Below are 56980 nucleotides of genomic sequence, written 5' to 3'. Positions count from 1 at the left end.
TCCAGCTCGGCGTAGGGGACGACGGCGGTCGGCTGCCCGCACGCGGTGGCCGCGCCGAGCGCGGTGAGGTCGAGCACGACCGCCAGCTCGGCGGGCCGCAGCGCGACCTGGACGCCGCCCTGGGCGTCGGTGAGGGCGTCGGCGGGCAGTACGGGCGTCCGGCCGAGCGTGCAGTCCGCCACGTAGGCGGGGGCGCGCTTGAGAACGCGTTCGACGAAGGTGCGGCGGCCGTCGGCGGTGCGCCAGGCGGCGGTGAACAGCCGCTCGGGGGCGACGGCCGCGCCGGTGCGCAGGTCCACGGTGACGGTCCGCGCCCGGTGCCAGGTGGAGTGCCCGAGCTGCTGCCCGGACGGGGACACGTCGTAGCGGACGGACAGGTAGCGCGGCCCCTTCAGCTCGATCCGCGGCTTGACCGTCATCGTGGTGGTCGCGCCCGGTTCGTCGGCCAGCATGGGCCGGAACGCGGCGGCACGGGCGTCCAGCGGCGCCCGCAGTGCGGCGTTGATCCGCTCCGCGAGGCCAGGCGCCCCGCCCGTCACACGTACGGTCTGCCCGGCCATCGCGACCGGCGTCCCGGGCTCGCTGAGCGGGACGACGCCGGAGGCGAGCGCGGGCGGACGCTCGGGCCCGTCGCCGGACGCCACCCACGCGGCGCCGCCGCCCGCCGCCGCGACGACGGCCGCGCCCGCGACGATGGCGGCCCCCTTTCCGCCGACGACCCCGAGGACGCCCCCGGCCGACGCCGTCCCGGCCGCACCCGACGCGGCACCCGACGCGGCACCGGCCGCGCCGGACGCGGCTCCGGCGGAGGCCGCCGCGCCGCCGCCGAGGGACGTGGTCAGCGCGGCGAGGGGGAACAGCGCCGCGAGCGCGGCGGCGGCCGTCGCGAGGGCGCGGACGCCCCGCTGCTCCCAGTCCGCGCCGTAGGCGGTGGCGGCCGTCTCCTCCAGCGCGGCCACGAACGCCGAGGCGCTCTCGGGACGCGCCCACGGGTCCTTGGCCAGGCCCCGCGCCGCGAGGTCGCGCAGCGCGTCCGGCAGCGCTTCGAGGGGGAGCGGCGCGGTGAGGTGGTCGTTCATCAGCGCCGCGACGGACGGCGCGGGGTAGGGGCGGCGGCCCGTCACGCACTCGTAGAACACGCAGGCGGCCGCGTACACGTCGGTGGCGGGGGAGGCGGGCTCGTCGCGCCACTGCTCGGGCGCCATGTACGCGGGGGTTCCGGCGCGCCCGGCGGCGCCCGCGTCCACGGCGACGCCGAAGTCGATGAGCTTGCTCGCGCCGTCGCCGCGCACGACGACGTTGGCGGGCTTGTAGTCGCGGTGCACGATGCCGAGCCCGTGCGCCGCCGCGAGCCCCAGCAGCGATCCCTTGAGCACGGTCAGCGCCGCCTCCGGCGCGAGCGGGCCGCGCTCGGCCAGGACGGCCTTGAGCGACGCGCCGTCCACCGCCTCCATGACGATCGCCGCGCCGCCGGGCGCCTCGTACAGCCCGTACAGCCGCGCGACGTGCGGATGGTGCAGGCGGCTCAGCAGCGCCGCCTCCTCCCGGAACCGCTCCCGGAACGCCGGATCACCGGCCAGCGCCGGTCCGAGGTACTTCACGGCGGCGGTCCGCCCCGTCGCCTCGTGCCGGGCGAGGACGACGCGTCCCTGCGCCCCCTCGCCCAGCACGGTCAGCTCGCGATATCCCGGTACACCCCACATGCGGCGTTGGACGCCCGGAGCGGCGTTCTAGTTCACGCGGGGACGCGGATCTCGGCGGCGACCGGGGCGTCGCCGGGAATCTCGGCCAGGCGCGCGCCGCGCGTCCGGCCGAGCGGGACGAACCGGGCGCCGACGCCGATGAACAGCGCCATGACGACGGCCGTGCCGACGCCGATCCGCAGCGACGTCGCCTCGGACAGGAACCCGACGACGACGGGCCCGAGCAGCAGCCCGCCGTACCCCATCGCGCCGACCTGCGCGACGGCCGCCGCCGGCTGCCCGGGCGCGACGGCCCCGGCGAGCGAGATCGTCGTCGGGACGACCGTGCAGACGAACAGCCCGGTGAGGAAGAACCCGGCGAGCGCGACGGCGGCGCTCGGCGCCGTCACCACGACGGCCATCGACGCGGCGGTGCCGAACCCGGCCCCGGCGAGCAGCCGCCGGGTGCCGAGCCGGGTGCGCAGGTTGTCGCCGACGAGCCGTCCGATGAGCATGGCCAGCTCGAACATGGGGTAGCCGAGCGCGGCGACCGCCTGCGTGGTGCCCAGCTCCTCGTGCAGGAACAGCCCGCTCCAGTCCGCGATGGTGCCCTCGGCCATGAACGCGATGAACGCCAGGCCGCCGATGAGGTAGACGGCGAGGGGCATCCGCGCGCGGCGTCCGTCGCCGGTCCGCGCGGGGGCCGGCGGGTCGGCGAGGTAGGTGGGCGCGACGGCCAGCCCGGCGGGCAGCGCGACGGCGGCGGCGACGAGCACGGTGGCGGTGAAGCCGAGGCCGAGCGCGGCCGTCGCGAAGCCGAACAGGCCGCCGCTCATGGCGCCGACGCACCATCCGGCGTGCATGCTGCTCATCACCGAGCGGCGGTACGCCTGCTCGACGACGCTGCCCTGCGCGTTCATCGCGATGTCGGTCACGCCGAACGTCATGCCGAACACGGCGACGGCGACGAGCAGCGTCCCGTACGTCGGGGCCAGCGCGACGCCGACGTAGGACGCGGCCGTCAGCGGCAGCGCGAGCCGCAGCACCGACCGGCTGCCGAAGCGGTTCATCAGGACCCGCAGGCCCTGCATGGCGATCAGCGCGCCGACGCCCCAGACCAGGACGACGATGCCGATCTCACCCTCGCTCGTGCCGAACTTCTCGGCGAGCGCGGGCATCCGGGCCACCCAGACACCGCAGAGCAACCCGGCCAGGACGAAGGTCAGGAAGGTGCCGACGCGGGCGCGGCGCAGCATGGCTCACCTCTTTCTCATGATCGTGTGAAGGCGGCGCCGGACGGACGCCGTTCGTGAAGGGGGACGCGGGGACGGGCGTCAGCCGTCGAGCAGCCGCAGCATCCGTTCGCGGAGGGCGGTGAACTGCGCCTCGTCGTACAGGCCGGGCGCGTGGCTGACCACTTCCCACAGACCCTCGGCGGCGAGCCGCACGATGGCGGACGCGAGCGGGTCGGGACCGGGCTCGGTGCGGCCGTGCCAGCGCCGCATCGCCTCGTTGAGCGGCGCGGCCAGCGCCGGATCGGTGGCCGCGGCCATGATGGCCGACCACCGCCGGTAGGCCCGCGCCTCTCCGGTGAGGATCTCGAACGTGGCGCGGACGTAGGCGCGCGTGTACGCGCCGGGGGTGTCGTCGACGAACGACTCGATCAGCTCGTCGAAGTCGGTGATGACACGTTCCACCAGCGCCCCGACCAGCGTCTCCTTGTTCGGGAAGTGGTAGAGCAGACCGCCCTTGCTCACGCCGGCGCGCTCGGCGACGGCCGCGAGCGTCAACGCCTGCGTGCCCTGCTCGGAGAGCAGGGCCTCGGCGGCGTCGAGCAGGGAGTTCTTGGTCATGGCCCCTCACTGTACCGACCGGACGGTACAGTGCTCAACCCGGCCGTCTCCCCGGGCATTCCCCGCTGCCGGGGAAGCGGAGGGCCGCAAGTACTGTTGACGCTGTGGTGACCTACCTCGACCATGCGGCGACCACCCCCATGCTGCCGGTGGCGATCGACGTCATGACGGCGGAGATGGGGCGCCTCGGCAACCCCTCCTCGCTGCACGCCGTCGGCCGCCGGGCGCGCCGGGTCGTGGAGGAGTCGCGCGAGATCATCGCCGCCGCGTACGGGGCGCGGCCGAGCGAGGTCGTGTTCACCTCCGGCGGCACCGAGGCCGACAACCTGGCCGTCAAGGGGATCTACTGGGCGCGGCGGGCCGCCGACCCGGCGCGGGTCCGGGTGCTGGCGGGCGCGATCGAGCACCACGCCGTGCTCGACGCCGTCCAGTGGCTCGGCGACCACGAGGGCGCGACCGTCGAGTGGCTGGAGTGCGACGCGCGGGGCCGCGTGCGGCCGGAGACGCTGCGGGCCGCGCTGGCCGACTCCGCCGACGTCGCGCTCGTCACCGTCATGTGGGCCAACAACGAGGTCGGCACCGTCCAGCCGATCGCGGAACTCGCGGCCGTCGCCGCCGAGCACGGCGTGCCCTTCCACAGCGACGCCGTGCAGGCCGCCGCGCACCTGCCGCTCGACTTCGACCGCAGCGGCGCGGCCTCGCTCGCGCTCAGCGGCCACAAGATCGGCGGGCCGCTCGGGGTGGGGGCGCTGCTGCTGGCCAAGCCGGGCGGGCTGCTGCCCGCCGACCCGGTGCCGGTGCTGCACGGCGGCGGGCAGGAGCGCGACGTCCGCTCTGGAACGCTCAACACGGCGGCCATCGCGGGGTTCGCGGCGGCCGTCGAGTACTCGGCGGCGCGCCGGGCGGACGAGGCGCGGCGGCTCGCGGCGCTGCGGGACGACCTGGTCGCCGCCGTCCGCACGGCGGTTCCGGCGGCCGTCCTCAACGGCGACCCGGTGGACCGGCTGCCCGGCAACGCGCACTTCTCCTTCCCCGGCTGCGAGGGCGACGCGCTGCTGATGCTGCTGGACGCGCGCGGCATCGCCTGCTCGACGGGGTCGGCGTGCTCGGCCGGGGTCTCGCAGCCGAGCCACGTCCTGCTGGCGATGGGCGCCGACCCGGCCCGCGCCCGGGGCTCGCTGCGCTTCACGCTGGGCCACACCTCCACGCGGGCCGACGTCGCGGCGCTGGCCGACGCGATCGAACCGGTCGTCGAGCGCGCGGCGCGCGCGGGGCTCACGTAGGGCCTGACCTGCACGCCTTCCGAGCTGCGTGCTTTGCCCTGGTTTGACGTTCGTCTCCCCGGGCACCCTCCGCCCGTCTTTGAAGGAGGACCCCAACGATGGCGTCGAACATGGCAGGCCACGCACAGCGGGCGAAGGGCACCGGACGGCAGGTCGCCGGCAGCCCGTGGTTCCACAAGTTCTCCCGCGCGGGGCTCGCCGCGCGAGGTGTGATCTACCTGCTGATCGGCTTCATCGCCGTGCAGATCGGGCTGGGCGACAGCGGCAAGGAGGCCGACCGGTCCGGCGCGCTCGGCGCCGTCGCCGACAAGCCCGGCGGCATGATCATCCTCTGGGTGGTCGTCATCGCGTTCCTCGGCCTGGCCCTGTGGCGGTTCAGCGAGGCCGCGTTCGGCCAGCCGCTCCCCGACGGCCACAAGCCGGTCAAGCGGCTGACGTCGCTGGCGCGCGGCATCGTGTACACCGCCCTGTTCGCCGGAATGCTCGGCTTCCTCCTCGGCCACGGCGCCCAGTCCAGCGACAAGCAGTCCCAGACCTTCACCGCCAAGGCGATGGACGCCCCGCTGGGCCGCTGGCTCGTCCTCGCCGTCGGGCTCGGCTTCCTCGCCTACGGTGTCGGGAACATCGTGACGTCCGCCAAGCACAAGTTCCTGGAGAAGCTGAAGACCGGCGAGATGAGCCCGCAGCAGGTCAAGGTCGTCAAGATCCTCGGCATGGTCGGCGGCATCGCCCGCGGCCTGGTCTTCGGCGGCGTCGGCGTCTTCATCTCCTACGCGGCCATCACCTTCGACCCCGAGAAGGCCAAGGGCCTCGACGGCACCCTCCGCGAGTTCGCCGACACCCCGGCGGGCCCGTGGCTCCTCATCCTCGTCGCGATCGGCGTCGCCGTCTACGGCGCCTACTGCTTCGCCGAGGCGCGCTGGCGCAAGGTCGAGGCCGCCCGCTGACCCGCCCGCACACGCGCAACGGGGCCGCACGCCGTCGGGCGTGCGGCCCCGTCGCGTGTGGGCCCGTCAGGGACGGTAGGGAGCCAGCGCCGACCAGGACGGGTCGGGGACGGAGGCGACCTTGGCCTTGCCCTCCGACCAGCTCGCCGCGAGCTGGTCCAGATCGGAGATCACCGGGGAGGCCGGGTCGGCGTACAGGTGGAAGACCCGCAGCCCGTCGCCGGTCTGCACGGCCGCCAGGACCGCGCGCTCGCCCAGCGCCACCAGGCGCTTCTCGAACTTGCGCAGCGCCGACGCCGACGGCTCCACCGGCAGCCGGTCCGGGTTGGAGTGCTGGTACGGCACCGAGATCGCCACGTGCAGGTCGCTGAGCGGGTGGTCCTGCCGGTGCAGCGGGAACCGGATGCCGATCCGCGACGGGTGCCCGCGCGGCGTGCGGCCTTCGCCGGTCAGCCACGTGGTGTCCCCGAACGGCTCGGCGACCTGCTCCACCACCGACGCCAGCAGCGACGGCGGCAGCGCGTCGATCGGCGCCTCCTCGGCCGTGGCGACGGCGCCGACCCAGCGGGCGACGTCGTCCTCGCCGAGCGCCCAGTCGAGCAGGTGCAGCGCCACCTGGAGCCGCTGCTCCTCCGAGACGAACAGGAAGTCGGGGTGGTAGGCGGTGATGTCGACGCGGGCGCGCTGCTGGTCGGCGCGCATGCCGAACCGGGCGTACTCCAGGTCGAACTCGTGGTCGCCCAGGACGAGCTGCTGCGCGAGCATCTCCGGGTCGGGCTGGCGCGCCGGGTAGAACCGCCAGTCGGCGCCCGCCGAGCGCGGCACGGCCCGGTGCCACCGCTCGGCGATGCCGCGCAGCTCCGGATCGCCGCCGCCGCTGACCGTCAGGGACGGCCCGCGTCCCTCGGCGCCGCCGATCTCCCATTGCAGCTCGGGATGGATCTTGCGGATGCGGAGCGTCAGCTCGTCCACGACGTCGGTCGGGAGGCCGTCGCCGTCACCGTCGTCGGCGGCGAGGGCCGCCTCGATCGTGGGGCGGGCCTGCGCCCACCACTCCCAGAACTCGCTGATGGCAGGCGGCGCGGACGCCGAAGCGTCGCGCGGGCGGCGAAAAAGTCCCATGACGCGGAACATGCTACGCGGAAAACCCATGACGAGGGTGGAGCCGTCAGCGCCTACCCTGGGAGGGTCATGACTCTGCGCGTACTTGCCGCCATGTCCGGCGGCGTCGACTCGGCCGTGGCCGCCGCACGGGCGGCCGAGGCCGGCCACGACGTCACCGGCGTCCACATGGCCCTCTCCAGCAACCCCCAGTCCTACCGCACCGGCGCGCGCGGCTGCTGCACCCTCGAAGACTCGCGGGACGCCCGCCGCGCCGCCGATGTGATCGGCATCCCCTTCTACGTGTGGGACCTCGCCGAACGCTTCCACGAGGACGTCGTCGAGGACTTCGTCAGCGAGTACGCGGCGGGCCGCACCCCGAACCCGTGCCTGCGCTGCAACGAGAAGATCAAGTTCGCGGCGCTGCTCGACAAGGCGATGGCGCTCGGGTTCGACGCGGTCTGCACCGGCCACTACGCCCGGCTCGACGGCACCGTGCTGCGCCGCGGCGTCGACCACGGCAAGGACCAGTCGTACGTGCTGGCCGTGTGCACGCCCGACCAGCTCGCGCACGCGCTGTTCCCGCTGGGCGACACCACCAAGGCCGACATCCGCGCCGAGGCCGCCCGCCGCGGCCTCCAGGTGGCCGACAAGCCCGACAGCCACGACATCTGCTTCATCGCCGACGGAGACACCCAGGCGTTCCTGGCCGAGCGCCTCGGCACCGCCCCGGGCCCCATCGTGGACGCGTCCGGCGTCCAGGTGGGCGAGCACGAGGGCGCGTACGGGTACACGGTCGGGCAGCGCAAGGGCCTGCGCATCGGCACCCCCGCCGCCGACGGCAAGCCCCGCTACGTCCTGGACATCTCGCCGGTGACGAACACCGTCACGGTCGGCCCCCGCGAGGCGCTGGACGTGGACGAGATCGTCGCCGAGCGGCCGGTGTGGCTGGCCGAGCGTCCCGGCGGCCCGTTCGGCTGCCGCGTGCAGCTCCGCGCGCACGGCGAGGTGTACGACTGCGTCGTCGAGCCCGGCGACGGCGTGCTCCGCGTCCGGCTCGGCGCCCCGGCCCGAGGCGTCGCCCCGGGCCAGACCGCCGTGCTGTATGAAGGGGACCGGGTGCTCGGCTCGGCCACCATCGCGGCCACGGCCCGCGTGCCCGCCTGATCCTGAACGGCCCTGGGAGAGCGTCATGCGTTTCGGTGTGTCCACGTTCGTCACTGATGACGGGATCGCCCCCGCGGCGCTCGGCGCCGCGCTGGAGGAGCGCGGCTTCGCGTCCCTGTACGTGGCGGAGCACACCCACATCCCGGTGCGGCGCGAGTCGCCGTGGCCGGGCGGCGACGAGCTGCCCCGCCACTACTTCCGCACCCTCGACCCGCTGGTCGCGCTGACGGCCGCCGCCACCGCGACGGAGCGGCTGCGCGTCGGCACCGGCATCGCGCTGGTCGTCCAGCGCGACCCGATCGTGCTCGCCAAGGAGATCGCCTCGCTCGACCTGGTCTCCGGCGGCCGCGCCGTCCTCGGCGTCGGCGCGGGCTGGAACCGGGAGGAGATGCGCAACCACGGCACCGACCCGGCCACCCGGATGCGGCTCATGCGCGAACGCGTGCTGGCGATCAAGGAGCTGTGGACCTGCGACGAGGCCGAGTTCCACGGTGAGTTCGTGAACTTCGACCCGGTCTTCTCCTACCCCAAGCCCGTCCAGGACCCGCACCCGCCGGTGCTGCTCGGCGGCCACGGCCCCACGGTCCTCGACCGCGTCCTGGACTTCGGCGACGGCTGGATGCCCATCTACGGGCGCGGCACCGACGACCTCGCCGACAAGGTGACCGACCTGCGGCAGCGCGCGGGCCACGCGGTGCCGGTGATCGTGTTCAGCGCCCCGCCGCGCCCCGAGGTCGTGGAGGAACTGACGCACGCGGGCGTGGACGAGATCCTGTTCAACCTGCCGACCGAGCCCGAGGCCGAGACCCTCGCCGCACTGGACCGCCTGGCGGGCCTGCTGTGACGTACCCGTGGGCGCCGGGCACGGCGACGGGCGTCGGCTCGTGGCCGGGCACCGACCCGGCCGAGGCGCTGCGCGTCGTGCTCGGCGAGGTCGGCGGCCTGCCGTTCCTGCCGGAGCTTCCGGCGCGCGGCGTCGGCGCCGACCTGACGGGCCGCACCGCCGGGCTGCTGGTGGACATGCCCGTGCACGTCGAGCCGTCCGGCTGGCGGTTCTCCGACCGTCCCGGCCGCGACACCCGCCGCGCCCTCGACCACCTGGCCCGCGATCTGGACGTGCTGGAGGAACTGGCGGGCGGCCACGACGGCCCGTTCAAGGTCCAGGTCTGCGGGCCGTGGACGCTCGCCGCGACGATCGAACTCCGCTCGGGCGCCCGTGCCCTGAAGGACCCGGGCGCCGTCCGCGACCTCACCGCGTCCCTCGCCGAGGGCGTGGCCCGGCACGTCGCGGACGTCCGCCGCCGCCTCCCGCACGCCGACCTGCTGCTCCAGGTGGACGAACCGGCCCTCCCGGGCGTCCTGGCGGGCACGATCCCGAGCGCGTCCGGCCTGTCGCGGCTGCGGGCCGTCGAGGCGCCCGTCGCGGCCGACGCGCTCCGCACGGTCGTCAAGGCGGCGGGCGCGTTCACCGTCGCGCACTGCTGCGCCGCGAACGTCCCGTACGCCGTCCTGCGCGACGCCGGGTTCGACGCGATCTCCGCCGACCTGTCCCTCGTGCCCGACCGCGACGACGACGCGATCGGCGAGGCCATCGACGCGGGCACCGCCCTGTTCCTCGGCGCCGTCCCGGCCACCGGCACCGCGCCGCCGTCCCTGGCGGCGGCGGCCGCGCCGGTCCGCGCGCTGTGGCGCCGTCTCGGCTTCCCGCCCGCCGCCCTCGGCCGCCAGGTCGTCGTCACCCCGGCGTGCGGCCTGGCGGGGGCGTCCCCGTCCTACGCGCGCAAGGCGCTGGAACGCTGCGCCGAAGCGGCCCGCATGCTGCACGAGGCCGCCGACTGAACTCAGGCCGGGTGCAGGAGGTGTTCGGCGAACGTCCGGACGCGCTCGGGAGTGATGCCCTCGCGCTGCTCGACGGCCAGCGGATGGCCGGTGGCCTCCAGTTCCACCAGCGGCCGGACGCCGACCGGACGGGTGTGCACGTGCGTCTTGAGGCTGAGGGCCGAGACGTCGTAGCAGGGCAGTTCGGTGGAGAGCCAGCCGAAGTACGGAGGTTCCTCCTCGCGGCGGTCCACAAGGCGGGCGCGGAGGAGTCGTAGTGGTACGGCAGGTCGTCGTGCTCGGCGCCGCAGGACGAACACGCGAAACCGGCAAGGTTTGGCATCCGGGCATATTGGGCGTGTCGCCACCCGCGCCCGCCGTGTTTCTCGCTCCGGCATGAGAATTTCGCGCTTTCTCCCGCCGGACCGGGCCCCGGTCGGGGATGCTGCGTCCATGGTGAGATGGAACCCGCTGGGGGAGGCGGACCTTGAGGACCTGTTCGGGCGCATCCCGAACCAGGCCGAGGTCGGCGCCGTCCTGCACGACGCCGACGCCGTCATGCGGCGCCTCGCGCAGAGGTTCGGCCTGTGGGAGCACGCGTACAGCAACCGGGGCTACGTGCTGGAGCTGGTGACGCCGCCGTGCCTGGTGTCGGTGGTCGAGGCCCCGGGCGACACGGTGTACATGGCCGAGCTCCAGCAGGACGCCGACTTCAACGGCTGGCGCGTCACGGCCCGCGTCGAGGTGCGGTGCACCACCACCGGCGAGTGCGGCTACCACGTGCTGGCCACCTGGCCGGACTCCGGCACGACCCACTACACGCCGCTCGACGCGGCGCACGCGCTGGTCCGCGCGTCCGGCTGGGTCGACGGCCGCGCCGCCGCCGCCCGTCCGCGCCGTGCCGCGCGCCGCACCACCCTGCCCTGTCCCACGCTCTGACTCGCCTCCGGGCGCGCCCGGCGCGGGATCGTCGTAGGTACCAGCGACAATGGGTCCATGAGCGACGGTGTTCCCAAGGAGGCGGCGCGGCGGCATCGCGAGCTGGCCGAGCGGCTGGACGAGGCCGGCTACCGGTACTACGTGCTCGATCAGCCGACGCTGAGCGACGCCGAGTACGACGGGCTGATGCGCGAGATCCAGGCGGTCGAGGAGGAGCATCCCGAGCTCGTCACCCCCGACTCGCCCACGCAGCGGGTCGGCGCGCCGATCACCACCGACTTCGCCACCGTCGCGCACATCGAGCGCATGCAGAGTCTCGACAACGCGATGGACGCCGACGAGCTGGCCGCCTGGGACGAGCGCGTCGTCAAGGAGGTCGGCGAGGTCGCCGGCTACCTGTGCGAACTCAAGATCGACGGACTGGCCATCGCGCTCGTCTACGAGGCGGGGCGGCTCGTCCGCGCCGTCACGCGCGGCGACGGCCGCACCGGCGAGGACGTCACCAACAACGTCCGCACGATCGCCACGGTGCCGCACCGCCTGGAGGGCGACGGCTGGCCGGACGTGCTCGAAGTGCGCGGCGAGGTGTTCCTGCCGGTCGAGGGGTTCGAGCAGGTCAACGCGCAGCAGGCCGAGGCGGGCAAGGCCGCGTTCGCCAATCCGCGCAACGCCGCCGCCGGGTCGCTGCGCCAGAAGGACCCGCGCGTCACCGCGTCCCGCCCGCTCGGCATGCTCGTGCACGGCTTCGGCGCGTGGGAGGGCGGGCACCGGCCGGACGGCCAGTCCGGCGCCTACGAGCTGATGCGCGGCTGGGGCCTGCCCGTCAGCGACCGGTACAGGGTCGTGTCCGGCATGGACGAGGTCCGCGCCTACATCGAGCACTACGGCGAGCACCGGCACGACCCCGAGTACGAGATCGACGGCGTCGTCGTCAAGGTCGACCAGTTCCCGTTGCAGCGCCGCCTGGGCTCGACGTCGCGCGCGCCGCGCTGGGCCATCGCGTGGAAGTACCCGCCGCAGGAGGTCAACACCAAGCTCCTCGACATCAAGGTCGGCGTGGGACGCACCGGGCGCGTCACCCCGTACGGCGTGATGGAGCCGATCACGGTCGCGGGTTCCACCGTCGCGTACGCGACGCTGCACAACGCGAGCCAGGTGAAGAGCAAGGGCGTCCTCATCGGCGACACGGTCGTGCTGCGCAAGGCCGGCGACGTCATCCCGGAGATCGTGGCGCCCGTCGTCGACCTGCGCGACGGCTCCGAGCGCGCGTTCGAGATGCCGACGCGGTGCCCCGAGTGCGGCACGACGCTGCGTCCCCAGAAGGAGGGCGACGCCGACCTGCGCTGTCCCAACGCCGAGGGCTGCCCGGCGCAGCTCCGCGAGCGGCTGTTCTTCGTCGCGAGCCGCAACGCCTTCGACATCGAGGCGCTCGGCTACGTCGCCGCGACCGCGCTCACGCAGCCGCTGGAGCCGGGCGAGCCGCCGGTCCGCAACGAGGGCGACCTGTTCGATCTCACGGTCGGGCAACTGCTGCCGATCCGCAGCGTCGTCCGCGAGCCGCGCACCGGCCTGCCCCGGCTCGACGACAAGACCGGCGCGGAGAAGATCGTCACGTTCTTCGCCAACAAGGACGGCGAGCCGAAGAAGACCGTCGAGAAGCTTCTCGACGAGCTGGAGAAGGCCAAGGCGCAGCCGCTGTGGCGGGTGCTGGTCGCGCTGTCGATCCGGCACGTCGGCCCGTCCGCCGCGCAGGACCTCGCCCGCGAGATGCGCTCGATGGACGCGATCCGCGCCGCCACCGAGGAGGAACTGGCCACGGTCGACGGCGTCGGCCCGACGATCGCCGCGTCGATCAAGCGCTGGTTCGAGGAGGAGTGGCACCGCGAGATCGTGCAGAAGTGGGCGGCGGCGGGCGTCCGGATGGCCGACGAGGGCGCGGAGGAGGGGCCGCGCCCGCTGGAGGGCGTCACCGTCGTCATCACCGGCTCGATGGACGCCTACAGCCGCGACTCCGCGACCGAGGCCGTGCAGGGCAGGGGAGGCAAGGTCAGCGGCTCGGTGTCCAAGAAGACGAGCTTTGTCGTGGTCGGTGAGAGTCCCGGTTCCAAGTACGACAAGGCCGTCAAACTCGGTGTCCCGGTGCTCGACGAGTCGGGGTTCGGGGTGCTTCTGGCCGATGGGCCGGAAGCGGCCACCGATGTCGCGGTCCGTCCGAGCGAGTGACGGACCGGCGTCAGAGCGTTCTCACCAGCGTAAAGTTACCCGAGCGTACCGCTCGGGCTCCGATCCGCCCGGCTCCCTGGGTTGCGGGAATAACAGAACGTGCGCGAACGGGTGCGCGAGGTTCCCGATAGGTCGTACCCTCCCAAACATCACAGGTTCCCCGAACCCCCCGAGATGGTGATGAAGGACCCGAACAACACGCGGAACACGCCGCCGCGCCGGGGCTCACCGCTGTGGCTGTACGTCTGCGCCGTCACGGCGCTCGGCGCGTTCGCCGCCGTCGCGGCCGGATGCGGGCTGTCCGGCGGACGCCTCGACGCGCTCGCCGCCAGCCCCGCGTTCTGGATCCTCGGCGTCCTCGTCGTGCTCGGGGAACTGCGGCCGATCGTCACGCCCGGCTCCACCGAGGACAGCGGCGCCAGCACCGCGACCGCGTTCTCCTTCGCCGCGCTGCTGTACTTCGGGCTGCCCTGCGCGGCGCTGCTGCGCGGCGGCGCGCTCGTCGCCTGCGGCGCGATGCGCGGCCGGTCGGCGTTCCGGATCGCGTTCAACGTCGCGCAGTACACGCTCAGCCTCGCCGCCGCGCACCTCGTCCTGCACGCCTTCGGGGTGCGGCCGACGCCGCTGGCGCCGTTCGTGCCGGGCGGCGGCGACCTGCTCGCGGTCGCGCTCGCGGGCGCCGTCTACTTCCTCGTCAACGACGCGCTGGTCGCCGGGGCCGTCGCGCTGCACGAACGCGTGTCACCGCTCACCGCGCTGCGCGCCGACCTCGGCTACCAGGTGCTCGTGCACCTGGCGCTGTTCGGGCTCGCGCCGTTCGTCGTCGCCGCGATGGACCGTTCTGCGGCGTTCCTGCCGCTCATCGTGCTGCCGATCGTCGCCGTCCACCTGAACGCGTCCGCGTCGGTGCGCCGCGAGCACCAGGCCCTGCACGACCAGCTCACCGGACTGCCCAACCGCAAGCTGCTCGCGCTGCGCACCGACGAGGCGCTGGCCCGGGTCCGCCCCGGACGGCGCCGCGCCGCCGCCGAGCAGTCCCGCGTCGGGCTGTTCCTGCTCGACCTCGACCGGTTCAAGGAGGTCAACGACACGCTCGGGCACTCCACCGGCGACCGGCTGCTGCAACTCGTCGCGCACCGGCTCACCCACAGCGTCCGGCCCGGCGACCTCGTCGCGCGGCTCGGCGGCGACGAGTTCGGGGTGCTGCTGCCCACCGTCCGCGACGAGGCCGCCGCCCGCGAGGTCGCGCGGCGGCTGCGGGTCGCGCTCGGCGAACCCGTCCGGCTCGACGGGATGACGTTCGACCTGGAGGGCAGCGTCGGCATCGCGCTGTGCCCCGACCACGCGGGCGACTACGACCTGCTGCTGCAACGCGCCGACGTCGCGATGTACCAGGCCAAGGCCGCCCGCACCGGCGTCGAGGTGTACAGCCCCGCCGCCGACCGCAACTCCCCGGCGCGGCTGGGCATGCTCGGCGACCTGCGGCGCGCCGTCGACCGGGGCGAACTCGAACTGCACTACCAGCCGAAGGTGTCGCTGCGCGACGGGGCGCTCGTCGGCATGGAGGCGCTGCTGCGCTGGCGCCACCCCGACCTCGGCGTCCTCGGCCCGGACCGGTTCCTCGGCATCGCCGAGCAGACCTATCTGATGCGCTCGATCAGCCGCCAGGTCATCGCGGACGCGCTCGCGCAGGCCGCCGCCTGGTGGCGGGACGGGCTGCACGTGCAGGTCGCGGTGAACACCTCCGGCCGCGACCTGTTCGACGCGGGGCTCACCGAGGTCATCTCGGCCGGGCTGGCCGCGCACCGGCTGCCCGCCGCCGCGCTGCAACTGGAGATCACCGAGCGGGTGCTGACGAACGAGCCCGCCTACGCGTCGGAGACGGTCGCGGCGCTGGCCGCCCTCGGCATCCCGCTCAGCCTGGACGACTTCGGCACCGGCTACTCGTCGCTGGTGCGGCTGAAGCGGCTGCCCGTCGAGGAGATCAAGATCGACGCGTCGTTCGTGCAGCGGCTCACCGCCTCACCCGACGACGCCGTCATCGTCCGCTCGATCATCGACCTGGTCCGCACCCTCGGCCTCCGCTCGGTCGCCGAGGGCGTCGAGGACCCCCTCACCGCCCGCACCCTGCGCGGCCTCGGCTGCGACGCGGCCCAGGGCTACCACTTCGGCCGCCCGATGGACCCCGCGACGGCCACGGACTGGCTCCGCTCCCACCACCGCACCCGCCAACCCGCAGCGGGTTAGCAAGCCGGACCACCGCGCCTTCGGTGACGCCGGATCGAGCGGACTCCGCCGGATGCTGCGTGAGGGTTCCGGCCATCCCGGAGCGCTGGTGCGCGAGGGGTTCCGGCGATCCCTGAACGTTCGCTGCGGCGGGTCCGGTCCTTCTCCGGCGCCCCGAAGGCGCGACGGGCGGGTGAGAGGCGCGGGTCAGATGCGGGGGTCGTCCCGGCGCTCCTCGTAGACGCGGCGCTCGTGCACGTCCACCGGGCGTTCCACGACGCGGCGGGACGACGAGCGTGCGCTGAGCATGCGGATGAGGCCGAAGGCGAGGCCGACCAGCCCACCGATCATCAGGATCACGCCGACGACCCTGATGTCGATGCCGCTGAACTCGTACTCGACCGCGTAGGCCAGGATCGCACCGATGATGATCAATGCGATGCCGCCACCGATGGTCACGGCGATCTCCTTCCGTTCACGGGCGTACGCCGCACCTCTTCCCCCCAGACGGGGCTGAAACAGGCGTACCGGCCGACCTGCGGATCTTGCCTGTGGAAAACTCGTCGGGCCGATGGGCGGGCGGGCCTAGGATGGGGGACGACTCCATCCCTTCCAGGAACGGTTCCCACATGTCCGCGATCACCCGAGCCGAGGTCGCGCACCTCGCCCGGCTGTCCCGGCTGGCGCTGCGCGACGATGAGCTGGACCATCTCGCCGCCCAGCTCGACCAGATCATCTCCGCGGTCGCGCGGGTCCAGGAGGTCGCGGCGGAGGACATCCCGCCCACCTCGCACGCCCTGCCGCTGACCAACGTGTACCGGGCCGACGAGGTCCGGCCGTCGCTCGCGCCGGAGCAGGCGCTGGCGGGCGCCCCGGCGGCGGAGGAGCAGCGCTTCCGCGTGCCCCGCATCCTGGACGAGGAGGCGTGAGCGTGAGCGAGCTGACCGGTAAGGGCGCGGGCGAGCTGGCGGCGCTGATGGCGTCGGGCGAGGCGTCGGCGGCGCAGGTCGCGCAGGCCCACCTCGACCGCATCGCCGCCGTGGACGGCGAGGTCGGCGCGTTCCTGCACGTCGATCCCGAGACCGTCCTGGCGCAGGCGCGCGCGATCGACGAGCGCCGCGCGGCGGGGGAGGAGCTGGGCCCGCTGGCCGGCGTCCCCATCGCCCACAAGGACGTGTTCACCACCACCGACATGCCCACCACCGCCGGGTCGAAGATCCTGGAGGGGTGGCGCCCGCCCTACGACGCGACCGTCACGGCGCGGCTGCGCGCGGCGGGCCTGGTCATCCTCGGCAAGACCAACATGGACGAGTTCGCCATGGGGTCGTCCACCGAGAACAGCGCCTACCGGACGACCCGCAACCCGTGGGACCTGTCGCGCATCCCGGGCGGCTCGTCCGGCGGTTCGTCGGCGGCCGTCGCGGCGTTCGAGGCGCCGCTGGCCACCGGCACCGACACCGGCGGCTCGATCCGGCAGCCCGCCGCCGTCACCGGCATCGTCGGGATGAAGCCGACCTACGGCGGTTCGTCCCGGTACGGGCTGATCGCGTTCGCGTCGTCGCTGGACACCCCCGGGCCGTTCGCCCGGAACGTCCTGGACGCCGCGCTGCTCCAGGAGGCGTTCTCCGGGCACGACCCGATGGACTCCACGTCCGTCGACCAGCCCGTCCCGGCCGTCGTCGAGGCCGCGCGCCGCGCCGACGTCGCGGGCATGACCGTCGGCGTCGTCAAGGAGTTCTCCGGCGACGGCTACCAGCCGGGCGTCGCGGCCCGCTTCGCCGAGACCGTCGCGCTGCTGGAGTCGCTGGGCGCCAAGGTGGTCGAGGTGTCCTGCCCGAACTTCACCTACGCGCTGCCCGCGTACTACCTCATCGCCCCCTCGGAGTGCTCGTCCAACCTGGCCCGCTTCGACGCGATGCGCTTCGGCCTGCGCGTCGGTGACGACGGCGCCCGCAGCGCCGAGGAGGTCATGGCCCTGACCCGCGCCGAGGGCTTCGGCCCGGAGGTCAAGCGCCGCATCATGCTCGGCACGTACGCGCTCTCGTCGGGCTACTACGACGCCTACTACGGCAAGGCGCAGCAGGTCCGCACCCTGATCACCCGCGACTTCGACGCGGCGTTCGAGCAGGTCGACGTCCTCATCTCCCCGACCACCCCGACCACGGCCTTCCCCATCGGTGAGCGCGCCGACGACCCGATGGCCATGTACCTCGCAGACCTGTGCACGATCCCGTCCAACCTCGCGGGCAACGCCGCCATCTCGGTGCCCTGCGGCCTCTCGGACGACGGCCTGCCCGTCGGCCTCCAGATCATGGCGCCCGCCCTCGCCGACGACCGCGTCTACCGCGCCGCCGCCGCCGTGGAGGGCGCCCTCGAAGACCGCTGGGGCGGGCCGCTGCTCGCCCAGGCGCCGGACCTCGCGGGAGGGGCCAAGTGAGCGTCGTGACGCCGATGAAGTACGACGAGGCGCTGGCGAAGTACGAGCCGGTGCTGGGGATCGAGACGCACATCGAGCTGGGCACCGCGTCGAAGATGTTCTGCGGCTGCGCCACCGGGTTCGGCGCCGAGCCGAACACGCAGGTGTGCCCCGTCTGCCTCGGGCTGCCCGGGGCGCTGCCGGTGACGAACCACGCGGCGATCGACGGGATCATCAAGATCGGGCTGGCGTTGAACTGCCGGATCGTGGAGTGGTGCCGGTTCGCCCGGAAGAACTACTTCTATCCCGACATGCCGAAGAACTTCCAGATCTCGCAGTACGACGAGCCGCTGTGCGTCGACGGGTTCCTGGAGGTCGAGGTCGACGGCGAGACGTACCGGGTCGAGATCGAGCGCGTCCACATGGAGGAGGACACCGGCAAGTCGCTGCACGTCGGCGGCGCCACCGGGCGCATCCACGGGGCCGTCCACTCGCTGGTCGACTACAACCGCGCCGGTATCCCGCTCGTCGAGATCGTCACCAAGCCGATCACCGCGACGGGGGAGAAGGCGCCGCTCGTCGCGCGGGCGTACGCCACCGAGCTGCGCGAGCTGGTGCGGTCGCTCGGCGTGTCCGACGTGCGGATGGAGCAGGGCTCGATGCGCTGCGACGTCAACGTGTCGCTGATGCCGCGCGGCGCGGCCGCGTGGGGCACCCGCACCGAGACCAAGAACGTGAACTCGCTGCGGTCCGTCGAGCGGTCGGTGCGGTCGGAGATCGAGCGGCAGGCGGGCGTGCTGTCGGCCGGCGGCACGATCACGCAGGAGACGCGGCACTTCCACGAGGACACCGGCACGACGACGTCGGGCCGGTCCAAGGAGGAGGCGCAGGACTACCGCTACTTCCCCGAGCCCGACCTGGTGCCGATGGCGCCGTCGCGGGAGTGGGTGGAGGAGCTGCGGGCGACGCTGCCGGAGCTTCCGGCGGCGCGGCGCCGCCGCGTCCAGGCCGAGTGGGACCTGACCGACGCCGAGCTGCGCGACGTCGTCAACGCGGGCGCGCTCGACTGCATCGAGGCGACGATCGCCGCCGGCGCGGACGCCGGATCGGCCCGCAAGTGGTGGCTGAACGAGCTGTCGCGCCGGGCGACCGAGCAGGGCGTCGAACTCGCGGACCTGCCCATCACGCCCGAGCAGGTCGCCCGCGTCCAGGCGATGGTCGTGGCCGGTGAGCTGAACGACAAGCTGGCCCGGCAGGTGTTCGAGGGCGTCCTCGCGGGCGAGGGCGGCCCCGACGACGTCGTCGCCGCGCGCGGCCTCAAGGTCGTCAGCGACGACGGCGCGCTCGCCGCCATCATCGACCAGGTCATCGCGGACAACGCTCCGGTCGCCGACAAGGTCCGCGCGGGCAAGACCGCCGCCGCGGGCGCCCTCGTCGGCGCCGTCATGAAGGCCACCCGAGGCCAGGCCGACGCAGGCCGCGCCCGCGACCTCATCCTGCAAAAACTCACCACCCCCTGACCCACCCCGGGGCCCGCCCACACACCGCGGGCCCCGGCCCACCCGCCGCCGCGATTGCGACCGACCGGGCACTCCCCACCACGCCCACACGGCGGTCCAGGCTCCGGGACGCGTGGGGCGGGTGTGATTTGCCGGGGAGCTGACGTTCTGTCGGTCGTGGGCGGTAGCTTGCGGGGTCATGGGACATCAGGATGGGCTGCCGCCTCTGCCGGACGGGTTGCCTGCCGGGCGGGTGGTTTGCGCTGGGGAGGGGTTCGCTGAGGCGGCGGAGGTCGGGCGGGGCGTGCTCTGGGTGAGTGACGGGGTCGTTGCGGACGCCGGTGGGCTGTGGGAGCGGTTGTATCGGGAGCGGGGGCGGAGCGGGTGGTATCCGTTGCTGCTGGAGACGTTGCGCGGGGACGGGGAGCGTCCGTGGCGCAGTGGTGAGCTGGGCTTCGTGCCGGTGGAGCGGGTGGACGCGCTCGACGGCGGGGCGGTGCTCGCCGGGCTGTGGCCGAACCTGTCCGACGACGGGGACGGCGACCTGCGGACCGGGCCGTGGCCCGGCACGGCCGAGGCCGTCGAGATCCAGGACGACCCCGACGCCGTCGCCGCGGAGACGGCGTTGCTGCTCGGCGACGCGCAGGAATGGCTGCTCGGCCTGGTGCCCGCCGCGCGCGGCGCCGACGCCCCCGCGCTCTGCGGCTGGTCCGGCCCCGTCAACTACACCGAGACCGCCGAGCTCTGCGCCGTGCTCCGCGACTGGGAGGACCGCTTGGGCGCCCGCGTGATCACGGTCGGGTTCGACACGCTCGGCGTGTCGGTGGCCGCGCCGCCCGCCGACGCCGAGCGGGCGCGGGCCGTCGCCGTCGAGCACTACGCGTTCTGCGCCGACGTCATCGACCAGGGCATGGAGCCCGACGCGTACGTCGCGTCCCTCGTCGGGCGTCCCTTCTGGTCGTTCTGGTGGGACTGACCGGCGTCAGCCGCCGAACGTGAGGCGCAGCACGCGGTCGTCGGCGCCGTCGGGGGAGCCCCGGCCGTCGCGGTTGCTCGTGGTGAACCATACCGAGCCGTCCGGCGCGCGGGCCACGCCGCGCAGGCGGCCGTAGTCGCCCTGGAAGAGGCCCTTGGCCGCGCTCTTGTCGGCCCCGCCGTCGGCGTTCAGCGGCACCTGCCAGAGGCGCTCGCCGCGCAGCGCCGCCGCCCACAGCGAGCCGTCGGCGAAGGCCAGGCCGGACGGGGACGCCTCCGCCGTCGTCCACTCGATGATCGGATCGGTGAACCGGTCCGGCCCTCCGGCGCCCTCGACCTCGGGCCAGCCGTAGTTCTTGCCGCGTTCGATGCGGTTGATCTCGTCGGTCTCGTTCTGGCCGAACTCGGTGGCGTACATCTGCTTGCGCCCGTCCCAGGCCAGGCCCTGGACGTTGCGGTGCCCGAGCGTCCAGACCGCGTTGCCGAACGGGTTGCCGTCCGCCTCGTCGCCGTCCGGGGTGAGCCGCAGGATCTTGCCGCCGAGCGAGTTCCGGTCCTGTGCGAGGTCCTGGCGGCCCGCGTCGCCGGTGGCCACGTACAGGTCGCCGTCCGGGCCGAACGCGACCGCGCCGCCGTTGTGGTTGCCCGCCTTCGGGATGCCGGTCACGATCTCCACCGGCGACGACAGGCCGTCGTCGTCCTGCACGAACCGCAGGACGCGGTTGTCGTTGGCGGCCGTGAAGTACAGGTAGACGTGCTTGTTCCGCGCGTAGTCCGGCGACACCGCGACGCCGAGCAGCCCGCCCTCGCCGCCGGGTCGCACACCCGGCACCCGGGCGATCTCCGTCACCTTCCCGCCGGACGCGACGCGCAGCAGCCGCGCGCTGTCGCGTTCGGTGACGAGCGCGTCCCCGCCGGGCAGGAACGCGAGGCCCCACGGCACCTCCAGCCCCCGCGCCACCTGCGCGGGCTCGCCCGGAGCCGCCGTGCCCGTCGTCCCCGTGGGGGACGCGGAGCCGGATGCGGACGGGGCGCCGCCGGGGTCGTCGCCGCCTCCGCAGGCGGCGGTGAACGCGAGCGCGACCAGGACGATCAGGCAGCGGATTCTCAGCACGTCGGCCTCCGTGGGTCCGGACGGCCGGGGCCGCCCGGCGGTCCGGACAGGACGCCCGTGCCCGGACGATGAGGAACGGTCCCGGCACGGACCTCGATCAATGACAAGCCCTCCAACAGGGCATATATGCCGCGCCCGACGGCGGGAAAACCGTTCCGTGGCCCATGTTTGTCGCCGTGCAGAAGCCCCGCCTCAATCGGTCCGTGACCTACGGAACGTACATTGAGGATCACGGTGATCCCGCACTCACAGCAATGTCGCTGATCCGAAACACCGGCGGCTGCACGCACGCCGGACGCCCGGCGCGAAACTCCCGCGCGGGGCACGATTCTGCGGGCCCCGCGCGTTGAACCGGACGCCGGGCCCCGGTCACGACCTGGACGCACGGCAGGCGCACGGTGGCGCCTCCCACGGGCGGCCCCGCCGGGGCGGAGAGGGACACGGCGCGATGAGCGGCGACAACGCCAGGACGACGACGACACCGCGGGGCGTGGTGTCCGTCGCGCTGGTGGTGATCGCCGGAATCCTGTACGTCACCGGCCGCTCGCTCGGCTGGGGCGGCACGGCGTTCCTGGCGTGGGCCGAGGCCGCCGCCGCGGGCGCCGCGGCGGTGTCGCTGCTGTGGGCCGCGCGCCGCACCCCGCCGGACGCGCCGCCCGGCCGCGACGAACTCGACGACGCGCCCGAACCGTCCGGCGACCTGCTGGACCGCGTCCCGCCCGGTCTGCGGCGCGGCCTGCGCGCCGGCATCCGGCTGACCATCCACGACGACGACGCGGGCCCGCCGCCCCGGATCACCCCCGCGTGGTGCGCGTCCTGGCGCTGGTTCGGCGTCGGCGCCGCCTGCTGGGCGCTCGGCGCGGCGGGCTCGGCCCTGTCGGTGACGGTCCAGTCCCGCAGCGCGCTGTCGCTGTCCATGTCCGACCTGTTCTACCTGTTCGCGGTGATCGCGCTGGTCGCCGGACTCGTCGTCCCCATCCGGCTGCCGCGCAGCGCCGCGCTCTGGATTCGCTACGTCGCCGACACCTACGTGTGCGCGGGCGCGCTGTTCGTCCTCGGCTGGGTCGTGCTGTTCAGCCGCCTGCACGAGCGGTCCGGCGAGGCGTCCACGGCGTTCCTGCTGGAACTGCTGTATCCGCTGATCGACGTCGTCCTGGTGTTCGGCGCGCTGCCGTTCGTCCTCGGCGCGGCGCGCGGCGCCCGCCGCACGGCGTGGATGGGGTTCGGCGCGCTGGCCGCGTTCGCCGTGGCCGACATCGTCACGACGGTGGTGCGGCTCAGCGGCGGCCTGCCCGCCGACGACCCCGCCGACCTGCTCCGCATCGGCGGCCTGCTCCTGCTGCTCACCGTCCCGTTCACGGCCCGTCCCGGCGAGGACGAACCCGACACCGGCCCCGGCCGCATGATCGGGCCCGGCCTCGCCCCGGCGGCGGTCGCCGCGGCGGCGGCGCTGTTCGTCGCGGGCGCCTCGCTCACCGGCGGGCAGGGCGCGCAGCCCGTCGTGTCGATCGTCGCGGGCACGGTCACGCTGGTGCTGCTCGGCCGGCTGGCCGCGCTGCTGCACGAGAACGAGACGCTGCGCCGCTCGGTCGACACCGGCGAGGACCACTTCCACGTGCTGTCGGAGAGCGTCGCGGAGGCGGTGCTGCTGTGCGACGCCGACGCGGTCGTCCGCTACGCCAACGCGGGCGCGCTGCGCTCCTACCGCTACAGCGAGGACGAGCTGGTCGGCCGGTCGCTGCACGAGTTCGTCCACCCCGAGGACCTGCCGCGCGTCCGCGCGCTGTTCACCGGGTTCGTCGCGGAGGACGTGGACGACCCCGAGGGCGACGCGCCCGACGCCGCCGAGGCGCCCGCCCCGCCCGGCTGCCTGCGCATCGCGTGCCGCGTCCGCGCGTCCGACGGCACCTGGCTGCCGACCGAGTCGACGGTGTCGCGCTACCCCGGCTCGTCCGACACCCGGCTGCTCATCACCACCCGCGACCTCAGCGAGCAGGCCGCGCTGCAACGCCAGGTCGCGCACCTGACCTTCCACGACGGCCTCACCGGCCTGCCGAACCGCGCCTACTTCGAGGAGCGCACCCGCGAGGTGCTGTCGCGCCGCGCCGACGAGGGCCAGGTCGCGGTGCTGTTCGTCGACATCGACGGGTTCACGGCGGTGAACGACTCGTCCGGGCACGCCGCGGGCGACCAGGTCCTCGCGCAGGCCGCGCGGCGGCTGCGCGGCGCCGTCCCCGCCGACGACACGGTGGCGCGCTGGGGCGGGGACGAGTTCGCCGTCCTCATCCAGTTCACCGCCGACAACGCGGGCGACTCGGCCCCGGCGGTGGAGCTGGCGGAGCGGCTGCTGCGCGTCCTGTCGGCCGACCCCTACGTCGTCGCGGGGCAGGGCATCGCGCTGTCGGCGAGCATCGGCATCGCGTTCGCCGCCGACACCGGCCCGGACCGGCCCGGCAACGGCGCCCGGCGGCTGCGGCGCGGCGCCGAGCTGATCCGCAACGGCGACCTGGCGATGGCCAAGGCCAAGGAGGACGGCGGCGGACGCGTCGAGGTGTTCGCGCCGCACATGCACGCCGACGTCGTCCGCCGCCTCGAACTCGGCACCGACCTGCGCCGTGCGCTGGCCGAGGAGCAGTTCGCCGTCGAGTTCCAGCCGGTCGTGGAGCTGGGCACCTCCCGGGTGACGGGCGTCGAGGCGCTGGTGCGCTGGTGGCGCGGGAGCGAGTCGGTGCCGCCGGAGGAGTTCATCGCCCCCGCCGAGGAGTCCGGGCTGATGATCCCGCTCGGTGACTGGGTGCTGCGCCGCGCCTGCGCGGAGGTGGCGCGGTGGCGCGCCGACGGCTGGGACATCGGCCTGTCGGTGAACTTCACCGCCCGGCAGATCGCCGCGCCGCGCTTCGTGGAGTCGGTCGCCGAGGCGCTCGACCAGACCGGCCTGCCCCCGCACGCGCTGACCGTCGAGGTGCGCGAGGAGGTGCTGGTCGAGGACGCGGGCCCCAACGTGCGGCGGCTGTCGGCCCTGCGCGACCTCGGCGTCCGGCTCGCCATCGACGACTTCGGCACCGGATACGCCTCGCTGGCCTACCTCGGGCAGCTCCCCGTCGACATCATCAAGATCGACCCGTCGTTCGTGGCGGGCCTCGGCCAGGACGAGACGCTGACGCTCCTCACCCGCACGATCGTGCGCATCGGCCGCGACCTCGGGCTGACCGTCGTCGCCGAGGGCATCGAGCGGCCCGAGCAGCTCGAACTGCTGCGCGCGATGGACTGCCCGCGCGGCCAGGGCTTCCTGGTGGCGCGGCCGATGACCCCGGGCCGCGTCGAGCCGCTGGTGCGCTCGAACCTGCGGGCGGGCGGCCCGCTGGGTGAGGGCGGGTTGACCGAGCCCGACTCGGCGTTGTCCGCCGGTTAGTGATTTCCCGCGCACCCGTCTCAGTCGATGAGATTTCGTGTCCACGGATTTGACCCCGGACGGGAAGTCAGCGAGAGTGGCCTACGTGCAGAGCAGTCGCAACATCCTCGTAGTACTTGGTCGGCGCGCAGGCTGATCAAGTCTTCACCCCTGCGCGCGCCCCTCGACCGCCAACCGGCGGCGGGGGTTTTTTGTTGGCCGTGTACGCCTCACCGGCCCCCGCGTCCGGCGGGGAACACCCACCCAAGGAAACGAAACATGACGACCGAACGAATGACGGGAGCCCAGGCGCTGGTCCGCGCCCTGGAGAACGTCGGCGTCGACACCGTGTTCGGCATCCCCGGCGGCGCCATCCTGCCCGCCTACGACCCCCTGTACGACTCGGTGAAGGTGCGCCACATCCTCGTCCGGCACGAGCAGGGCGCCGGGCACGCCGCGCAGGGCTACGCGATGGTCACCGGCCGGGTCGGCGTGTGCATGGCCACCAGCGGACCGGGCGCGACCAACCTCGTCACCCCCATCTCCGACGCCTACATGGACTCGGTCCCCATGGTCGCGATCACCGGCCAGGTGGCGTCGTCGCTGATCGGCACGGACGGCTTCCAGGAGGCCGACATCGCGGGCATCACGATGCCGATCACCAAGCACAACTTCCTCGTCACCGACCCCGAGGACATCGGCCGCACGATCGCCGAGGCGTTCCACATCGCCTCCACCGGGCGTCCCGGCCCCGTCCTGGTCGACATCGCCAAGGACGCGCTCCAGGCCACGTTCGACTTCGAGTGGCCCGTCACCATGCACCTGCCCGGGTACCGCCCGGTGACCCGCCCGCACTCCAAGCAGGTCCGGGAGGCGGCACGGCTCATCACCGCGGCGAAGCGGCCCGTGCTCTACGTCGGCGGCGGCGTCCTGAAGGCGGGCGCGTCCGCCGAGCTGAAGGTGCTCGCGGAGCTGACCGGCGTCCCCGTCGTCACGACGCTCATGGCCAAGGGCGCCTTCCCCGACAGCCACCGCCTGCACATGGGCATGCCCGGCATGCACGGCACCGTCGGCGCCGTCGGCGCCCTCCAGCGCGCCGACCTGCTCGTCACGCTCGGCGCCCGCTTCGACGACCGCGTCACCGGGCAGCTCGACTCGTTCGCGCCCGGCGCCAAGGTCGTCCACGCCGACATCGACCCCGCCGAGATCTCCAAGAACCGGCACGCCGACGTCCCGATCGTCGGTGACGCCCGCGAGGTGATCGCGGACCTCGTCGTCGCCGTCCAGGCCGAGCACGACGCGGGCCGCACCGGCGACTACGCGGACTGGTGGCGGCAGCTCGACGCCTGGCGCGACACCTACCCGCTCGGCTACGACGAGCCCGACGACGGCTCGCTGTCGCCGCAGTACGTCATCGAGCGCATCGGGCGGATCGCCGGGCCCGACGCCTACTACGTCGCGGGCGTCGGCCAGCACCAGATGTGGGCCGCGCAGTTCATCAAGTACGAGCGGCCCGGGGCGTTCCTCAACTCCGGCGGCGCGGGCACGATGGGCTACTCCGTCCCGGCCGCGATGGGCGCCAAGGTCGGCGCGCCCGAGTCGGTCGTCTGGTCGATCGACGGCGACGGCTGCTTCCAGATGACCAACCAGGAACTGGCCACCTGCGCGATCGAGGGCATCCCCATCAAGATCGCGGTCATCAACAACGGCAACCTCGGCATGGTCCGGCAGTGGCAGACGCTCTTCTACGACGGCCGCTACTCCAACACCAAGCTGCACTCCAGCCGCATCCCCGACTTCGTCAAGCTCGCCGAGGCGTACGGGTGCGTCGGGCTGCGCTGTGAGAAGCCCGAGGACGTCGACGCCGTCATCGCCAAGGCGATGGAGATCAACGACGCGCCCGTCGTGATCGACTTCGTCGTCCACCAGGACGCGATGGTGTGGCCGATGGTCGCCGCCGGCACCGGCAACGACGACATCAAGATCGCCCGTGACATGGCTCCCGAGTGGGAGAACGGAGACTGAGCCCGATGACACAGCACACCCTCTCGGTGCTGGTGGAGAACACCCCCGGCATCCTGGCGCGGGTCGCCTCCCTGTTCTCCCGGCGCGGCTTCAACATCGAGTCGCTGGCCGTCGGCACGACCGAGCACCCGGACATCTCCCGGATGACGATCGTGGTGAACGTCGAGGGCCTGCCGCTGGAGCAGGTCACCAAGCAGCTCAACAAGCTGATCAACGTGCTCAAGATCGTCGAGCTGGACCCCGGCTCGTCGGTGCAGCGCGAACTCGTCCTGGTGAAGGTCCGCGCCGACGCCGAGACCCGGTCGCAGGTGCTGGAGACCGTGCAGTTGTTCCGCGCCAAGGTCGTCGACGTCGCGTCCGACGCCGTGACGATCGAGGTCACCGGCACCCGTGACAAGCTCGACGCGTTCCTGCGCGTCATGGAGCCGTTCGGCATCAAGGAGCAGGTCCGGTCGGGCATGGTGGCCGTGGGCCGGGGCGCCCGCTCCATCACCGACCGGTCGCTGCGCGCGATCGACCGCAGCGCCTAGATTTCTTTCAGACAACGCGAAAGGCAGAGCAGCACAGTGGCGGAGATGTTCTACGACAACGACGCGGACCTGAGCGTCATCCAGGGCCGGCACGTCGCGGTCATCGGGTACGGCAGCCAGGGGCACGCGCACGCGCTGTCCCTGCGCGACTCGGGGGTGGACGTCCGCATCGGCCTGCCCGAGGGCTCCAAGAGCCGCGCCAAGGCCGAGGCCGAGGGGCTGCGGGTGCTGACCCCGGCCGAGGCGGCCGAGGAGGCCGACCTGATCATGATCCTGGCGCCGGACCACCTCCAGCGCGGGATCTACGAGAACGACATCAAGCCCGCGCTGGTCGACGGCGACGCGCTGTTCTTCGGGCACGGCCTCAACATCCGCTACGGCCTCATCGAGCCGCCGGAGGGCGTCACCGTCGCCATGGTCGCGCCGAAGGGCCCCGGCCACCTGGTGCGCCGCCAGTACGAGGCCGGTCGCGGCGTCCCCGTGATCGTCGCCGTCGAGCAGGACCCGACCGGCTCGGGCTGGCCGCTGGCCCTGTCCTACGCCAAGGCCATCGGCGGCCTGCGCGCGGGCGGCATCAAGACGACGTTCACCGAGGAGACCGAGACCGACCTGTTCGGTGAGCAGGCCGTGCTGTGCGGCGGCATCTCCGAGCTGATCAAGACGGGCTTCGAGGTGCTCATCGAGGCGGGCTACCAGCCCGAGGTCGCCTACTTCGAGTGCCTGCACGAGGTGAAGCTGATCGTCGACCTCATCTACGAGGGCGGCCTGTCCAAGATGTACTGGTCGGTCTCCGACACGGCCGAGTACGGCGGCTACACGCGCGGCCCGCGCGTCATCAACTCCGGCACCAAGGCGGAGATGAAGAAGATCCTCGCCGAGATCCAGTCCGGCCAGTTCACCAAGGAACTGGTCGAGGAGTTCGAGGGCGGCCAGGTCCAGTTCGCGAAGTACCGCGAGGAGCTGGCCGGGCACCCCATCGAGAAGACCGGCGGCGCGCTGCGCCCGATGATGAGCTGGCTCAACGACTGACCCGCGAGCCGCATCCCGTGTGCCCGCGACGCCCTCGGCGTCGCGGGCACACGCGTTCTCAGCGGCGCAGGCGCGAGCGGAGGCGGGCGCGCAGGGGGGACGGGGGAAGGTCGGTGCGGACGCGGACCGCCAGGTGGCCGCCGGGGGTGAAGTAGACGGTGGCGTGGGCGTGGGGGAGGCCGCGGGTGAGGCCGTCGGTGCGGGCGCCGGGGGAGCGGCGGGAGCCGAAGCGGGACTCGCGGCTGAGGCCGAGGGCGGTGGTGGTGACGAAGACGTCCCAGCGGCCGGGGTCCAGGACGGCCAGGTCGGCGACGGCGCTGAACCCGTCGCCGGTGGTGTCGGCGGGGACGCGGTGCTCGACGCCGCCGGTGCGGGCGCGCAGGACGACGTCGACGGCGGTGCGGTGGGTGTCGACGCGTTCCAGGCGGGCGGTGCCGGTGATGCGCAGGTCGCCGCGGCGGCCCTGCCAGGCGACGTCGTCCAGGCGGTGCTCGACGCCGACCTCGGCGGTGATGTCGGCGTCCTGGCGGGGGACGCCGCGCAGGTACGGGTACATGGCGTAGACGCGTCCGCCGACGACGACCGCGCCCGGCCGGCGGCCCTCGACCTCGTCGCGGATGAGGCGTTCCAGTTCGTCGGGCAGGTCCTGCTGGATGCAGAACGCGCGCAGCCGGTCGGCGGCGGGCAGTGCGGCGCGGGTCTCCGCGCTGAGCCCGGTGCCGAGGACGCGGCGGGTGCCGTCCAGGAGCCGGCCCCGCTGGTCGGCGTCGAGCGTGAGGTAGCGGTGGTCGTAGACGCGCAGCACGTCCCGCAGGACGCTGAGATCGGTGTCGGTGGTCACGGAGGTCTCCTGGTCGGCCGGGGATGTTCTCACGGTAAGCCAGGACGCGACCCCGCAGGGTGAGAATCGCCGAGTGGAGATGCATACTCGGTATTGCCCACTGCCTACCGCGTATGCATACTTGGTAGGTATGTCGATCCGTCACGGCCTGCTGGCCCTGCTGACGCGCGGGCCGCGCTACGGCTACCAGCTCAGAGCCGAGTTCGAGCGGTCAACCGGCTCCACCTGGCCGCTCAACATCGGGCAGGTCTACACGACCCTGTCCCGCCTGGAGCGCGACGCGCTCGTCGTCCCCGACGGCGCCGACGGCGAGGGCCGCCACGTCTACCGCATCACCGACGCGGGCGCCGCCAACGTCGCCGCCTGGTTCGCCGCGCCGGTCGCGCGCGGCGCCCGTCCGCGCGACGAACTGGCCATCAAGGTCGCGCTCGCCGTCACGACGCCGGGCGTGGACGCCACGGCCGTGCTGCGCGCGCAGCGCGCCGCGACCGTCCGCACCCTGCGCGACCTCACCCGGCTCAAGGCCGACGCGCCGCCGCCCGTCGCCCCCGGCGAGCACGCCGAACTGCTCGTCCTGGAGTCGCTGATCTTCCAGTCCGAGGCGGAAGTCCGCTGGCTGGACCACTGCGAGGCGTCGATCGCCCGCGTGGACACCCCATCGAAGGAGTCGGACCGGTGAACGTGCTGGAGATGGCGGGCGTGACCCGCGACCACGGGACGGGCGCCGCGCTCGTCCGCGCGCTGCGCGGCGTGGACCTGACCGTCGCGGAGGGCGAGTTCGTCGCCGTCATGGGCCCGTCCGGATCGGGCAAGAGCACGCTGCTGCGCCTGGCGGGCGGCCTCGACCGTCCCACCGAGGGCACCGTGCGCGTCGCCGGGACCGACCTCGCGGCTCTGGACGGGAGGCGCCTGGCGGCCGTCCGCCGCCGCGACGCCGGCTACGTCTTCCAGGACCTCAACCTCATCGCGACGCTGACCGCCGCCGAGAACGTCATGCTGCCCCTCGAACTGGACGGCGTCCGCACCCGGCGGGCCCGCGCCGAGGCGCTGGCCGTACTGGAGCGGGTCGGCCTGGCCGACGTCGCGGGCCGCTTCCCCGACGACCTGTCCGGCGGCCAGCGCCAGCGCGTCGCGATCGCCCGCGCCCTGGTCGGCGAACGCAGGCTCGTACTGGCCGACGAGCCCACCGGCGCCCTGGACAGCGTCACCGGCGACGACGTGCTCCGGCTGCTGCGCGCCCGCTGCGCCGACGGCGCCGCCTGCCTGATGGTCACCCACGACGCCCGGCACGCCGCCTGGGCCGACCGCGTGATCTTCCTCTACGACGGACGGATCGACGCCTCCGCCGCCGCGCCGCTGCCCGAGGCCGCCCGGTGAACCGGGCCGTCTGGCGGCTCGCCCGCCGCGACGCGCTGCGCGCGCCCGGCCGCACCGCGCTCGTCGTGGCGATGATCGCCCTGCCCACGCTCGTGATCGTCGCGGTCGCGGTGCTGTGGCACGGCGACCGCGACGACCCGCGCGCGACGGCCGGGTGGCGGCTCGGCGCCGCCGACGCCCGCGTCATCGGGGTGGCGCGCGGCCCCGTCGAGCAGGATCCCGACGCGCTCGGCGCCTACGACCCGTCCGGCGGCCCGCCCGGCGCGCCGTGGACGGCGGCGCAGGTCCGGGACCGGCTCACCGCCCGGCTGGGCGGCGGCGTCCGCGTCCTGCCGGTCGCCTCGGGCGGGACCGCCGACGTCGGCACGCCGCGCGGCACCGTCCGCGCCGGGGTGGTCGAGGCCGACCTGGGCGACCCGCTGGCACGCGGCCTGGCGGAGATCATGGCCGGACGCGCTCCGGCGGGCCCCGGCGAGATCGCGGTCGGCCCCGTCCTGCGCGACCGGGGCGTGCGTCTCGGGCAGACCGTCACCGTCGGCGGGACACCGAGGACCGTGACCGGGTTCGTCGCGCTCCCGCGCGGCGGCGGCACCGTGCTCGGCGGTGCGCCCGGCACGCTGCCGCTGCGCGAACCGGCGCAGCCCGGCTGGCTGGTCGACGCGCCCCGCGCGGTGACGTGGGACGACGTCCGGGCGCTCAACGCCGACGGCCTCGGCGTGCTGTCCCGCGCCGTCGTGGCGGACCCGCCCGCCGGAGTCGCGCTCGCGCGCACCGAGGGAACCGGGGCCGAGGCCGCCGTCGTCGGGCTCGTCGTCGCGATGATGGCGTTGCAGGTCGTGCTGCTGTCCGGTCCCGCGTTCGCCGTGAGCGTGCGGCGGCGCCGCCGCGACCTCGCGCTCGTCGCGGCGGCGGGCGGGACGCCGCGCACGCTGCGGGCGATCACGCTGGTCACCGGCCTGCTCCTGGGCGGCCTGGCCGCGCTGGCGGGCGGCGCGGCCGGAATCGGTGCCGCCGCCGTCGTCCGGCCGCTGCTGGCCGAGCCCGGCGTACTGGCCCCGCCGTTCGGCGTGCCGTGGCTCCAGGTCGCGCTGACCGTCCTGCTGGCCACGGCCAGCGGCGTCGCCGCCGCGTACCTGCCCGCCCGGCAGGCCGCGCGCACCGACGTCGTCGCCGCGCTCAGCGGACGGCCCGACCCGGCGCGGCCCCGCCGTGGCGCGCCGATCGTCGGAGCGGCGCTCGTCGTGGCCGGGCTCGTCGCGTCGGTCACGCTGACCCGCGACCAGGCCGAATGGGGCGCGGTCATCGGGGCGATCGGCGTCATCCTCGGCACCGTCCTGCTCGTCCCGGCCGTCATCGCGCTCACCGGACGGATCGCCGTGCCGCTCCCGCCGCCGCTGCGCATCGCCGTGCGCGACGCCGCCCGGAACCGCGCCCGCAGCGCGCCCACCGTGGCCGCGATCATGGCGGCCATCGCGGCGGTCACGGCGCTGGCCATCGGGGGCGCCAGCGACCTGGAGCAGGACCGCCGCGAGTACGTGCCGCAGGCCGTCGCGGGGACGACGCTGGTGCGGACGTCGGCCGGGCGGGAGGCCGAGGCCGTGCGCGGCATCGCCGCCGAACTGCCCGGCGTGCCGGTCGTGCCGCTGCCGGTGCTGCAAAACGGCGGGGAGTGCCCCGAGGCGCGCTGCCCGAGCGCCGTGCTCCGCGTCGGCTCCGGCGCGAACGGCCAGGCCCTGCCCGCCTACGTCGGCGGCGCGCGCGAGGCGCGGCTGATCGTCGGCCGCGACGACCCGGCCGTCGCGGCGGCGCTCGGCGCCGGGCAGATCGTGCTGTTCGACCGCCCGGAGAACGGCCCGGTGCCCGTGCAGGCAGAGATCTACGACGGCGGACCGCCGCGCATCGCCGCGCGGCTCCCCGCGCGGGCCGTCCCCGTCGCCGCGCCCGCGCTCGCGCTCGTCCCGCCGGAAGTGGCCCGTGCCGCGAACCTGCCCGTCCAGCGCGGCCTGCTCGGCATCGACCGGGCCGACCACCGCGTCACCCGGGCCGAGCAGGGACGGCTCACCGAGCGCCTGAACACCACGGTGCACGTCGAGCGCGGGTACCGGAAGGCGCCCACCCCGCTGTACCTGCTCGCCGCCGCGGGCGCCGTGCTGGTCCTCGGCGCGACGCTCATCGCGACCCGGCTCGCGGCCGTGGACGCCCGCCCCGAGCGGACCGTGCTCGCCGCCCTCGGCGCGAGACCCGGCACCCGCAGGCTGCTGGCGATGGCGCAGGCCGCCAGTGTCGCGGCCCTCGGCTGCTGGCTCGGGCTCGCCACCGGGTTCGTCCCCGGCCTCGCGGTGACCCGCCCGCTCACCGCCATGACGCAGGTGGACGGCGCGCCCGCCCACGGCACCATCGTGGACGTGCCCTGGCTGCTCCTCGCCGCGCTCGCGTTCGCCGTCCCGGCGGTCGCGGCCCTGGTGGCGGGCCTGTTCCCCGGAGATCGCAAGGCGGCCGTGTAGCACCCCGGCCACGGGTCGTCGCGCTGATAGCGTTGCGGCCTGTGGCCGAGGGGGTGGCGCTGCGGCGCCGGGAGTCCGTGCGCGCCGCCCGCCGCGCCGTTCCCCGGCCGCTGGGCGGCCTCGTCGCGGCGGCGGCCGGGCTGTACGCGCTGTACTCGCTGCTGCGGCTCTGGACGTTCCGCGCCAGCACCTACGACCTCGTCATCTTCGACCAGGCCGTGCGCGGCTACAGCCGGTTCGGCGCCCCGGTCTCGATCGCCAAGGGCGTCCACAACGGGTTCGGGCCCGACTTCCACGTCCTCGGCGACCACTTCTCCCCGATCCTCGTCACGCTGGCGCCGCTCTACTGGCTCCACGACGGCCCCGAGACGCTGCTGCTCGCGCAGGCCGTCCTGTTCGCGCTCGCGGCCGTGCCGGTCTGGCACTTCACCCGCCGCCGCCTCGGCGTCCGCGCCGCCTACCTCGCCGCCGGCGCCTACGCGCTCTCGTGGCCGCTGGCCGAGGCGCTGGCGTTCGACTTCCACGAGGTCGCGTTCGCGCCGCTGCTCACCGCCCTGCTCATCGAGCGCTGGGACGCGGGACGGCGCGGCCACGCCGTCCTCGCGGCGGCGCTGCTGCTGCTCGTCAAGGAGGACATGGGCCTGCTCGTCGCCGGGTTCGGGCTCGTCCTGCTGACGCGGCCCGGCGAGCGGCGCGCCGGTGCGGCCTTCACGGCCGCCGGGGCCGTCGCCGCGTGGGTCGCGTCCCGCGTCCTCATCGCCGCGTTCGGCGGCGACAACGACTACTACTGGGCCTACGGCGGTCTCGGCCCCGACGTGCGCGGCGTCGTCGCGCACGCCCTCACCCACCCGTGGGACGTCGCGGTCGCGCTCGGCACGCCGCCGCGCAAGCTCGCGACGATGGCGCTGCTCGTCGCGCCGCTGCTGTTCCTGCCGCTGCTGTCCCGGATCACGCTCGCCGCGCTGCCGCTGCTGGCCGAACGGATGCTCGCCGACGAGTTCGCGAACTGGTGGCAGGCGTCCTACCACTACAACGCGTTCCTGGTCGTCGTGCTGGTGCTCGCCGCCGTCGACGCCGCCCAGCGGTTCGGGCCGGTCAGCGGGCGGCGGCTCGTCGCCGGGACGCTCGCCGGGGCCGTCGCGGTGCTGCCCTTCTTCGCCCTCGCCGACCTGGCCCGCCCCGGCTGGGCGGTCCGCGACGCCCGCGCCACCGCCGCCGCCCGCGCCGTCGCGCACGTCCCCGACGGCGCGCTGGTCGAGGCCGCCAACCGGCTCGGGCCCGCGCTGACCGGCCGCGCCCGCGTCCTGCTGTGGGACGCCGAACCCCGGCACGCGCCCTGGGTCGTCGCCGACGTCGCCGTCCCGCAGTTCCCGTTCGCCTCGGTGGCCGAGCAGCGCGCCCGCGTCGCCTGGCTGCGGGCGCGCGGCTACCGCACGGTCTACGAAGGAGAGGGGTTCGTCGTGCTCACCGTCGCCCGGCGAAAAGAAGTCTCTACCCAGATCGGCCCGTCTGTCCGATAATCGAAGAGAAGTCGTCCGGGCCGCGGCGAGCACGGCGCGCAGCAGCGCGTCACCCCCGGCGCCGCCGCCCCGGGGCGGCGGGCAGGGGCGAGGCCGGTGACTGAGCGGGTGACGGCGGCGCACGGCGCGGCACGACGCTACGAGACGTGCGGGCATGCCTGGATAGGGCTGCTCCGCCACGTGTGGCGGACGGGCGAGGCTGGCCTGGCCGACGGCGGCGCGATCGTCGAGGGGCCGCCCGCCCTGTTCGAGATCGCCTCGCTCAGCTCCCGTGACCCCCTGCTGCGCGAGCACGGCGACGGGCCCGCGCTGGACCGGTCCGCCATCGTCCCCGCCGACCGGCACGGACGGGACCAGATCCGCTGGGTCACCGACCTGCTGCGCGCCCGCCCCGCCACCACCAGCGCCTGGACGTCGCTGACCACGCCGGGCCGTCCCGGCGACGCCTACCCCGCCGTCACCGCGCTGTCGTTCCGGCTGCGCGGCTACCGGCTGTGCCTCACCGCGATGTTCCGCTCCCAGGACGCGCACCGCTGCTACCTCTCCTACATCCCGCTGCGCGGCATCCAGGTCGAGGTGGCCGCCGAACTGAGCCTGCCGCCCGGCCCGCTGCGCGTCTTCGTGGACGTCCCCTACCTGTCCGCCGCCGACATCGACGGCGCCGCCGCCGTCCTGGCCGCGCAGCCCGAGCCGCACGCCGCCTAAGTGCACAAACCGTTCAAATCGGTTGTTCGGGCGAGTGTCGCCGCGTACGCCGAGCGCCCGGCGCCCGGGGGATAGACTCGGCGGCAGGCGAGCGCACGACGAGGTGGACTCGCGCCAGCTTCAGCCATGAACACACATCCACGTTCAAAGGACTCCTCCTTGAGTAAGCCCGTCGTCCTCGTCGCAGAAGAACTCTCCCCGGCCGGCATCGCCGTGCTCGAAGCGGACTTCGACGTCCGCAGCGTCGACGGCTCCGACCGCGAGCAGCTCCTGCCCGCCGTCGCCGACGTCGACGCGCTGATCGTCCGCAGCGCCACCAAGGTCACCGCCGAGGTGTTCGCGCACGCCAAGAAGCTGCGCGTCGTCGCCCGCGCGGGCGTCGGCCTCGACAACGTCGACGTCGAGGCCGCCACCAAGGCCGGCGTCATGGTCGTCAACGCGCCCACCTCCAACATCGTCACCGCCGCCGAGCACGCCGTCGCGCTGCTGCTGGCCACCGCCCGGAACGTTCCGCAGGGCCACGCCGCGCTCAAGCAGGGCGAGTGGAAGCGCTCGAAGTACACCGGCGTCGAGCTGGCCGGGAAGACCGTCGGCGTCCTCGGCCTCGGCCGCATCGGCGTCCTGGTCGCGCAGCGCCTCGCCGCGTTCGACATGGACGTCATCGCCTTCGACCCCTACGTGCAGGCCGCGCGCGCCGCGCAGCTCGGCGTCAAGCTCGTCCCGCTGGAGGAGCTGCTGCGCGAGAGCGACTTCATCACCGTGCACCTGCCGAAGACCGCCGAGACCCTCGGCCTCATCGGTGACAAGGAGCTGCACCAGGTCAAGTCCTCGGTGCGCGTCGTCAACGCCGCGCGCGGCGGCATCGTCGACGAGGCCGCCCTCGACCTGGCCATCAAGGACGGCCGCGTCGCGGGCGCGGGCATCGACGTGTTCAGCACCGAGCCGTGCACCGACAGCCCGCTGTTCCACCACGACAACGTCGTCGTGACCCCGCACCTGGGCGCCAGCACGCACGAGGCGCAGGAGAAGGCCGGCACGCAGGTCGCGCGGTCGGTGCTGCTGGCGCTGTCCGGCGAGTTCGTGCCCGACGCCGTCAACGTCCAGGGCGGCGCCGTCGCCGAGGACGTCAAGCCCGGCCTGCCGCTGGCCGAGAAGCTCGGCCGCATCTTCACCGCGCTCGCGGGCGGGGTGCCGGTCCGGCTCGACGTCGTCGTGCGCGGCGAGATCACCGGCCACGACGTGAAGGTGCTGGAGCTGGCCGCCCTCAAGGGCGTCTTCGTCGACGTCATCGAAGAGGCCGTCACGTTCGTGAACGCCCCGCTGCTCGCCCGCGACCGCGGCGTCGAGGTCACGCTGACCACCAGCGAGGACAGCCCCGACTGGCGCAACGTCGTCCAGGTGCGCGGCACGATGGCCGACGGCACGGTCGTGTCGGTGTCCGGCACGCTCACCGGGCCCAAGCACGCCGAGCGCATCATCGAGGTCAACGGCTACGCGATGGAGCTGGTCCCGACCGAGCACATGGCGTTCTTCTCCTACGTCGACCGCCCCGGCATCGTCGGCGCGGTGGGCAACCTGCTCGGTGACGCGGGCGTCAACATCGCGGGCATGCAGGTCGGCCGGGACGAGAAGGGCGGCGAGGCGCTGATCGCCCTCACCGTCGACTCGGCCATCACGCCGCAGCTCGTCGAGGACATCAAGAACGAGGTCGGCGCCACCGTGGGCCGCCGCGTCGAACTGGACGGCTGAGTCCGCGAGGCACACCACGGAACGCCGCGTCCCCCTCAGGGCCGCGGCGTTCCGTGTTCCCGCAGGTCGCGACCCCCACGTCTCACCATGTGGGAATCTGCGCCACCGATCGGGACATTCGCGCCGATCCGTGGGTACCGTGAGAGGAGCCGTGCGGCACGCCGTGGGTGATCCTCCACGCGCCGCACCGGGCCACCGGACCGTGCGAACCACGCGCCGGCGCCCGCGCCAGCGACGAAATTCCCACCTCGAAGGATCACCATGAACACCACCGTCACGCTCTCCGACGACGCCCGCGACGAGGCCGCCGAAGCCCTCCAGAAGGCCCTCGACCGCCGCGGCTGAGCCCCGGTGCACCTCCCCGTCCCCGCCGGTGGCGTCCGGGACGGACAATGGAGCATGCGCGCGACGACCCCGGACCAGACCGCCCGCGTCCTGACCGAGGTCGCGGCCCTCGGGCCGTACTACGCCCTGGAGACCGGGCCCCCGGCGCCCGGGTGGCGTCCGCTGCCCGAGCGCGATCCGGGCTTCGTCGCCGCGCTGATCGACGACTACGCGCTGCGGCTCGGCGGCGGCTCCGGCCCGGTCGAGCACCGCGTCGCCGCGTCGATCCTGTTCCAGTCGATCGCCGCGCGGCTCTGGTCGCCGGTCGTCGCGTCGGCCGCGCTCGGCGTCGTCCCCGACCTCGCCGCGCTGCGCTGGCGGCCCGGCTCGCCGCACGGCCTGCGGCTGCCCGCACCGGCCGGGTTCGCGTACGAGAACGCCCGGCAGCTCCGCGACCTCGTCGTGGACGCGCACCTGCGCCCGCTGGGGGAGATGTTCCGCGACGTCGGAAAGCTCGCGGACGGCCTGGTCTGGGGCAACGCCGCGTCGGCCCTCGCCGGGACGCTCGTCGCCCGGCCCGCCGCGCCCGCGCGCGGCATCGTCGGGGACCTGCTCGACCTGGAACCCCTGCGCGGCACCGGCGCGTTCACCCGGCGGGGGTTCGTGCGGCGGAGCTGCTGCCTGTACTACCGGGTGCCGCCCGGGGGAGGGCTGTGCGGCGACTGCGCGCTGCTCGACCGTCCCGAGGGGTGAGATCAGTGCCCAGCCAATGAGACGATGCGGTACAGTGCGGCCATGGCTTCCCGCAGCATTCGTCTCGCCGTCATCCCGGGTGACGGGATCGGCCCCGAGGTCGTCGCCGAAGGGCTCAAGGTCCTGTCGGCGGTCGCCCCCGCGCACGACCTGGCGTTCGAGCAGACCGGCTACGACCTCGGCGCCGCCCGCTGGCACCGCACCGGCGAGACCCTTCCCGACTCCGTCCTGGAGGAGCTGCGCGGTCAGGACGTCATCCTGCTCGGCGCCGTCGGCGACCCGACCGTCCCGAGCGGCGTGCTGGAGCGCGGGCTGCTGCTGCGCGCCCGCTTCGAGCTGGACCACTACGTCAACCTGCGCCCGGTGAAGCTGTTCCCGGGCGTCGCGACACCGCTCGCGGGCGTCGGGCCGGACGACATCGACATGGTCGTCGTCCGCGAGGGCACCGAGGGGCCGTACACCGGCGTCGGCGGCGTGCTGCGCAAGGGCACCCCGCACGAGGTCGCCACCCAGGAGAGCGTCAACACCTACCACGGCGTCGAGCGCGTCGTCCGGTACGCGTTCGAGGTCGCCGCCGCCCGGCCCCGCAAGCAGCTCACGCTGGTCCACAAGGACAACGTCCTCACCTTCGCGGGCGAGCTGTACCAGCGCGTCGTCAAGGAGGTCGGGGCGGAGTTCCCGCAGGTCGGCGTGGACTACCTGCACGTCGACGCGGCCACGATGTTCTTCGTCAACCGGCCGGGACGCTTCGACGTCGTCGTCACCGACAACCTCTTCGGCGACATCATCACCGACATCGGCGCCGCCATCGCGGGCGGCATCGGCCTGGCCGCGTCCGGCAACGTCAACCCCTCCGGCGCCGCCCCGTCGATGTTCGAGCCCGTCCACGGCTCGGCGCCCGACATCGCCGGGCAGGGCAAGGCCGACCCCACCGCCACGATCCTCTCGGTCGCCATGCTGCTCGACCACGTCGGCGCCGCCGCGGCCGCCCGCCAGGTCGAGGCCGCCGTCTCCGACGACCTGTCCGAGCGCACCGCGCTCGGCCCCCGCTCCACCGCCCAGATCGGCGACGCCATCGCCAAGCGAGTAACCGGCTGACGGCGCGCTGACCGCCCGGACCCCCGGGCGGACCACTCCGGGCGCGCCGACCGCGGCGCGCCCGGTTTTCGTCGTGCGCGCCGCCGGGACCACGGAGTGACGCCGGACACCTAGGACAATGGACATGGGAACGCCGCAGGCGGCAGAGTGGCCGCGCCGGCGAACCGCGAGAGGACCAACGCGATGAGCACCACCCTGGACTTCGACATCACGCGCAACGAGCGGCCGCTGCCCGCCGTCGAGCGCGAGGGCATCCTCGCCGACCCGGGATGGGGCCGGTACTTCACCGACCACATGGTCACGATCCGCTACGCCGCCGACCGCGGCTGGTACGACGCGCGGCTGGAGCCGTACGGGCCGCTCAGTCTCGACCCGGCCAGCCAGGTCCTGCACTACTCGCAGGAACTGTTCGAGGGCCTGAAGGCGTACCGGCAGCGGGACGGCTCCATCGTCACGTTCCGCCCGTACATGAACGCGGCGCGGATGAACCGGTCGGCGCAGCGGATGGCGATGCCGCAGATCCCCGAGGACCTGTTCGTCGCGGCCCTCGAACACCTCGTCCGCGCCGACCGCGACTGGGTGCCGTCCACCGAGGGGCACAGCCTCTACCTGCGGCCGTTCATGATCGCGACGACGCGGGCCCTCGGCGTCAACCAGCCCGCCCAGGAGTACCTGTTCGCGGTGATCGCGTCCCCGTCGGGCAGCTACTATCCGCGCGGCGTCAAGCCCGTGTCGGTCTGGCTGTCCCAGGACTTCACCCGCGCGGCGGCGGGCGGCACCGGCGAGGCCAAGACCGGCGGCAACTACGCGGCGTCGTTCGCCGGGCAGGCGCAGGCCGTCGCCAACGGCTGCGACCAGGTCGTCTGGCTGGACGCCGTCGAGCGCCGCTGGGTCGAGGAGGTCGGGTCGATGAACCTCATGTTCGTCTACGGCTCCGGCGCCGAGGCCCGCATCCTCACCCCGGCGCTCACCGGCACGCTGCTGCCCGGCGTCACCCGCGACTCCATGCTCAAGCTCGCGCCCGACCTCGGCGTCCCCGTCGAGGAGGGGCGCATCAGCGTGGACGAGTGGCAGCGCGGCGCCGAGTCCGGCGAGATCACCGAGGTGTTCGGCTGCGGCACCGCCGCGATCATCAGCCCGGTCGGGCACGCCCGGGGCGCCGACCGCGCGTTCGACATCGGCACCGGCGAGCCCGGCCCGATCTCGATGCGGCTGCGCGAGGAACTGATCGGCATCCAGTACGGCACCCGCCCGGACCCGTACGGCTGGGTGCACCCGATCGCCTGAGACGGCCGATCGCGCGGGGACGGCCAGGTCCCCGCGCGGCCGTCTCGGCAGGTGAGACGCCATGTGACGAACGCGAGACGCCTGTGGCACACTGGCCGCATCATGCGTAACAGCCTCGTCATTATCGGCTGGCGCGTCGGCACCTGACAGGACATCGCCGGCGCGCAGACCTCTCACGTCCGTGAGGGGTCTTTTTGTTTCCCGGTCGCCGATGGCCGTCGCAATGTTCTCTGAGGGGTTCCCCATGCTTCCCGACGCCTTCCACGTCTACGACACCACGCTGCGCGACGGCTCCCAGCAGGAGGGCCTGAACCTGACCGTGGCCGACAAACTGGCGGTCGCGCGGCACCTCGACGGTCTCGGCGTCGGCTTCATCGAGGGCGGCTGGCCGGGCGCCAACCCCCGGGACACCGAGTTCTTCCGGCGCGCCCGCACCGAACTCGACCTCCAGCACGCGCAGCTCGCCGCGTTCGGCGCGACCCGCCGGGCCGGCCTGAAGGCCGCCGACGACCCCCAGGTGGCCGCCCTGCGCGACTCCGGCGCGCCGATCGTGACGCTCGTCGCCAAGAGCCACGACCGGCACGTCGAACTGGCCCTCCGCACCACGCTGGACGAGAACCTCGCGATGATCCGCGACACGGTCTCCCACCTGCGTGCGGAGGGCCGGCGGGTCTTCCTGGACGCCGAGCACTTCTTCGACGGCTTCCACGCCAACCGCGCCTACGCGCTGGAGGTCGTCCGCACCGCCGCCGAGGCCGGAGCCGACGTCATCGCGCTGTGCGACACCAACGGCGGCATGCTGCCCGACGAACTCGCGGACGTCGTGCACGAGGTCGTCGGCACCGGCGCCCGCGTCGGCATCCACTGCCACGACGACTCCGGCTGCGCCGTCGCCAACTCCCTCGCCGCCGTCACCGCCGGGGCCACCCACGTGCAGGGCTGCGCCAACGGGTACGGGGAGCGGTCGGGGAACGCGAACCTGTTCACGCTCGTCGGCAACCTCCAGCTCAAGCGCGGGATGCGGCTGGTGACCGACGACCAGCTCGCCCAGATGACGCGGATCGCGCACGGCGTCGCCGAGATCACCAACGTGACGCTCGGGTCGCAGCAGCCCTACGTCGGGGCGTCGGCGTTCGCGCACAAGGCGGGGTTGCACGCGTCCGCGATCAAGGTGGACCCGAACCTGTACCAGCACATCGACCCGGCCGTCGTCGGCAACGACATGCGGATGCTGGTGTCGAGCATGGCGGGGCGCGCGTCGGTGGAGCTGAAGGGCCGCGAGCTGGGCTACGACCTGTCCGGCGAGAAGGCCAAGCAGGTCGTCGACCGGGTCAAGGAGCTGGAGAACACCGGCTACACCTTCGAGGCCGCCGACGCCTCGTTCGAGCTGCTGCTGCGCGAGGAGCTGACCGGCGTGCGGCAGCGGCACTTCGCCGTCGAGTCGTGGCGGACGATCGTGGAGCGCCGCGCCGACGGCGTCCTGGTCAGCGAGGCGACCGTCAAACTGCACGCCAAGGGGGAGCGGATCATCGCGACGGGGGAGGGGAACGGTCCCGTCAACGCGCTCGACAACGCGCTGCGCGTCGCGCTCGGCCGCCTCTACCCGGAGCTGGCCCGGATGGAACTGGTCGACTACAAGGTCCGCATCCTGGAGGGGACGCACGGCACCGGCGCGCGGACCCGCGTCCTCATCGAGTCCAGCGACGGCGAGCGCGAGTGGGGCACGGTCGGCGTGGAGGACAACGTCATCGCCGCGTCCTGGCAGGCGCTGGAGGAGGCGGTCAGCTTCTGCCTGCTGCACGCGGGCTACGAGGCGGGATGAGAGGTCCGGCGCCGCAGCGGGCATGATCGGGTCATGAGCAGAGAGATCACCGACAACCCCGCAGAGAACCGGTACGAGATCCGCGAGGACGGCGTCCTGGCGGGCTTCGCCGAGTACCGCGCCGAGCCGGACACGCTCGTGTTCACCCACACCGAGGTCGACGGGGCGTTCGAGGGCAAGGGCGTCGGCGGGGCGCTGGCGCGCGGCGCCCTGGACGACGTCCGCTCGCGCGGGCTGAAGGTCAGGCCGCTGTGCCCGTTCATCCGCTCGTGGATCGAGAAGCATCCCGACTATCGGGGCCTGGTGGCCTGACGCGCCGAAGCGCCGGACGATCGCGGTCCGGCGCTTCGGCGCGGATCACGTCGCGTCGGCGCGCTGGATCACCTCGAAGGCCCACAGCTCGGCGCCGGTCGCCGCCGGGCCGCCGTGCCCGTGGCCGTGCCCGTGTCCCTGGCCGCCGTCGGCGGCCGCCTTGGCGTGGCCCTCGCGGAACTGGCGGCTCTCCGTCCAGCGCTGGAAGTCCTCCTCCGAGCGCCAGTGCGTGACCACGAAGTACTTGTCGGTGCCCTCGGTGGGGCGCAGCAGCTCGAAGCGCTCGAACCCCTCGGCGGACTCGACGAGACCGGCGCGGCCCGCGAAGCGGCGCTCCAGTTCCTCGCGCCTGTCCTCGCCGACGGTCAGCACGTTGATCTTCACCACGGACATGCGGGTTCCCCTTCGTCGCCTGATCGGCACGAGCCTATCCAGCGGCGACCCGGGTTCCCTCGCGGGTGATGAGCTGCGATGATGAGATCAAGGACGGATTCGGCGGCCGAGAATCTTCGGCGAATCGGTTCAAATCGGTGGCGGTTTTGCGGTATACGCGCCACCATGGAGTGATTGCGGCCCTTTCCGGCCGCCCCCTCGCCCCCGCCGTCCGGCGGGTCGTGAACGCAGCCTTTCCCGGAGAGATTCGTCCATGCCTGCCCGGCTCAGCAGCCCCGGCGTCCTCGGGCCCGCCACCGACGCCCCCTTCGCAGACTCCGCCTACTGCCTCGGTGTGGTGTGCGAGCGCGACGGCGACCTGCGGCAGGCCGCCCAGTGGTTCCGCGAGGCCGCCGAGGCGGGGCACACCGCCGCGCGGCTGCGGCTCGGTGACGTCCTGGGCCGCCTCGCGGACCAGGAGTGGAACGGGACCGGCATCGCGGACTCCGAGAAGCTGCTGGCCGAGGCGAGCCGCTGGCTGAGCGGCGCGCCCGCCACCGCCACCCCCGGCGGCATCGGCCTCATCACCGACATGCTGAACCGGCACCAGCGCGCCGCCGCCCGGCGCGGCACGCCCCCGGCATGAAGCACGCGCCGGACGTGAACCGATGCGCCCGTTTCGCCGTCCCACTCCGTTGAGAAGGTCAACGCGGGAAGGGTGAACCACGTGAGCCGCGAGGAATCCGGATACGTCCCTCCGGACCACAAGACGACCGCCGAGTTCGGCCTGCGGGCCCCGGCCGGGCCGCAGGAGACGCGCGACGACGCGCCGGAGACGCTGCACGACGTCCCCGTCGACGACCCCGAACCGGACACGCCGCCCGCCCCCGCCGTGACGGCCGAACAGGCCGTCCCGTCCGGGCCGTGGACGCGGCGCCCCGACGACGAGCCCCCGGCGACGCTGACCGACGAGCCGATCGCGGTCGCCGCGTCCGCGCCCCCGCCCGCCCCGCCGGGCGAGACGCTGTTCGACAAGCTCGCCGACCCGCCCGCCGACGAGCCGGAGGCGGCGGCCACGTCGCTGGACGGGCCGTCCGGCCGGGAACCCGCCGCGACGCTGTTCGACAAGCCCGTCCCGCCCGCGCGGGAACCGGACGCCACGGCCGCCGACGCGACGGCCGCCGGAGCTGCTGGGGCTGGGGCTGGGGTCGCCGCCGCGCACGAGGCGGCCGCGCCGCCCGGACCGTGGACCGAGCGGTTCGGCGCGGCCGAGAACGCGCCGCCCGCCGCCGGGCAGGCCGTGCCGCCGGGTCCGTGGACCGAGGCGTTCGGCGCGCAGGAGGCGGGGCCTGCCGAGCCTCCGCCCGCCGTCGCGTCGCACCAGCCGCCTCCTCCCGCGCACCAACCTCCGCCGCCGCACGCCGCGCCGCTGCCGCCCGTCCCGCCGCAGGGCGGGTCCGGCGGCGGGTCCGGGTCGAGCGGCGGCCGGGGACGGCTCGTGGCGATCATCGTCGCGGCGGCCGTCGTGCTGCTCGCGGGCGTCGCGGTCGCGCTCCTGGCGGGCGGCGGCGACGACGCGCCCCGCGCGGCGACGACGCCCGCCGCGTCCGCCGCGCCGGAGGCCCCGGCCGAGGAGCCCGGCGACGCACCGTCCGGCGCGCCGCCCGCCGCGCCCCCGGCCGCGCCGCCCACCGCGCAGCCGACCGGCGACCCTGCCGCGCCGCCCACGCCCCCGGCCGGGACGCAGCCGTCCGGCCCGCCGCCCCCGCCCAACACCACGCCCATCGGCCCGATCGTCACCGGCAAGGACGTCGAGTACCGGCTCGTCCAGCAGGACCCCGGCTACTACGAGGGCCAGTTCACCTTCAAGAACACCTCGACGAAGCCGCTGACCAAGTGGACGCTGTACTTCGACGCCCCCGGCGGCAAGGTCAAGAACGTGTGGGGCGGCAAGCTCGTCAAGGGCGGCGAGCGGGTCCGCGTCACGCAGCTCGACGGCGCCCGGCCCATCCCGCCCGGCGCGACGTTCGAGGTCCGCTTCGGCGCGGAGGGCGCGCCCGCCACGCCGAAGGGCTGCCGTCTCGGTGAGCGCCGCTGCGGCTTCTGACCGGCGCCGATACGTCTGACCGGCGGCGTATAGGCTGCCGGTCATGCGTATCGCGAGGTTCTCCATCGGTGAGGCCGTGTCCTTCGGCGTGGTCGAAGAGAACACCGTCGCCGCCGTCAGCGCCCACCCCTTCGGTGACCTGACCTTCACCGGTCACCGCTTCCCGCTCGACGACGTGCGCCTCCTGGCCCCCATCCTGCCCAGCAAGATCGTCGCCATCGGCAAGAACTACGCCGACCACGCGCGCGAGATGGGCGGCGAGCCGCCCGCCGAGCCGGTGCTCTTCAGCAAGCCCTCCACGGCCGTCATCGGCCCCGGCGAGGCCGTCGCCTACCCGCAGAAGCTCACCGAGCGCGTCGACTACGAGGGCGAACTCGCCGTCGTCATCGGCCGGCTGTGCCGCGAGGTCCCGGTCGAGCGCGCCGCCGACGTCGTCCTCGGCTACACCTGCGCCAACGACGTCACCGCCCGCGACCTCCAGCAGCGCGACGGGCAGTGGACGCGCGCCAAGGGCTTCGACACCTTCTGCCCGCTCGGCCCCTGGATCGAGACCGAGGCCGACCCGTCCGACCTCGCCCTCACCACGACGGTGAACGGCGAGGTGAAGCAGCAGGCCCGTACGTCGCAGCTCGAACACGGCATCCCCGAGCTGGTGGCCTACGTCAGCCAGGTCATGACGCTGCTGCCCGGCGACGTCATCCTCACGGGCACCCCCGCCGGTGTCGGCCCCCTGGAGATCGGTGACACCGTCACGGTCGCGATCGACGGTGTCGGCGAACTCGCCAACCGCGTCGTCGCCCGCGAATAACCCCGCCGGAAACGCCCGCTCCGGCCCGGTCCGCACCGCTTCGCGCGCGGCCGGGCCGGGCCGTCTCCACCCCTGTTCAGGGGCGCCCTGCGGCGGCTCAATCGTTTTGGCTAACTCCCGGCGGTCCTGTAGTCTCATCGAGGCGCGAACGACCGGCCGGTCTCACCGGAGGGCCCGTTCACGGCACTGGGGTATGGTGTAATCGGCAGCACGACTGATTCTGGTTCAGTTAGTCTAGGTTCGAGTCCTGGTACCCCAGCAGATCCGCCCCGGTGGATCGCAGCAAGCACGCCCCCGTCGTCTAGTGGCCTAGGACGCCGCCCTCTCAAGGCGGTAACGGCGGTTCGAATCCGCTCGGGGGTACTCGCTCATCCTGTTCGACGCTGTTGGCGTCTTCCCGGGGGTGTACCCGCCGCGTGCTTGCCCAGGGGGCGACCCCCTGGAACCCCCGGGTGGGGCTCGCGCCCCACACCCCGCGCTTCGGTTCCCGTTGGTGATCTTGAGTCCGTCGGTGCCTTTCGTCTGGTCTCTCTCGTTCGGGTTCTTCTCGTTTCTCTTGGCCGATCTTCCTGGTGCGGGTGACCTTCTGGGCTGCTCCCGGTCTCTGTTGTGGTGTTGAGCTGCTGGTACTTGAGGCCGGTGTTCGCTTGCTCGGCTGGGTGGGCGGGGAGTGTTCTGAGTTGGGTTTTGCGTCCGGTATCGTGGTTGGTGTCGGAGCGGGTGATCGCTTCGGGTCTGGCCCCCGTCGTCTAGTGGCCTAGGACGCCGCCCTCTCAAGGCGGTAACGGCGGTTCGAATCCGCTCGGGGGTACTGTCGTTGTGTGTGAGCCGTCCCTGTTGGGACGGCTTTTTTCTTGCCCGTAGCTGGTTACCCGTGGGTAGCCTTCAGGGATCTATTGACTAAATCACTTGGTTTCTGGAGTCTGGCGCGCATGGATCTCATGGAGAAGTACGCGACGGACGGGTACGCGATCTTTCGGGGGGTGCTCGACGGCGGGCTGGTCGGGGAGGCGGACGGGCATGTGCGGTGGTTGCAGGAGCACTACCCGGGGCGTAGTGGGGAGGACCTGTCGACCGAGCTGGTCGCGGCCGATCCGTTCTGGGTGCGGCTGGTGTCCGACGACCGGCTGCTCGACATCGCGGAACGGTTCATCGGGCCGGACATCGCCCTGTTCGCCTCGCACTACATCGCCAAGCCGCCCCGCACCGGCAAGGCCGTGCTGTGGCACCAGGACGGGGCGTTCTGGCCGCTCGACCCGATGAACGTCGTCACGCTCTGGGTCGCCGTGGACCGCTCCACCCCGGAGAACGGCTGCCTGCGCGTCATCCCCGGCAGCCACCGGGACGAACTGCACGGCGTGCGCGAGCGGCGGGACGGCGGCGACGCGGTGTTCGACGTCGAGAGCGACACCACCGTGGACGAGTCGCAGGCCGTGGACATGGTGCTGGAACCGGGGGACGTCGAGGTCCACCACCCCAACATCATGCACGGCAGTAACGCCAACACCTCCCCGCACCGGCGGTGCGGGCTGACGATCCGCTACATCCCCACGTCGACGCGCATCACCACCGAGGAGCAGCCGTTCCCGAGCGCGCTGCTGCTGCGCGGCGAGCCCGGCGTGAACACCTACCGGGAGCGTCCCGCGTACGTGGAGGGACGGCACTTCCCGTTCACGGGCGCGGAGCGCTGGGCCTGACCGGCGGGAGCAGGGCGCCCGGGTGGCCGACGACCTCGGCCGCCAGGGCGGCCCCCGCGCGGGCCGCCGCGACCGGCGGCGCGCCCGCGAGGCGGGCGGCGAGGTAGGCGCCGTTGAACGCGTCGCCCGCCGAGGTGGTGTCCACGACGCGCGGCGCCGGGACGGCGGGGACCGCCGTCGTCCCGGCGTCCGACGACACCACGCAGCCGTCCGCGCCGACCTTCACCACGATCTCGGGGACGCCCGCCGCGTGCAGCCGCGCGGCGCACGCGGCGGCGTCGCGGTCGCCGTACAGCAGGCGCTCGTCGTCCAGCGTGGGCAGCGCGACGTCGGCGCGGGCCAGGAACGGCGCGGCGGCCCGCCGCGCCTCGGCCGGCGACGGCCACAGCGCGGGCCGGTGGTTGCCGTCGAACACGACCCGCGCGGACGAGCCGTCCAGGACGCGGGCGAGCCGGTCCCGGGCGGCCGGGGCCATGATCGCGAGCGTGATGCCGGAGAGGTAGACGACGTCGCTCGCCGCCACGGCGGCGCAGGTCGCGTCCGGTTCGTCCGGGCCGAACAGCGTGCGGGCGGCCGAGTCGGAGCGGTAGTGCTGGAACGTCCGCTCGCCGTGCTCGTCGGTGCGGACGAGGTACAGCCCGCACCTCCCGCCCGGCAGCACCCGCGTCAGCGCCGACCCGACGCCGCGCGCGTGCCACGACGCGCGCATCGCCGCGCTGTAGGGGTCGTCGCCGACGACGGTGACGAACTGCGCGTCCACGGTCCCGGGCGCGGCCGACCGCACCAGGTAGGCGGCGGTGTTGAAGACGTCCCCGGCGTAGCCGAGGGCCAGCCGGTCGTCGCTCAGGTGCCGCAGCTCGGCCATGCACTCGCCCGCCAGCGCGACCCGGACGGTCATCGACGGCTCCACGCGGGCGGCGCCGCGCCGGCGTCCGCGAGCGCGGACCCGACCCCGACCGCGAACGCGCCCGCCGCGAGCCACGCCGGGACGTCCGCGACCGCGATGCCGCCGGTCGGGATGATCCGCGCCCCGGGCAGCACGTCCAGGACGGCCCGCAGGTGCCCCGGCCCGCCGGACGCCGCCGGGAACAGCTTGGCGACGCCCCCGCGCCGCACGATCCCGGCCAGTTCCCCGGGCGTGAACCCGCCCTCGACGAACGGCACGATCGCCCGGTCCGCGACGGCGCGGACGGCGTCGGCCGGGTAGGGGCTGACGAGGAAGTCGGCGCCCGCCGCGACGGCGTCCCGCGCCGTCCGCGCGTCGGTGACGGTCCCGACGCCGAGCGGCACGGCCGGGGCGAGCGCCCGGACGGACGCCAGCACGTCGGGCCAGCCGGGCGTGGTCGCGGTCAGTTCCAGGACGGGCGCCCCGAGGTCGAGCAACGTCGTACACAGCGTGACCGCTTCGTCCGCCGACGCGCGCCGGATGACGGGAAGCACCCCGGCGCGTCCGATCTCAGCGAGAACATTCATGCTTCCGCACCATACATCTAGACAATAAGTCATCTGATGACCAGACTTCAGGGCGACGATCATCCACCCCGATCGCCTCCCTGGAGGACCCGGTGCCGAGACGACGCCTGCTGAGCGCCCTGCTGGCCGCCCCCCTCACCCTGACCCTCGCCGCCCCCGTCGCCCTCGCCGACCCGCCGCCCGCGCCGCCGGTCTGCGCCGGGAAGCAGCTCCCCGCCGTGCGCGGCGCCGCCCCGAACGCCGAGCTGGACCGCCTGTTCACCCGCTACGGCAACGACAACCGCCGCACGAACGACTGGACCGGCGCCGACGGCACCTACTCCACCGCGCTGCCCGGCGGAAAGGTCGCGTTCGTCTTCTCCGACACCTTCCTCGGCAAGGTCGACGCCGACGGCGGACGCTCCAAGGTCATCGAAGAGGGCGGCACGACGCCGTTCCTCAACAACACGTTCGTCGTCAAGTCCGGCGACCGGCTCACCACGGTCACCGGCGGCACGCCGGAGAAACCGCGGGCGGCGATGCCGCCGCGCGATGACGAGCACTGGTACTGGGCCGGGGACGCGATCACGTCCGACGGCCACGTGCAGGCCACCTACCAGGAGTACGAGCGGTTCGGCCCCGGCATCTGGGACTGGCGCTGGTCGCGCAACGTGCTGGCCCGCTTCCGCCCGGACCGGCTCGGCAAGCCGGTGAGCGTCACCCCGCTGCCGTCCGGCGAGGGCGTCGCGTGGGCGTCCTGGCTGGAGCGTTCCGGTCCGTACATCTACGTCTACGGCGTCGAGGACGGGGGCGCGGTCAAGTCGATGCACCTGGCCCGCGTGAAGGGCGGCGACCTGCGCGGACGCTGGGAGTACGCCGCCGCGAACGGCCGCTGGTCGAGGTCGGAGCGCGACGCGGCGCCGATCATGCCGGGCGTCGCCAACGAGTACAGCGTGACCCGCCACGGCACCGGCTACCTGCTGCTCACGCAGGACACCACCGAGGCGTTCAGCGACAGGATCGTCGCGTACTACGCGTGCGCGCCGCGCGGCCCGTTCACCGCCAAGACGCCCGTGTACCGCACGCCCGAGACCGGCGCGTCCGGCACCTACGGCAACCCGAACGTCTTCACCTACAACGCCCACGCGCATCCCGAGCTGAGCCGCCGGGGCTCGCTGGTCGTCTCCTACAACGTCAACAGCCTGGTGAACACCGATCACTACCGCGACGTCAGCATCTACCGGCCGCGCTTCATCACCGTCCGGACCGGCTGACCGATGCGCCGGCACCGCGCCGCGCGCAACTGGGGCGCGCGCCTGCACGAGACGACGTGGTGGGGGATGCCCGCCGTCGTGCTGGAGAACGAGCGGCTGCGCGTCACCGTCCTCACCGGCAAGGGCGGCGACCTGGTGGAACTGCTCGACAAGCGCCGCGACCTGGACTACGTCTGGCTCAACCCGGACGGCGTCCGCGCGCCCGCCGACGTCGCCGGGGCCGCCGCCGACGACGTCGGCGCCTTCCACGATCACTACGAGGGCGGCTGGCAGGAGGTGCTGCCCAACGGCGGCGCGCCGGGCCGGTACCGGGGCGCGGCGCTGGCGCAGCACGGCGAGGTCGCCGGGCTGCCGTGGGACGCCGAGATCGTCCGCGACGACCCGGCCGAGGTCGCGGTCCGCCTCACCGTCCGCGCGCGGCGGATGCCGCTGCGGGTGGAGAAGACGTTCCTGCTCGCCGCCGGGGAACCCGCCCTGCGCGTCGAGGAGGAACTGTCCAACGAGGCGGACGTGCCGCTGGACGTCATGTGGGGCCACCACATCGTGTTCGGCGCGCCGTTCCTGAAGCCGGGCCACCGGATCACCCTCGACCCGGGCACCGAGGTCGTCCCGCACGCGACGCCGGTCGGTCCCGGGGGCCGCCGGGTCGGCGCGGGCGGGACGTGGCCGCATGTCCCCGCGCCGGACGGCGGGACCGTCGATCTCAGCGTCGTCCCGGAGCCGGGGGAGCCGAGCGAGATGCTGTACCTCGCCGGAACCGGCGGCCGGTACGCGATCGACGACCCCGCGCGCGGCGCCGGGCTCGGCGTCCGCTGGGACGCGTCGGTGCTGCCGTGGCTGTGGATGTGGCAGGAGCTGGGCGCCTCCCGGGATCATCCCTGGTGGGGCCGCGCGTACGTGGTCGGCCTCGAACCGTTCGCGGGCCGTCCGACCGACGGCCTCGCCCGCGCCGCCGCCGCCGGGACCGCGCGCACCCTCGCCCCGCGCGAGCGGGTCGCGCTGTGGCTGAGCGCCGAGATCAGAGAGGAACCGTGATGGGGGAGTACACCGGACGCGTCGCCGTGGTGACCGGGGGGTCGCTGGGCATCGGCCGCGCCGTCGTGGAACGGCTCGCCGCCGACGGCGCCGCCGTCGTGCTGTGCGGCGCCGACGAGGACTCGGTCCGCGCCGCCGAACAGGACGAGCGCGACCGGGGCCACGACGTCACCGGCGTCGTCGCCGACGTCACCGACGCCGAGGCGATGCGAGGGCTCGTCGCGACGGCCGTCATGCGGCACGGCGGCCTGGACGTGCTCGTCACCTCGGCGGGCGTCCAGCGCTACGGCACCGTGGAGGAGACGTCGCAGGAGCTGTGGGACGAGGTCCTCGGCGTCAACCTCACCGGCGTCTTCCTGGCCTGCCGCGCCGCGATCCCCGCCCTGCGCGAGCGCGGCGGCGGCGCGATCGTCGCGGTGTCGTCGGTGCAGGCGTTCGTGTCGCAGCGCGGCGTCGCCGCCTATACCGCCAGCAAGGCCGCGATCAACGGGCTCGTCCGCGCGGTCGCCATCGACCACGCCCGCGAGGGCATCCGCGCCAACACCGTCTGCCCCGGCTCGGTCGAGACGCCGATGCTGCGCTGGGCCGCCGACCTGTTCCGCGGCGACACCCCGCGCGAGGACCAGATCGCCGCCTGGGGCCGGGCGCACCCGCTCGGCCGCGTCGCGCGGGCCGCCGAGGTGGCCGAGATGGTCGCGTTCCTCGCCGGGCCGCGCGCCTCGTTCGTCACCGGCACCGACCACCGCGTGGACGGCGGGCTGCTCGCCCGCAACCCGGCCGTCCTCCCCGAAGACTGACCCGCCCCGACCCGATTCCCCCTTGGAGGGAACGATGCACGGCACCGTTCGCGTCCGGACACTCCTCACCTCGGCGTTGCTCGCCGCCGCCGCACTCGCCGTCCCCGGCCAGGCGAGCGCGGCGGCGGGCCCGACCTGCGCGGGCAAGGCCGCCCCGGTGTTCGGCACCGCCGCGCCGAACACCACGCTCAACACCAGGTTCACCACCTACGGCAACAGCAACGCCCGCCTCGACGACTGGACGGGCGCCGACAGCACCTACTCGGTCAAGCTCGCCGACGGCCGCATCGTGTTCGGCTTCTCCGACACCTTCCTCGGCACGATCAACGCCAACGGCTCCCGGCCCGTCGTCATCTCCGACGGCGGCACGACCCCGTTCCTGAACAACACGTTCGTCGTGCAGTCCACCTCGGGGACGCTGACGACGGCGCGCGGCGGCACCGCATCGGCGCCGACGGCGCTGCTGCCGCCGAGCGGGCCGGGCCGCGTCTACTGGGCGGGCGACATGATCACGCACGGCAACGAGGTGCAGCAGCCCTACCGCGAGTACGTCAAGACCGGCTCCGGCCCGTGGGACATCGCGTTCGACCGCAACGTCCTGGCCCGGTTCTCCACCGGCAACCTCAACCAGCCCGTCAGCGTGACGGCGCTGCCGTCGGCCACCGGCACGATGTGGGGGTCGGCGCTGCTCAAGGACGGCGGCTACACCTACGTCTACGGCACCGAGGACCGCGGCGCGGACAAGTACCTGCGCGTCGCCCGCGTCACCGGCACCGACCTGCGCGGCACGTGGGAGTACCGGACGGCGTCGGGCTGGTCGACCAGCGAGACGGCCTCGGTGCGGCTGATGAGCGGCGTGTCCAACGAGCTGAGCGTCAGCAAGCGCGGCTCGCACTACATCATGATCAACCAGGACACCAAGGAGGCGTTCAGCGCCCAGATCGACGCGCACCTGTCGTGCGCGGCGCACGGTCCCTTCACGGCCGAGCAGACCGTCTACTCCACGCCGGACGGCGGCCCCTGGGGCAGCTACGGCGACCCGGACGTCTACACCTACAACGCCCACGCCCACGCGTCGATGAACACGTCCGGCAAGCTCGTCGTGTCGTACAACGTCAACACGCTGGACATGCAGGCGGGCCCGAACAACGACGTGTACCGGAACGTGTCGATCTACCGGCCGCGTTTCGTGGACGTCCCGGTCTCGGGCTGACCCGGTAGAGGAGATCCGCATGGACGCCCAGCTCGCCGCCGCGCTGCCCGCGCTGCCGTACGTCGGCCTGGCCGATCCGCGCGCCGCGCGCGTCGCGATGGAGGAGCTGGCCCGCACGCTCGGCGGTCCCGCCGCCGACCCCCGGGTCGAGGTCGCGGACCGCCGGGCGGACGGGGTGCCCGTGCGGATCTACCGGCCCCGGCACGCGCCGGGGCCGGTGCCCGTCCTGGTCTACCTGCACGGCGGCGGGTTCTGCACCGGCGGCCTGGACACCGAGCACGCCCGCTGCGTCGGGCTCGCCGCCGAGGCGGGCGTGCTGGTCGTGTCGGTGGACTACCGGCTGGCGCCCGAGCACCCCTTCCCGGCCGGGTTCGAGGACGCCTACACCGCGCTGTGCTGGACGGCCGCGCACGCCGCCGGGCTCGGCGGCGACCCGTCCCGGCTCGCGGTGGGCGGCGGCAGCGCGGGCGGGTGCCTGGCCGCCGGGCTCGCGCTGCGCGCCCGCGACGAGCACGGCCCGCCGCTGGCGTTCCAGCTCCTGCTGTACCCGGTGCTGGACGACCGCCGCGCCACCGCGTCGATGCGCGCCTACACCGCGCCGCCGCTGTTCAACCGCGGCGACGTGGACCACATGTGGCGGCACTACCTGGGCGGCGACGCCGAGGCGCCGGTGTACGCCGCGCCCGCCCGCGCAGCCGACCTGCGCGGGCTGCCGCCCGCGTTCGTGCTCGTCGCCGAGATCGACCCGCTGCGCGACGAGGCGCTGGACCACGCGGTGCGGCTGGTCCGCGCGGGGGTGCCGACCGGGCTGCTGCACGTCCCGGGCGCCTACCACGGCTTCGACACGGTGCCCGGCGCGGCGGTCGGACGCGAGGCATTGGAGGCGCAGTACCGGGCGCTGCGGCGGGCGCTGGACAGCTCTCCGGATAAGTGATTAGATGACTTGACTTCTTCTCAGTGAGGTACACCACATGTCCCAGGAACTCGCCCGGCCGACCCTCTCCGACACGCTCACCGAGCGCGTCCTGGAGCTGATCAGGTCGGAGGGACTGCACGCGGGGGACCGGCTCCCCACCGCGCGTGAACTGTCCCAGCGGTTCTCGGTGACGACCCCGACGCTGCGCGAGGCGCTGCGCCGGCTGGAGGCCACCGGCGCCGTGCAGATGCGGCACGGCTCGGGCATCTATGTCGGCTCGGACCTGGAACGCGTCGTCATCCCCAACCCCAACGTCCGCGAGCTGGCCGGAGACCAGCTCCTCCAGCTCCTCGACGCGCGGCTCGTCATCGAGCCCCCGCTCGCCGCGATGGCCGCGCGCCGCGCCGACACCGCCGCCCTGCGCACCATCCTGGAGCGCGCCGGCCGCCACCTGGACGGCGCCGACGCCGAACTCCACGAGACGAACATGACCTTCCACCGCGCGGTGGCCCAGGCCGCCGGGAACGGCGTCCTGGACGAGGTCGTCGCCTCGCTGCTGTCGCTGCACGCCGCCGAGCAGCGGGAGATACTCCGCCTCTTCGACGACCGCGTCCGCGACCACGCCGAGCACCAGGCCATCTTCACCGCGATCGAGGCGGGCGACGCCTCGGCCGCCGAGGGCCTGATGCGCGCCCACCTGACCGACGTCAAGCACGTCATCGAAGCCCGCCTCGGCTGACACCGCCGGGCGCCGACCGTCCCGTCCCTCCGATCCCATTCTCCGCGCGGAACGTTCCACAACGACGTGGAACGCGGCATGGAACGTTCCCTGGCACCGCCCACCCCCCTGCACCACCACCCCTGCAAGGAGGCCCCCATGCTGTCGACGCGTCTGCGGGTGACCGCCCTGTCCACCGGCGCCGTCCTGGTCGCGCTGACCGGCTGCTCCTCCGGCGGCGACTCCGCCGGCGGCAAGTCCGAACTGAAGCTCTACAACGACAAGGGAGCCTGGTCGGAGTACTTCGACCAGATGGGGGCCCTGTCCAAGCAGAGCATCGGGCTCGGCATGAAGCCCGTCGGCTACACCGACGAACCCACCTACACCGCCTTCATCAAGGCGTCCCTTCGCACCAAGGTCAAGCCGGACCTGTTCACCTGGACGACCGGCGGCCGCCTCAACGAGATCGTCGGCCAGAAGCAGGTGGCCGAGACGACCGCGCTGTGGAAGCAGGCCATCGGCTCGGGCGACCTCACCGCCGACCTCGCCAAGTACTACACGGTGGACGGCAAGCAGTACTGCGTCCCGCTGAACACCGCCTACTGGGGCATGTTCTACAACAAGAAGGTCTTCGCCCAGCACAACCTCAAGCCGCCCACCACCTGGGACGAGCTGACGAAGATCGCCGAGACACTGAAGGGCGCCGGGCAGGTCCCGTTCCACCACACCACGCCCTCGTCGCTGTTCTCCTTCGTCTGGTTCGGGCAGATGGTCGCGGGCACCGACCCCGACCTGTACGAGCAGCTCGGCACCGGCAAGGCGTCCTTCACCGACCCGCGCGTCGTCAAGGTCATGGAGCGCTGGAAGTCCATGATCGACGCGGGCTGGTTCGCCAACCCCGGCGACAAGGCCGACCCCGCCGACCACTTCAAGTCCGGCAAGGCCGCGATGGTCATGTCGGGCACGTGGTTCAACACGAGCATGACCCAGCGCGGCCTCAAGCAGGGCGACGACTACGGGTTCTTCTTCGTCCCCAACGTCGAACCGGCGCTGCCCAAGACGTCGCTGATCTTCGAGAGCGGGCCGCTGTGCTCGCTCACCAAGGCACCCGACCCCAAGGCCAGCGAACGCTACCTCAAGTGGTGGATCAGCCCCGAGGCGCAGGAGAAGTGGTCCAACTCGCGCGGCGACGTGTCGGGCAACCCCAAGGTCAAGGCCGCCGACCCCGAACTCAGCGCGATCACCAAGCAGGCGGCGGACTCCAAGAACCGGCTGGCACTGCGGTTCTTCGAGCTGGTCCCCGCACCGGTGCTCACCGCCGCCCTCGACGGCCTCAGCGGATTCCTCGCCAAGCCGGACACCTACCAGAAGGTCCTCGCCGACATCCAGAAGGCGAACGAGGAGTACTGGAAGACCCAGGGCGCGGGAGGCTGATCCCCCCGTGACCGCACTCGGCAAGCGGGCCCGCGCGCGTCCCGCGCGCGGCGCCCCCGCGGGCTTCCGGCTCTTCGGGCGGCTGCGGTTCGGCTACCTGTCGCCCGCCGTCATCGTCGTCGCCGTCCTGCTCTACCTGCCGTTCCTGTGGACGGTCTACCTGAGCATGACCCGCTACGACGGCCTCGGCTCGCCCGTCTTCACCGGCTTGGACAACTACGCCAAGCTGCTCGACGACCCGGCGCTGCTCACGTCCCTGCGCAACACGCTGCTGTGGGTCGCCGGGACGACGCTGCTCCCCGTCGGGCTCGGCCTCCTGGTCGCCGTCCTCTCGCACGACCTGCGCGGCGGCGCCTGGCTCCGGCTCCCGTTCCTGCTCCCGTACGCGCTGTCGGGCGCCGGGCTCGGCCTCGTCTGGGGCTTCATCCTGCAACCCGACGGCGTCGCCAACCAGATCCTCACGTTCCTCGGCATGCCCGGGGGCGACGCCTCGTTCCTCGCCGACGCCCCCGGCAACACGTTCGCGATGATCGCCGTGTGGACGTGGCAGCAGCTCGGCGTCAACATGCTGCTGTTCGCCGTCGGCCTCCAGTCGATCCCGCGCGCGCCGATCGAGGCCGCCCGGCTCGACGGCGCGTCCGGCTGGT

50 protein-coding genes and 3 tRNA genes (2 of these 53 only partly in view) are annotated in these 56980 nt (G+C 73.7%); 42 read left to right on the top strand and 11 right to left on the bottom strand.

Going from position 1 to position 56980, the window contains the following annotated elements; translation table 11 throughout:
- The 3 genes from C229_RS34915 to C229_RS0112275 all read right to left on the bottom strand — a co-directional run.
- Positions 1–1703, bottom strand: partial view of a serine/threonine-protein kinase gene (locus C229_RS34915; RefSeq protein ID WP_051108943.1) — the 5' portion only. It extends 58 nt beyond the left edge of the window; 1703 of the gene's 1761 nt are visible here — the first part of the coding sequence; the start codon lies at positions 1701–1703; its stop codon lies off the left edge, out of view.
- Positions 1704–1735: 32 nt separating this feature from the next.
- Positions 1736–2938 carry an MFS transporter gene (locus C229_RS0112280; protein WP_018655377.1) on the bottom strand — a complete coding sequence of 401 codons (1203 nt, stop codon included), beginning with the start codon at positions 2936–2938 and terminating at the stop codon, positions 1736–1738.
- A gap of 78 nt (positions 2939–3016) precedes the next feature.
- Positions 3017–3535, bottom strand: a complete 519-nt coding sequence (locus C229_RS0112275; protein WP_018655376.1) for a TetR/AcrR family transcriptional regulator — start codon at positions 3533–3535, stop codon at positions 3017–3019.
- Positions 3536–3642: 107 nt separating this feature from the next.
- On the opposite strand from C229_RS0112275, the gene C229_RS0112270 reads away from it, so the two are divergent.
- The gene (locus tag C229_RS0112270; RefSeq protein ID WP_026313706.1) at positions 3643–4818 is read left to right on the top strand and encodes a cysteine desulfurase family protein; all 1176 of its coding nucleotides are present in this window, start codon (positions 3643–3645) and stop codon (positions 4816–4818) included.
- A 110-nt stretch (positions 4819–4928) separates the two neighbouring features.
- Positions 4929–5765: a DUF1206 domain-containing protein gene (locus C229_RS0112265; RefSeq protein WP_026313705.1), complete on the top strand. Its 837-nt coding sequence runs from the start codon at positions 4929–4931 to the stop codon at positions 5763–5765.
- Between the two features lie 66 nt (positions 5766–5831).
- On the opposite strand, the gene C229_RS0112260 is transcribed toward C229_RS0112265, so the two are convergent.
- Positions 5832–6887 carry a DUF695 domain-containing protein gene (locus tag C229_RS0112260; protein ID WP_026313704.1) on the bottom strand — a complete coding sequence of 352 codons (1056 nt, stop codon included), beginning with the start codon at positions 6885–6887 and terminating at the stop codon, positions 5832–5834.
- Between the two features lie 69 nt (positions 6888–6956).
- Here C229_RS0112260 and mnmA point away from each other — a divergent pair, with 69 nt between their 5' ends.
- The 3 genes from mnmA to C229_RS0112245 are packed head-to-tail and all read left to right on the top strand — an operon-like array spanning position 6957 to position 9872.
- Positions 6957–8033: a tRNA 2-thiouridine(34) synthase MnmA gene (mnmA, locus tag C229_RS0112255; RefSeq protein WP_026313703.1), complete on the top strand. Its 1077-nt coding sequence runs from the start codon at positions 6957–6959 to the stop codon at positions 8031–8033.
- A 25-nt stretch (positions 8034–8058) separates the two neighbouring features.
- Positions 8059–8877 (top strand): LLM class F420-dependent oxidoreductase, encoded by an 819-nt coding sequence (locus C229_RS0112250; protein WP_018655371.1) that lies wholly within the window; start codon positions 8059–8061, stop codon positions 8875–8877.
- On the top strand, positions 8874–9872 hold the full coding sequence (locus tag C229_RS0112245) for a methionine synthase (protein WP_018655370.1): 999 nt from the start codon (positions 8874–8876) through the stop codon (positions 9870–9872). The genes C229_RS0112250 and C229_RS0112245 overlap by 4 nt, the downstream gene beginning before the upstream one ends.
- A 2-nt stretch (positions 9873–9874) precedes the next feature.
- Here the strand turns inward: C229_RS0112245 and C229_RS34910 are convergent, their stop codons facing one another.
- Complete coding sequence (locus C229_RS34910; RefSeq protein WP_018655369.1) at positions 9875–10105, bottom strand: DUF2199 domain-containing protein; 231 nt, start codon at positions 10103–10105, stop codon at positions 9875–9877.
- A 199-nt stretch (positions 10106–10304) separates the two neighbouring features.
- Between C229_RS34910 and C229_RS0112235 the strand changes: the two genes are divergently transcribed.
- The 3 genes from C229_RS0112235 to C229_RS0112225 all read left to right on the top strand — a co-directional run bounded on the left by C229_RS0112235 (position 10305) and on the right by C229_RS0112225 (position 15260).
- The gene (locus C229_RS0112235) at positions 10305–10790 is read left to right on the top strand and encodes a hypothetical protein (protein ID WP_018655368.1); all 486 of its coding nucleotides are present in this window, start codon (positions 10305–10307) and stop codon (positions 10788–10790) included.
- A 57-nt stretch (positions 10791–10847) separates the two neighbouring features.
- On the top strand, positions 10848–13013 hold the full coding sequence (gene ligA / locus C229_RS0112230) for an NAD-dependent DNA ligase LigA (RefSeq protein ID WP_018655367.1): 2166 nt from the start codon (positions 10848–10850) through the stop codon (positions 13011–13013).
- Positions 13014–13193: 180 nt separating this feature from the next.
- On the top strand, positions 13194–15260 hold the full coding sequence (locus C229_RS0112225) for a putative bifunctional diguanylate cyclase/phosphodiesterase (protein ID WP_026313702.1): 2067 nt from the start codon (positions 13194–13196) through the stop codon (positions 15258–15260).
- 186 nt (positions 15261–15446) lie between these two features.
- On the opposite strand, the gene C229_RS0112220 is transcribed toward C229_RS0112225, so the two are convergent.
- Positions 15447–15698, bottom strand: a complete 252-nt coding sequence (locus C229_RS0112220) for a DUF6458 family protein (protein ID WP_018655365.1) — start codon at positions 15696–15698, stop codon at positions 15447–15449.
- Between the two features lie 170 nt (positions 15699–15868).
- On the opposite strand from C229_RS0112220, the gene gatC reads away from it, so the two are divergent.
- The 4 genes from gatC to C229_RS0112200 all read left to right on the top strand — a co-directional run bounded on the left by gatC (position 15869) and on the right by C229_RS0112200 (position 20130).
- Positions 15869–16168, top strand: coding sequence for an Asp-tRNA(Asn)/Glu-tRNA(Gln) amidotransferase subunit GatC (gene gatC / locus C229_RS0112215; protein WP_018655364.1), 300 nt, complete (start codon positions 15869–15871; stop codon positions 16166–16168).
- 47 nt (positions 16169–16215) lie between these two features.
- The gene (gene gatA, locus C229_RS0112210; protein WP_240487238.1) at positions 16216–17676 is read left to right on the top strand and encodes an Asp-tRNA(Asn)/Glu-tRNA(Gln) amidotransferase subunit GatA; all 1461 of its coding nucleotides are present in this window, start codon (positions 16216–16218) and stop codon (positions 17674–17676) included.
- Between the two features lie 14 nt (positions 17677–17690).
- The gene (gene gatB / locus C229_RS0112205; protein WP_026313700.1) at positions 17691–19175 is read left to right on the top strand and encodes an Asp-tRNA(Asn)/Glu-tRNA(Gln) amidotransferase subunit GatB; all 1485 of its coding nucleotides are present in this window, start codon (positions 17691–17693) and stop codon (positions 19173–19175) included.
- A gap of 373 nt (positions 19176–19548) precedes the next feature.
- A complete protein-coding gene (locus tag C229_RS0112200; RefSeq protein ID WP_018655361.1) occupies positions 19549–20130 on the top strand; it encodes a DUF4253 domain-containing protein in 582 nt (193 codons plus the stop codon).
- A 6-nt stretch (positions 20131–20136) separates the two neighbouring features.
- On the opposite strand, the gene C229_RS0112195 is transcribed toward C229_RS0112200, so the two are convergent.
- Positions 20137–21243, bottom strand: coding sequence for a PQQ-dependent sugar dehydrogenase (locus C229_RS0112195; protein WP_018655360.1), 1107 nt, complete (start codon positions 21241–21243; stop codon positions 20137–20139).
- 448 nt (positions 21244–21691) lie between these two features.
- On the opposite strand from C229_RS0112195, the gene C229_RS0112190 reads away from it, so the two are divergent.
- Genes C229_RS0112190 through ilvC form a run of 4 tightly spaced genes read left to right on the top strand, consistent with a single transcriptional unit; the run spans position 21692 to position 28218 of the window.
- Positions 21692–24655: an EAL domain-containing protein gene (locus tag C229_RS0112190; RefSeq protein ID WP_018655359.1), complete on the top strand. Its 2964-nt coding sequence runs from the start codon at positions 21692–21694 to the stop codon at positions 24653–24655.
- Positions 24656–24682: 27 nt separating this feature from the next.
- On the top strand, positions 24683–26659 hold the full coding sequence (locus C229_RS0112185; RefSeq protein WP_276203302.1) for an acetolactate synthase large subunit: 1977 nt from the start codon (positions 24683–24685) through the stop codon (positions 26657–26659).
- Positions 26660–26664: 5 nt separating this feature from the next.
- Positions 26665–27189: an acetolactate synthase small subunit gene (ilvN, locus tag C229_RS0112180; protein WP_018655357.1), complete on the top strand. Its 525-nt coding sequence runs from the start codon at positions 26665–26667 to the stop codon at positions 27187–27189.
- Between the two features lie 45 nt (positions 27190–27234).
- Positions 27235–28218 (top strand): ketol-acid reductoisomerase, encoded by a 984-nt coding sequence (ilvC, locus tag C229_RS0112175; protein ID WP_026313698.1) that lies wholly within the window; start codon positions 27235–27237, stop codon positions 28216–28218.
- A gap of 58 nt (positions 28219–28276) precedes the next feature.
- Here the strand turns inward: ilvC and C229_RS0112170 are convergent, their stop codons facing one another.
- On the bottom strand, positions 28277–29059 hold the full coding sequence (locus tag C229_RS0112170; RefSeq protein WP_018655355.1) for a hypothetical protein: 783 nt from the start codon (positions 29057–29059) through the stop codon (positions 28277–28279).
- 130 nt (positions 29060–29189) lie between these two features.
- Between C229_RS0112170 and C229_RS0112165 the strand changes: the two genes are divergently transcribed.
- From C229_RS0112165 to C229_RS0112110, 11 genes are all read left to right on the top strand, one after another.
- The gene (locus C229_RS0112165; RefSeq protein WP_018655354.1) at positions 29190–29738 is read left to right on the top strand and encodes a PadR family transcriptional regulator; all 549 of its coding nucleotides are present in this window, start codon (positions 29190–29192) and stop codon (positions 29736–29738) included.
- Complete coding sequence (locus tag C229_RS0112160) at positions 29735–30436, top strand: ABC transporter ATP-binding protein (RefSeq protein WP_018655353.1); 702 nt, start codon at positions 29735–29737, stop codon at positions 30434–30436. Before C229_RS0112165 ends, C229_RS0112160 begins: the two co-directional genes overlap by 4 nt.
- Complete coding sequence (locus tag C229_RS0112155; RefSeq protein WP_018655352.1) at positions 30433–32940, top strand: FtsX-like permease family protein; 2508 nt, start codon at positions 30433–30435, stop codon at positions 32938–32940. Before C229_RS0112160 ends, C229_RS0112155 begins: the two co-directional genes overlap by 4 nt.
- 41 nt (positions 32941–32981) lie before the next feature.
- On the top strand, positions 32982–34460 hold the full coding sequence (locus C229_RS34665) for a DUF2079 domain-containing protein (RefSeq protein WP_051108942.1): 1479 nt from the start codon (positions 32982–32984) through the stop codon (positions 34458–34460).
- A 96-nt stretch (positions 34461–34556) separates the two neighbouring features.
- On the top strand, positions 34557–35165 hold the full coding sequence (locus C229_RS0112145) for a hypothetical protein (RefSeq protein WP_081639840.1): 609 nt from the start codon (positions 34557–34559) through the stop codon (positions 35163–35165).
- A gap of 159 nt (positions 35166–35324) precedes the next feature.
- Entirely contained in the window at positions 35325–36914 is a 1590-nt protein-coding gene (gene serA, locus C229_RS0112140) for a phosphoglycerate dehydrogenase (RefSeq protein WP_018655350.1), read from the top strand.
- A 399-nt stretch (positions 36915–37313) separates the two neighbouring features.
- Entirely contained in the window at positions 37314–37991 is a 678-nt protein-coding gene (locus C229_RS0112130; protein ID WP_018655349.1) for a (2Fe-2S)-binding protein, read from the top strand.
- Between the two features lie 42 nt (positions 37992–38033).
- The gene (locus C229_RS0112125; protein WP_018655348.1) at positions 38034–39089 is read left to right on the top strand and encodes a 3-isopropylmalate dehydrogenase; all 1056 of its coding nucleotides are present in this window, start codon (positions 38034–38036) and stop codon (positions 39087–39089) included.
- 183 nt (positions 39090–39272) lie between these two features.
- On the top strand, positions 39273–40376 hold the full coding sequence (locus C229_RS0112120) for a branched-chain amino acid aminotransferase (RefSeq protein ID WP_026313696.1): 1104 nt from the start codon (positions 39273–39275) through the stop codon (positions 40374–40376).
- Between the two features lie 244 nt (positions 40377–40620).
- The gene (gene cimA / locus C229_RS0112115) at positions 40621–42198 is read left to right on the top strand and encodes a citramalate synthase (protein ID WP_018655346.1); all 1578 of its coding nucleotides are present in this window, start codon (positions 40621–40623) and stop codon (positions 42196–42198) included.
- A gap of 33 nt (positions 42199–42231) precedes the next feature.
- Complete coding sequence (locus C229_RS0112110; protein ID WP_018655345.1) at positions 42232–42510, top strand: GNAT family N-acetyltransferase; 279 nt, start codon at positions 42232–42234, stop codon at positions 42508–42510.
- 45 nt (positions 42511–42555) lie between these two features.
- Here C229_RS0112110 and C229_RS0112105 read toward each other — a convergent pair whose 3' ends face one another.
- A complete protein-coding gene (locus C229_RS0112105; protein ID WP_018655344.1) occupies positions 42556–42903 on the bottom strand; it encodes an antibiotic biosynthesis monooxygenase family protein in 348 nt (115 codons plus the stop codon).
- Between the two features lie 253 nt (positions 42904–43156).
- On the opposite strand from C229_RS0112105, the gene C229_RS0112100 reads away from it, so the two are divergent.
- The 7 genes from C229_RS0112100 (at position 43157) to C229_RS0112070 (ending at position 47494) form a co-directional block, all read left to right on the top strand.
- A complete protein-coding gene (locus C229_RS0112100; protein WP_018655343.1) occupies positions 43157–43528 on the top strand; it encodes an SEL1-like repeat protein in 372 nt (123 codons plus the stop codon).
- An 81-nt stretch (positions 43529–43609) separates the two neighbouring features.
- Positions 43610–44989 (top strand): cellulose binding domain-containing protein, encoded by a 1380-nt coding sequence (locus tag C229_RS35755; RefSeq protein ID WP_155884769.1) that lies wholly within the window; start codon positions 43610–43612, stop codon positions 44987–44989.
- Positions 44990–45032: 43 nt separating this feature from the next.
- Complete coding sequence (locus C229_RS0112090) at positions 45033–45797, top strand: fumarylacetoacetate hydrolase family protein (RefSeq protein WP_018655342.1); 765 nt, start codon at positions 45033–45035, stop codon at positions 45795–45797.
- 187 nt (positions 45798–45984) lie between these two features.
- Positions 45985–46056: transfer RNA gene (locus tag C229_RS0112085), tRNA-Gln, on the top strand.
- Positions 46057–46087: 31 nt separating this feature from the next.
- Positions 46088–46160 (top strand) — tRNA-Glu (locus C229_RS0112080).
- Positions 46161–46535: 375 nt separating this feature from the next.
- Positions 46536–46608, top strand: a tRNA-Glu gene (locus C229_RS0112075).
- 121 nt (positions 46609–46729) lie between these two features.
- Entirely contained in the window at positions 46730–47494 is a 765-nt protein-coding gene (locus tag C229_RS0112070; protein WP_018655341.1) for a phytanoyl-CoA dioxygenase family protein, read from the top strand.
- Here C229_RS0112070 and C229_RS0112065 read toward each other — a convergent pair.
- Both C229_RS0112065 and C229_RS0112060 read right to left on the bottom strand, forming a co-directional pair.
- Positions 47469–48392, bottom strand: a complete 924-nt coding sequence (locus C229_RS0112065; RefSeq protein WP_018655340.1) for a sugar kinase — start codon at positions 48390–48392, stop codon at positions 47469–47471. The genes C229_RS0112070 and C229_RS0112065 overlap by 26 nt on opposite strands.
- Positions 48389–48967, bottom strand: coding sequence for a bifunctional 4-hydroxy-2-oxoglutarate aldolase/2-dehydro-3-deoxy-phosphogluconate aldolase (locus tag C229_RS0112060; protein ID WP_026313694.1), 579 nt, complete (start codon positions 48965–48967; stop codon positions 48389–48391). The genes C229_RS0112065 and C229_RS0112060 overlap by 4 nt, the downstream gene beginning before the upstream one ends.
- Before the next feature lie 92 nt (positions 48968–49059).
- Here C229_RS0112060 and C229_RS0112055 point away from each other — a divergent pair, with 92 nt between their 5' ends.
- From C229_RS0112055 to C229_RS0112020, 8 genes are all read left to right on the top strand, one after another.
- A complete protein-coding gene (locus C229_RS0112055; protein WP_018655338.1) occupies positions 49060–50220 on the top strand; it encodes a DUF4185 domain-containing protein in 1161 nt (386 codons plus the stop codon).
- Positions 50221–50223: 3 nt separating this feature from the next.
- Positions 50224–51255 carry a DUF4432 family protein gene (locus C229_RS0112050; RefSeq protein ID WP_018655337.1) on the top strand — a complete coding sequence of 344 codons (1032 nt, stop codon included), beginning with the start codon at positions 50224–50226 and terminating at the stop codon, positions 51253–51255.
- Entirely contained in the window at positions 51255–52052 is a 798-nt protein-coding gene (locus C229_RS0112045; protein ID WP_018655336.1) for an SDR family NAD(P)-dependent oxidoreductase, read from the top strand. The genes C229_RS0112050 and C229_RS0112045 overlap by 1 nt, the downstream gene beginning before the upstream one ends.
- 34 nt (positions 52053–52086) lie before the next feature.
- Positions 52087–53265, top strand: coding sequence for a DUF5005 domain-containing protein (locus C229_RS0112040; protein WP_018655335.1), 1179 nt, complete (start codon positions 52087–52089; stop codon positions 53263–53265).
- A gap of 19 nt (positions 53266–53284) precedes the next feature.
- Positions 53285–54199 carry an alpha/beta hydrolase gene (locus tag C229_RS0112035; RefSeq protein WP_018655334.1) on the top strand — a complete coding sequence of 305 codons (915 nt, stop codon included), beginning with the start codon at positions 53285–53287 and terminating at the stop codon, positions 54197–54199.
- A 37-nt stretch (positions 54200–54236) separates the two neighbouring features.
- Positions 54237–54920, top strand: coding sequence for a FadR/GntR family transcriptional regulator (locus C229_RS0112030; protein ID WP_018655333.1), 684 nt, complete (start codon positions 54237–54239; stop codon positions 54918–54920).
- Positions 54921–55058: 138 nt separating this feature from the next.
- On the top strand, positions 55059–56333 hold the full coding sequence (locus C229_RS0112025; protein WP_018655332.1) for an ABC transporter substrate-binding protein: 1275 nt from the start codon (positions 55059–55061) through the stop codon (positions 56331–56333).
- A 7-nt stretch (positions 56334–56340) separates the two neighbouring features.
- Positions 56341–56980, top strand: the 5' portion of a protein-coding gene (locus tag C229_RS0112020) for a carbohydrate ABC transporter permease (protein WP_018655331.1). Its footprint extends 281 nt past the window's final position; only the first 640 of its 921 coding nucleotides appear in the window; it begins with the start codon at positions 56341–56343; the stop codon falls past the right edge of the window.

Source organism: Actinomadura flavalba DSM 45200 (genome assembly GCF_000374305.1).
In the GTDB taxonomy this organism is placed as follows: Bacteria; Actinomycetota; Actinomycetes; order Streptosporangiales; family Streptosporangiaceae; genus Spirillospora; species Spirillospora flavalba.
The sequence above is the reverse complement of the archived record's forward strand: the minus strand, read 5'-3'. Positions and strand labels throughout refer to the sequence as shown.

Bases quoted from the DNA above. Each gene is read 5' to 3' on its own strand.
- C229_RS0112280 (WP_018655377.1), bottom strand. From the start codon at position 2,938: ATGCTGCGCCGCGCCCGCGTCGGCACCTTCCTGACCTTCGTCCTGGCC.
- C229_RS0112275 (WP_018655376.1), bottom strand. From the start codon at position 3,535: ATGACCAAGAACTCCCTGCTCGACGCCGCCGAGGCCCTGCTCTCCGAG.
- C229_RS0112265 (WP_026313705.1), top strand. From the start codon at position 4,929: ATGGCAGGCCACGCACAGCGGGCGAAGGGCACCGGACGGCAGGTCGCC.
- C229_RS0112260 (WP_026313704.1), bottom strand. From the start codon at position 6,887: ATGGGACTTTTTCGCCGCCCGCGCGACGCTTCGGCGTCCGCGCCGCCT.
- mnmA (WP_026313703.1), top strand. From the start codon at position 6,957: ATGACTCTGCGCGTACTTGCCGCCATGTCCGGCGGCGTCGACTCGGCC.
- C229_RS0112250 (WP_018655371.1), top strand. From the start codon at position 8,059: ATGCGTTTCGGTGTGTCCACGTTCGTCACTGATGACGGGATCGCCCCC.
- C229_RS0112235 (WP_018655368.1), top strand. From the start codon at position 10,305: ATGGTGAGATGGAACCCGCTGGGGGAGGCGGACCTTGAGGACCTGTTC.
- ligA (WP_018655367.1), top strand. From the start codon at position 10,848: ATGAGCGACGGTGTTCCCAAGGAGGCGGCGCGGCGGCATCGCGAGCTG.
- C229_RS0112225 (WP_026313702.1), top strand. From the start codon at position 13,194: ATGAAGGACCCGAACAACACGCGGAACACGCCGCCGCGCCGGGGCTCA.
- gatC (WP_018655364.1), top strand. From the start codon at position 15,869: ATGTCCGCGATCACCCGAGCCGAGGTCGCGCACCTCGCCCGGCTGTCC.
- gatA (WP_240487238.1), top strand. From the start codon at position 16,216: ATGGCGTCGGGCGAGGCGTCGGCGGCGCAGGTCGCGCAGGCCCACCTC.
- gatB (WP_026313700.1), top strand. From the start codon at position 17,691: ATGAAGTACGACGAGGCGCTGGCGAAGTACGAGCCGGTGCTGGGGATC.
- C229_RS0112190 (WP_018655359.1), top strand. From the start codon at position 21,692: ATGAGCGGCGACAACGCCAGGACGACGACGACACCGCGGGGCGTGGTG.
- C229_RS0112185 (WP_276203302.1), top strand. From the start codon at position 24,683: ATGAGATTTCGTGTCCACGGATTTGACCCCGGACGGGAAGTCAGCGAG.
- ilvN (WP_018655357.1), top strand. From the start codon at position 26,665: ATGACACAGCACACCCTCTCGGTGCTGGTGGAGAACACCCCCGGCATC.
- ilvC (WP_026313698.1), top strand. From the start codon at position 27,235: ATGTTCTACGACAACGACGCGGACCTGAGCGTCATCCAGGGCCGGCAC.
- C229_RS0112165 (WP_018655354.1), top strand. From the start codon at position 29,190: ATGTCGATCCGTCACGGCCTGCTGGCCCTGCTGACGCGCGGGCCGCGC.
- C229_RS0112130 (WP_018655349.1), top strand. From the start codon at position 37,314: ATGCGCGCGACGACCCCGGACCAGACCGCCCGCGTCCTGACCGAGGTC.
- C229_RS0112125 (WP_018655348.1), top strand. From the start codon at position 38,034: ATGGCTTCCCGCAGCATTCGTCTCGCCGTCATCCCGGGTGACGGGATC.
- C229_RS0112120 (WP_026313696.1), top strand. From the start codon at position 39,273: ATGAGCACCACCCTGGACTTCGACATCACGCGCAACGAGCGGCCGCTG.
- cimA (WP_018655346.1), top strand. From the start codon at position 40,621: ATGCTTCCCGACGCCTTCCACGTCTACGACACCACGCTGCGCGACGGC.
- C229_RS0112110 (WP_018655345.1), top strand. From the start codon at position 42,232: ATGAGCAGAGAGATCACCGACAACCCCGCAGAGAACCGGTACGAGATC.
- C229_RS0112105 (WP_018655344.1), bottom strand. From the start codon at position 42,903: ATGTCCGTGGTGAAGATCAACGTGCTGACCGTCGGCGAGGACAGGCGC.
- C229_RS0112100 (WP_018655343.1), top strand. From the start codon at position 43,157: ATGCCTGCCCGGCTCAGCAGCCCCGGCGTCCTCGGGCCCGCCACCGAC.
- C229_RS0112090 (WP_018655342.1), top strand. From the start codon at position 45,033: ATGCGTATCGCGAGGTTCTCCATCGGTGAGGCCGTGTCCTTCGGCGTG.
- C229_RS0112070 (WP_018655341.1), top strand. From the start codon at position 46,730: ATGGATCTCATGGAGAAGTACGCGACGGACGGGTACGCGATCTTTCGG.
- C229_RS0112065 (WP_018655340.1), bottom strand. From the start codon at position 48,392: ATGACCGTCCGGGTCGCGCTGGCGGGCGAGTGCATGGCCGAGCTGCGG.
- C229_RS0112060 (WP_026313694.1), bottom strand. From the start codon at position 48,967: ATGAATGTTCTCGCTGAGATCGGACGCGCCGGGGTGCTTCCCGTCATC.
- C229_RS0112050 (WP_018655337.1), top strand. From the start codon at position 50,224: ATGCGCCGGCACCGCGCCGCGCGCAACTGGGGCGCGCGCCTGCACGAG.
- C229_RS0112045 (WP_018655336.1), top strand. From the start codon at position 51,255: ATGGGGGAGTACACCGGACGCGTCGCCGTGGTGACCGGGGGGTCGCTG.
- C229_RS0112040 (WP_018655335.1), top strand. From the start codon at position 52,087: ATGCACGGCACCGTTCGCGTCCGGACACTCCTCACCTCGGCGTTGCTC.
- C229_RS0112035 (WP_018655334.1), top strand. From the start codon at position 53,285: ATGGACGCCCAGCTCGCCGCCGCGCTGCCCGCGCTGCCGTACGTCGGC.
- C229_RS0112030 (WP_018655333.1), top strand. From the start codon at position 54,237: ATGTCCCAGGAACTCGCCCGGCCGACCCTCTCCGACACGCTCACCGAG.
- C229_RS0112025 (WP_018655332.1), top strand. From the start codon at position 55,059: ATGCTGTCGACGCGTCTGCGGGTGACCGCCCTGTCCACCGGCGCCGTC.